This is a genomic window from Mycobacterium sp. pW045, assembly GCF_041287085.1.
Lineage (GTDB): Bacteria > Actinomycetota > Actinomycetes > Mycobacteriales > Mycobacteriaceae > Mycobacterium > Mycobacterium algericum_A.
Genome location: NZ_JBGGKU010000003.1, coordinates 1 through 55,952, shown reverse-complemented (window position 1 = coordinate 55,952; position 55,952 = coordinate 1). Strand labels below are relative to the sequence as shown.

The window sequence follows — 55,952 nt, the reverse complement described above, 5'->3', positions numbered from 1 at the left end:
CGCGCGGTAGACCACGTTGTCCAGCCGGCTCTCCAGGATGCGCAGCAGTTCCTCGCCGGTCTTGCCGCCACGACGGACGGCTTCCTCGTAGTAGCGGCGGAACTGCTTCTCCATCACGCCGTAGGTGAAGCGAGCCTTCTGCTTCTCCTGCAGCTGCAGCCGGTATTCGCTTTCCTTGATCCGCGCGCGGCCGTGCTGGCCGGGCGGGTAGGGCCGCTTCTCGAATGCCTGGTCTCCGCCGACGAGGTCGACGCCCAGCCGGCGGGACTTGCGGGTCGCGGGTCCGGTGTAACGAGCCATGTTGTTTCTCCTCCTCGAACCCGACTAGACCCGGCGACGCTTGGGCGGACGGCAACCGTTGTGAGGTTGCGGGGTGACATCGGAAATCGCACCGACCTCCAGGCCGGCAGCCTGCAGCGAGCGGATCGCGGTCTCGCGGCCCGAACCCGGGCCCTTCACGAACACGTCGACCTTCTTCACACCGTGCTCCTGCGCTTTGCGAGCGGCGTTCTCGGCGGCCAGCTGCGCGGCGAACGGGGTGGACTTACGCGAGCCCTTGAACCCGACGTGACCCGACGACGCCCAGGCAATGACGTTGCCCTGCGGGTCGGTGATCGTCACGATCGTGTTGTTGAAGGTGCTCTTGATGTGCGCGGCACCATGCGGGACGTTCTTCTTTTCCCGCCGCCGGGTCTTCTGGCCCTGCTTGGGCCCGGTCGCTTTCTTCGTTGCCATGGGTCTTACCTGGCCTTCTTCTTACCGGCGATGGTGCGCTTGGGGCCCTTGCGGGTACGCGCGTTGGTCTTGGTCCGCTGGCCGCGGACCGGCAGGCCGCGACGGTGCCGCAGACCCTGGTAGCAGCCGATCTCGATCTTGCGACGGATGTCGGCCTGCACCTCGCGGCGCAGGTCACCCTCGACCTTGAGGTTGCCCTCGATGTAGTCGCGCAGCGCGGTCAGCTGCTCGTCGGTGAGGTCCTTGCTGCGCTGGTCCTTGTCGATACCGGTCGCGGCGAGAATTTCGTTGGAGCGGGTACGGCCGATGCCGTAGATGTAGGTCAGCGCGATCTCCATGCGCTTATCGCGCGGCAGGTCGACGCCCACAAGTCGTGCCATGGGTGGCATTCCCTCTTTCGTAGCGGAGGTGTCGGTCCCAGCCCGTTCCCGGCCGAAATAGCTCCGGGGCCCGGCCTCCGATCCGGGCGTTGCCGAACGGCCAATCCGTTCAGTGGTACTGGGAGGTCTGCATTCAGTTGTGTGGCGGGATGTTGGCTAGCCCTGACGCTGCTTGTGGCGCGGGTCCGAGCAGATCACCATGACCCGGCCGTGCCGACGGATCACCCTGCACTTGTCGCAGATCGGCTTGACGCTGGGGTTCACCTTCACGGCTGCTGTGGTCCTGTTCTCGTTCGCTGGTTGAAAAGGTCTGCTGGCTGGGCGGCCGGGCGCTACTTGTACCGGTAGACGATGCGTCCCCGGGACAGGTCGTAAGGAGACAACTCCACGACCACCCGGTCCTCCGGCAAGATTCGGATGTAGTGCTGCCGCATCTTGCCGCTGATGTGAGCGAGCACCTTGTGACCGTTCTCCAGCTCAATGCGAAACATCGCATTGGGCAGGGGCTCGACCACTCGGCCCTCGACCTCGATGGCACCGTCTTTCTTGGCCATTACTCTCCGGCGATCCTCCGTGTCTGGCTTTCCTGTTGTATATGCATGCGCCCGCCATGGCGCAGCATCGACTACGACTACAGAACGTGGGCCGGTGGCAGGAAATTCCAGGCAGAACGCCAAGAATCTCAGACTGGGCACGCAAGAGTCGACGCGAACGCCGCACCGTCGTCCCACGATACCCGCTGGAGAGCCGGGCGCCAAAATCGTCGGTGATGAGAGACTGATTCCAGACGGCAGCAGCCGCCGCCACGCAGCGATGGGATGCACATGACCGAGGCACTGTCACTCAAACCCGAGCTGGGGCGTTACGCGGTTTGGACCTTCGGATCCCCTTCCCCCGAGCAGGCCGTCGAGATCGAACAACTGGGTTACGGCGCGATCTGGGTGGGCGGCTCGCCGGCGGCAGACCTGTCCTTCGTCGAGCCGCTGCTGGCGGCGACGACGACGCTGCAGGTCGCAACCGGGATCGTCAATATCTGGTCGGCGCCGGCGCCGCAGGTCGCGGAGTCGTATCACCGGATCGAGGCCGCTTATCCCGGCCGGTTCCTGCTGGGCATCGGAGTCGGTCACAGCGAGGCCACCGCCGAGTACCGCAGTCCGTATCAGGCGCTGGTCGATTATCTCGACGCCCTGGACGCGGCCGGCGTGCCCACCAGCCGCCGGGTGCTGGCCGCGCTGGGCCCCAAGGTGCTGCGATTGGCGGCGGAGCGCAGCGCCGGGGCCCATCCCTACCTGACCACTCCCGAGCACACCGCGACCGCGCGCGAACTGATCGGGCCGTCGGTGTTCCTGGCGCCCGAGCACAAGGTGGTGCTCACCACCGATGCCGTCGCCGCCCGCGAGGCCGGGCGCGAGGCGGTCGGCTTCTATCTGCGGCTGTCGAACTACGTCAACAACTGGCGCAGGCTGGGCTTCACCGAGCGCGACGTACGCCCACCCGGCAGCGACCGGCTGATCGACGCGGTGGTGGCCCACGGCACCGCCGAGCAGGTCGCCGCCCGGTTGGGTGAGCACCTGGCCGCCGGCGCGGATCAGGTGACGATCCAGGTGCTGGGCGGCTGGCAGGCACTGCTGCCGACTCTGACGGAGCTGGCCGGCCCGCTGGGGTTGACGCCGCGGGACTGAGTGCCCAGGACGGCGCCCCCGCCAGTGCCGCTTGGCGCGAGGCGCAATCTCACGACGCAACACGCTGAAGTGGTGTCGTGGATTTCCCGCTCGCGGGCAGGGGGTGCCCCCGCCACCGATAGGGTTGCCGCATGCGGCTGCTGGTCACCGGCGGCGCCGGGTTCATCGGCGCCAACTTCGTGCACAGCACGCTGGCGCAGCGGCCCGGCACCGAGATCACAGTTCTCGACGCCCTGACCTACGCCGGCAGCCGCGAGTCACTGGCCGACGTCACCGCCGATATCCGGCTGGTGGAGGGCGACATCACCGACGCCGCGCTGGTGTCGCAGCTGGTCGCCGAAGCCGACGCGGTGGTGCACTTCGCCGCCGAAACCCACGTGGACAACGCGCTGGCCGACCCCGAGCCGTTCCTGCGGTCCAACGTGGTCGGCACCTACACGGTGCTGGAGGCGGTACGCGCCCACCGTGTGCGGCTGCATCACGTCTCCACCGACGAGGTCTACGGCGAGCTGGCACTCGACGATCCGCGCCGGTTCACCGAGACGACGCCGTATCACCCGTCGAGCCCCTACTCGTCGACCAAGGCCGCCGCCGACCTGCTGGTGCGGTCCTGGGTGCGCTCCTACGGCACCCACGCGACGATCTCGAACTGCTCCAACAACTACGGGCCCTACCAGCACGTGGAGAAATTCATCCCGCGCCAGATCACCAACCTGCTGACCGGGCGCCGGGCCAAGCTGTACGGCAGCGGCGCCAATGTGCGGGACTGGATCCACGTCGACGACCACAACAGTGCGGTGTGGGCGATCATGACCGGCGGGCATCCCGGGCGCACCTACCTGATCGGCGCCGACGGCGAACGCGACAACCGCAGCGTGCTGCAGGCCATCCTGCGGCTGATGGACCACGACCCCGACGACTTCGACCACGTCGCCGACCGGCCCGGCCACGACCTGCGGTATGCGATCGACCCGTCGGCACTGCGCGACGAGCTGGACTGGAAACCCGAGCACACCGACTTCGAGGCCGGGCTGCGCGCGACGATCGACTGGTACCGCAACAACGAATCCTGGTGGGCACCGCTGAAAGACGCCGCCGAAGCCCGCTACGCCGAGCTGGGACGCTGAGGTGGCGTTCCGCGAACTGGCCGTCCCGGGGGCCTTCGAGCTCACCCCGACGCAACACGCCGACGCGCGCGGCGTGTTCTTCGAGTGGTTCACCGACCGCGAGTTCACCCGGTTCGCCGGTCACCGGTTCGACCTGCGGCAGGCCAACTGCTCGGTGTCGCGTGCCGGCGTGCTGCGCGGCCTGCACTTCGCCGAGGTGCCGCCCGGGCAGGCCAAGTACGTCACCTGCGTGTCGGGGGCGGTCTTCGACGTCGTCGTCGACGTCCGGGTCGGTTCGCCGACCTACGGCCGCTGGGATGCGGTGCTGCTGGACGACCGCGACCGTCGATCGGTGTACCTCGCCGCCGGCTTGGCGCACGGATTCCTTGCGCTGCAAGACGATTCGACAGTGATGTATCTGTGCTCCGCCGAATACGACCCGCAGCGCGAGCACACCATCAGCGCCACCGACCCCGCGATCGGCATCGCCTGGCCCGCCGATCACCCGCTGGTGGTCTCCGAGCGCGACCGCGACGCACCGACGCTGGCCGAGGTGCGGGCCGCCGGGCTGCTGCCGACCTGGGATTAACCGCAACGAGCACGCACCCTCGGCACGGCGGACCCCTCGCATTTACTAGGATGTCCAAGTATTCTTCGGGTAGGGCCGGTCCGGCTCACCACGACTTCACGGGGATGGCGCATGAGCACTCAGATTCCACACTTCATCGACGGTCGCCGCACCGCCGGCGGTTCGCAACGCACCACCGACGTCTTCGACCCCAACACCGGCGCGGTCCAGGCGACACTGCCACTGGCCAATACCGCCGACGTCGACGGCGCAGTCGCCTCGGCCGCGGCTGCCCAGCGCGGCTGGGCCGCCCAGAACCCGCAGCGCCGGGCCCGGGTGATGATGCGCTTCATCGACCTGGTCAACGCCAATGTCGACGAGCTGGCCGAGTTGCTCTCCCGCGAGCACGGCAAGACCCTCGACGACGCCCGCGGCGACATCCAGCGCGGTATCGAGGTGATCGAGTTCTGCGTCGGCATCCCGCACCTGCTCAAGGGCGAGCACACCGAGGGGGCCGGGCCGGGCATCGACGTCTTCTCGCTGCGCCAGCCGCTGGGCGTGGTCGCCGGGATCACCCCGTTCAACTTCCCGGCGATGATCCCGCTGTGGCAGGCCGGCCCGGCACTGGCCTGCGGCAACGCCTTCATCCTCAAGCCCTCCGAGCGCGACCCCTCGGTGCCGGTGCGGCTGGCCGAGCTGTTCGTCGAGGCCGGGCTGCCGCCAGGCGTGCTGCAGGTGGTGCACGGCGACAAGGAAGCCGTCGACGCGCTGCTGCACCACCCCGACGTGGCCGCCATCGGCTTCGTCGGCAGCTCCGACATCGCGCAGTACATCTACTCGACGGCCACCGCCAACGGCAAGCGCGCCCAGTGCTTCGGCGGGGCGAAGAACCACATGATCGTGATGCCCGACGCCGACCTGGACCAGGCCGTCGACGCGTTGATCGGCGCCGGCTACGGCAGCGCCGGCGAGCGCTGCATGGCGATCTCGGTGGCGGTGCCGGTCGGCGAGCAGACCGCCGAGCGGTTACGCGGCCGGCTGGTGGAGCGGATCAACAACCTGCGGGTGGGCCACAGCCTCGACCCCAAGGCCGACTACGGCCCGCTGGTCACCCGCGCGGCCCTCGAGCGGGTCAACGACTACATCGGCCAGGGTGTGGCCGCCGGCGCCGAACTGGTGATCGACGGTCGCGAACGGGCCAGCGACGACACCCAGTTCGGTGACGCGGACCTGTCCGGCGGCTTCTTCGCCGGGCCGACGCTGTTCGACCACGTCAGGCCCGACATGTCGATCTACACCGACGAGATCTTCGGGCCGGTGCTGTGCATGGTGCGCGCAGCGGACTACGAAGAGGCGTTGCGGCTGCCCAGCGAACACGAGTACGGCAACGGGGTGGCGATCTTCACCCGCGACGGCGACACCGCCCGCGACTTCACCTCCCGGGTGCAGGTCGGCATGGTCGGGGTCAACGTGCCGATCCCGGTTCCAGTGGCCTACCACACCTTCGGCGGCTGGAAGCGGTCCGGCTTCGGTGACCTCAACCAGCACGGCACGGCGTCGATCACCTTCTACACCAAGGTCAAGACCGTCACTCAGCGCTGGCCCTCGGGTATCAAGGACGGTGCCGAGTTCCACATCCCCACCATGCAATAGGGGCTTGGGCACATGAAAACCGTGATGGATGACGAAGAACGGGTGATCGTCGAGACCGCGGCGGCGTTCGCCGAGAAACGGCTCGCCCCGCACGCGCTGGAATGGGATGAGTCCCACCACTTTCCGGTCGATGTGATGCGGGAGGCAGCCGAGCTGGGGATGGCGGCGATCTACTGCCGCGACGACGTCGGCGGGTCCGGGCTGCGCCGGCTGGACGGGGTGCGCATCTTCGAACAGCTGGCCATCGCCGACCCGGTGATCGCCGCCTACCTGTCGATCCACAACATGTGCGCCTGGATGATCGACAGCTACGGCACCGAAGAGCAGCGCAAGAACTGGGTGCCGCGACTGGCGCCGATGACCGCGGTCGCCAGCTACTGCCTCACCGAACCGGGGGCGGGATCCGACGCCAGCGCGTTGAGCACCCGCGCGGTCAAGAACGGCGGCGACTACGTGCTCGACGGCGTCAAGCAGTTCATCTCCGGCGCCGGCGTCTCGGATGTGTATGTGGTGATGGCCCGTACCGGCGCGGACGGCCCCCGCGGCATCTCGGCGTTCATCATCGAAAAGGACACTCCCGGACTGAGTTTCGGAGCCGCCGAGCAGAAGATGGGCTGGAACGCCCAACCGACCGCACAGGTCATCCTGGAGGGGGTGCGGGTGCCCGCCGAGGCGATGCTGGGCGGACGCGAGGGCGAGGGCAATGGCTTCAACATCGCGATGAACGGCCTCAACGGTGGCCGGATCAACATCGCGGCCTGCTCACTGGGCGGCGGGCAGGCCGCGTTCGCGAAGACCGGCGGCTACCTGGCCGACCGGTCGGCGTTCGGCAAGGCGCTGCTCGACGAGCCGACGATCCGGTTCACGCTGGCCGACATGGCCACCGCACTGGAGACCTCCCGGCTGCTGCTGTGGCGGGCGGCGACCGCCCTCGACGACGGCGCCGAGGACAAGGTGGAACTGTGCGCGATGGCCAAGCGCTACGTCACCGACGCCTGCTTCACCGTGGCCGATCAGGCACTGCAGCTGCACGGCGGCTACGGATATCTGCGCGAATACGGTCTGGAGAAAATTGTCCGGGACCTGCGGGTGCACCGCATCCTGGAGGGCACCAACGAGATCATGCGGATGGTCGTCGGCCGAGCCGAGGCCGCTCGGGTCCGGACCGGCAGCTAGGAGCTTCGATGCAGACCGTCGCATTTCTGGGACTGGGACACATGGGCGGGCCGATGTCGGCGAACCTGGCGGCCGCCGGGCACACCGTGCGCGGCTTCGACCCGGTGCCGGCGGCCGCCACGGCCGCCGAGCAGCGCGGCGTGAGCGTCCAGCCGTCGGCCGCCGAAGCGGTCGCCGGCGCCGACGTGGTGATCACCATGCTGCCGCACGGCGACGCGGTGAAACGCTGCTACGCCGACATTCTGCCGGCGGCCCAACCGGGCGCCCTGTTCATCGACAGCTCCACCATCTCGGTCGCCGACGCGCGTGAGGTCCACGCGCTGGCCGGCTCACACGGGTTCGCCCAACTCGACGCGCCGGTGTCCGGCGGGGTCACCGGCGCGATCGCGGGGCGGTTGGCGTTCATGGTCGGCGGGGAGCAGGACGCGGTACAGCGCGCGACACCGGTGCTGGAGCCGATGGCCGCCAAGGTCACCCACTGCGGCGCGGCCGGCGCCGGTCAGGCCGCCAAGATCTGCAACAACATGGTGCTGGCCGTCCAGCAGGTGGCCGTCGCCGAGGCGTTCGTGCTGGCCGACAAGCTCGGCCTGGCCGACCAGGCGCTGTTCGACGTGATGACCGGTGCCACCGGGAACTGCTGGGCACTGCACACCAACTGCCCGGTTCCCGGCCCGGTGCCCAGCTCGCCGGCCAACCGCAACTTCGAGCCGGGTTTCGCCACCGCGCTGATGAACAAGGATCTGGGCCTGGCGATGGACGCGGTGGCGTCGACCGGCTCAGCCGCCCCGTTGGGCAGTCACGCCGCCCAGATTTACCGCGACTTCGCCGCCGAACACAGCGCCGAGGACTTCAGCGCGGTGATCAATCTGCTGCGGGAGAGCTGAGCGGCCGCGGGCGATGACCGGCTCGCCGAAGCCATTACGCCACGCCACACCCGAACCGCTCTGAGCGACGGGGCGACCAGCGTTAGAAACGCACCTACCGTGCCACCGTGCAAAGGTCCGACCGACGCACTGCGGCAGATCTACGCGTAGAGTAGCGGCAAATCCGCGCGCTATCATGCGGCAGATCCGCGCGTACTATAGCGGCAGATCCACGCGCTCCGGCGAGTTCAACAGAGGGAGTGTTGATGCAGACCCTGCTGGGACCGGCTTTGCCGAGACACGCCGAGGCTGCCGTGAACGCGGCCCTGGAAGACACCCGAGTGGTGCTGGTCAACGGCGCCCGCCAAAGCGGCAAGAGCACTCTGGTCCGGCTCGTAGCAAAGGGGCGCGACGCCGAATGGCGTGATCTGGACACCGCCCTGACCCGCCAAGCCGCCCTTGAAGACCCGGACGGCTTCGTCGATCAATCCGGTCCGATGATCATCGATGAGATCCAACGAGCACCCGGTCTGCTGCTGTCGATCAAGGCGCAGGTGGACGCAGACCCCACGCCTGGACGCTTTCTGCTGACCGGATCGGCGCGCGTGCTCGGCCTGCGCTCCCTACCCGACACTCTCGTGGGCCGAATGGAAACCATTGAGCTCTGGCCGTTCTCGCAGGGGGAGATCGACAGAACCCCTGACGGATTCATCGACGCCGTGTTCGCCCAAGGTGACCAGCTGCGTCACAGCTCCACTGTTTCCCGGGCGGAGTACGCCGAACGGCTTGTTCGTGGCGGTTTCCCGGAAGCAGTCGCACGAACCAACGACCGGCGCCGACGCACCTTTTTCAATTCCTACCTCGGCGATCTGATCGCGCGCGATGTGCAGCAGCTGTCGGAGATCGAGCGGACAACCGAGATGCGCGCATTGGTCCAGATGCTGGCCTCTCGATCAGGGCAGCTGCTGTCCATCACCGCGTTGGGCAACCAACTCGGACTCGGCGCCACCACGGTGAAGAAGTACGTCGCACTGCTCGAAGAGGTCTTTCTGGTCAAGCGAGTACCGGCGTGGTCTCGAAACATCAGCACCAGAGCAACGACAGCCCCCAAGCTCGCGTTCGTCGACTCCGGAATCGCTGCACACCAGATCGGCGCGGACGCCCGCAGTATCTTGCGGCCCACGGGTCAGTTCGGTCCGCTCCTTGAGGGGTTCGTCCTGATGGAACTGGCGCGTCAGCTGACCTGGTGCGACCAAGACGTTGCGCTCTTCCATTACCGGACCAGGGATCAAGTCGAGGTCGACGCCGTCCTCGAACATCGATGCGGTGACGTTGTTGGCATCGAGGTCAAAGCGGCATCCACTGTCGGGCCCGCCGACTTCCGTGGACTGCGGCACCTGGCCCAGCGGACCGGCGACAACTTCCGTGCCGGCATCGTCATGCACACCGGAGCGCAGACCCTGCCATTTGGACCGAAAATGCTCGCCATGCCGGTCAGCGCCCTATGGCAGACTTCCACGACCTGATCTGACTACTTCGCGATTGCCATCAGTGCGCCCGGCCGTAGCCAGCCGATGATCTTCACGAGCGTGGCGTCATCGATCGCCACGCAGCCCGCCGTCGGGCCGCCGTCGGTGGTGTGAAAGAAGTAGGCGGAGCCGTCACCAGGTGTGCGGGTTTTATTGACGCCGATGACCACCGCATGCCGGTACTGCGGGATGTTGAGGTTCTCGCTGGCCGCGGTGTTGAACGGGCACTGGGCTCTTTTGCAGACCTGCATGGTGTTGTAGGTCGGGCTCCTGGAGTCGCTGTCCCACCAATGGTCGGATCCGACCTGCACATACGGCAGGCCACCGCCGGGATTCGGGGCGGTGCCGAACGCCGAATCAAGCGGGTAAATCCCCATCGGGGTCGACGGCTCGCCTTCCTTGGTCCCTCGCGTGATGCCCGCCGAGCCGACATGTGCCGAAATCCCCGCCGCGACCGGTTCCCAGCCCGCGGTGGTCCGCTGATAGACATCGATCTTCGCGGTCGAATGACCCACCCCGACAACCGAAACCACCTGGGTGGCATTGCCGACCGCCTCGGCGAACCACGGTTCGACGACTGCCGCGGCCAGTGGCCCGGTCACCGAGGTCACACCCATCGCACCCAGCGCCGTGCACAGCAGAACTACCAGTCGACGACGCACCAGATCATGGTCGATGACCGGTGGCGTCGGAGTCAATCTGCCGGGGCCGTGATCCGCGGCTGCGCGGCAGCTGAACCAGGCCACCACCACGCGATAGCCGCGAACCGTATACGCACTCGCCCCCGTGATGTACATTTCATCGAAAATGTTCAGCGGGGGAGACTGACGATGACGGGTACCGCAACCTCGAAGCGCCGACGGCGACGCACCGATCGATGGGTCCCGATCACGGTGGCGATCACCTTGGCCGTGGCTGCGGCCGTCGCGGCCAAAACCCCACCGGTCGCCCTGCACAACCCAGATGACCTGGTTATACGGCAACCCAGCCCGCCGCTGACGCTGGCCCGCCCGCGAATCGCGTACGAGGTCGGCGGCCACGGCGACGCCCGGGTCAGCTACATCACCGGTAGCGGTGAACTGGCCGTCGCCACAGTGAGGCTGCCATGGTCACTTGACCTCACGATGTCCAGCCCGATGCGGCCGGCAAGTGTCACCGCCACGGCACTCGACGGCGGCGCATTGACGTGCCGGCTGGACGTCGACGGCGTTGAGCAAGACGCCCGGGAGGCTGAGCCGGACGCCGGTGTAGTGCTGTGCAGCGTGGTCTCGGCATGACGTCGCCCGTCCGGCGCATCCGTGGGCGTGCCCCCGAGCTGATTCGCCGGCTGGCAGTGCCGATCATCATCGGCTGGGCACTCCTCGCGGGCGTGCTCAACGCGATGGTGCCCCAGCTGGAACGGGTGGTCGCCGAGCACTCCCCGCCGTTCCTGCAGGCCGACACGCGATCGGCGACGGCGCTGGTGAACATGGCCCGTGCCTTCGGGGAAGGCGACACCAACAACACCGTCTACGTCGCCCTGGTCGCCGACAAGCCACTCGACTCCCCGGCGCGCTCCTACTACACGCGGCTGGTGGGCGCCCTGCGCAAGGAACCACTCGTGCAGTCGGTGCGCGACCTGTGGTCGGATCCGATCGCCGGCGCGGCGGCCGAAAGCGCCGATCACCGCATGGCCTATCTGCAGCTGTGGCTGCAGGGCAACATGGGTGAAGCGCGCTCGTTCGAGTCACTCGACCGCGTCAAGCAGCTCGCCGCGCAATCCCAGCCACCGCAGGAACTGCAGGTGTATGTCACCGGACCTCCCGCGGTCATCATCGACGAGTTCCGCACCGCGGATCGCGATGCGCTGATCATCTCCTTGATCGCCTGCGTGGTGATCCTGGCGATGCTGCTGCTGGTTTACCGCTCACTGGCGACCGCGCTGGTGCCACTGATTTCGGTCGGGCTGGCGCTCCTGGTCGCCCGGCCGGTCATCAGCCTGCTCGGCATGCACGGCGTGGTCGCCGCGTCGATGTTCGCTGCTGCCATGTCAGCTGCACTGATCCTGGGGGCCGGCGCCGACTACGCCATCTTCTTCATCGGCCGCTACCACGAGGCGTTGCGGGCCGGCCGAAACCGCACCGAGGCGTATTCGGAGGCGTACCTCGGGGTCAACCACATCGTCGTCGCGTCGGCGCTGACGATCGCGGGGGCCTGTTCCTGTCTGACGTTCGCGCAGATCTCAGTGCTGCAGACCGCCGGGATCCCTTGTGCAGTCGGGATTCTCATCGGCCTGGCCAGTGGGCTCACCCTGACTCCGGCGCTGGTCGCAGTCATCGGCCGCAACGGCCGGCTGGACCCGGTGGCCGGCACCGAACGCCATCGCCGGTGGCGGCGCATCGGCACCGGCATCGTGCGATGGCCGCAGCCGACCTTCGTCGCTGCCGCCGCCGCGTTGACGGTGCTGACCCTGGCCCTGCCGACGATGCGGGTGTCGTTCGACGAGATCGGCGTGCAGCCCGACGACACCCCGAGCGTCCGCGGCCTCGCCGAACTCGACCGGCACTTCCCCCACAATCAGGCGACCCCCGACTTCGTCACGATCACGGCCGACCACGACATGCGCAATCCGTCGGATGCGATGGCCATCGAAGAGGTCAGCCGTGAGCTGACGAAGCTGCCGGATGTCCAGGGAGTGCAGTCCATCACCCGTCCGACCGGGCACCTGCTGGCCGAGTCGATGCTGGTGAACCAGGCCAGCGCGCTCAGCGGCCAGCTGGAGCAGGACACCCGGTTGGCCGAGCAGCGGATGACCGACCTGCGCCGAGCCGATGACGGCCTGGGGTCGATACTGCAGGCCGTCGACAACATGCAAGGCCGGTTCGGCAACGCCGACGCCGCGTTGTCCGCCACGGACAGCGGTATCCGCCGGGCCGGCGATGGTGTACAGGCGATATGGCGCAGCGCCGAGCAGCTGGTCGCCGGCGTGGAGCCGCTGCGCACCATGGTCTCGACGAACCAGCACTGCGCGACCGATCCGCTGTGCGGCGCCGTCCAGCGTGCGCTGGACAGCTACGACAGCTCCCCGCTGCCCGGCGCCCTCGACGGCCTGCGCGCGGCAGCCGGCGGAACCGGAGCCGTGGCAGACGACACCGGCCGGGCGACCGAGTCGATCCGCGCAGCGGTGCACAACCTCTCCGCGATGAAGCAGGAACTCATCGACCTGCGCGGTGCCATCGGCCGGGCCGCCGGCACCTTCGACGCACTGCTGCCCCAATTGAACACCGCCAACGGCTACCTGCGCGAAGTCGGCGACAACTACGGAGCTAGCGAATCCGGGGCCTTCTACCTACCGCAGCGGGTCTTCGACGACCCACGCTTCGCGACAGCGGTGAACGCGCTGTACGCGCCGGACGGCAAGACCACCCGGTTGCTGGTCTTCGGCGACACCTCGGCGTTCGGACGTTCCGGAATCGAGCGGGCCCGCGAGATCCAGCGCGTCGCCGAGCACACGGTGCGCGGCGGCCGGCTCGCGGGCGCCGTCATTCAGGTCGGCGGAATCGGTGCGACGTTCTCCGACATCGATCAGATCATTGCTCGCGACTTCAAACTGCTGGTCATCGTCACCATGCTGCTGGTGTTCTCGGTCGTCCTGACGCTGTTGCGGTCGCTGGTCGCAGCGCTTGTCGTGGTCACGACGGTCGCCGTTTCGTTCGGCGCGGCGCTGGGCGCCTCGACCCTGCTCTGGCAGCATCTGCTGGGGTTGCCGTTGCACTGGGTGGTGCCGCCCTTGGCGTTCATCGCGCTCGTTGCGGTGGGGTCGGACTACAACCTGCTGTTCACCGCCCGGTTCCGCGAGGAGGCCCCGGGCGGGCTGCGCACCGGGATCATCCGTGCCTTCGCCGGGACGGGCAGCGTCGTCACCGTCGCCGGCGTGGTGTTCGCCGCCACCATGTTCGCCATGCTCGGGAGCAGCTTGACCAACGTGATGCAGCTCGGCTCGACGGTCGGAATCGGTCTACTGGTAGACACATTCATCGTGCGCGCAGTGATCGTTCCCGCCATCGCCTCCCGATTCGGGATGTGGTTCTGGTGGCCGCTGTCGCGGCGGCAGGTGTTCGGTATTCAGGCCGGTCGGCAGTGATCGATCACCAAGCACCCGACGCGCGAACCCGGCAGAAGATCCTGCGGGCGGCCCTGGACTGGGCGTCGGAGACCGGGCTGCTGCAGTTCTCGATGAACGGAGTGGCCAAACGGGCCCGTATCGCCCGGACGACGCTTTACCTGCATTTTCCCGGCAAGCAGGCGTTGATCGACGCCGCGATCGACTACGAGATCACCGGCCTGATGGAGTCGGTGCGCAACGTCGTCGAAATCTACGACAGCCTCGATGACCGGGTAGTGCACGGCTTCGCCCACACCTATCGGGAGATCGCCTCGAACCCGGTCCTGCAAGCCGTCCTGCAGGTCAATCCGCAGCTTCTCCTCCCGCACCTCATGGGCCGGACCACGACGTTGCAGCGCGGCAGGCAATTCGCCACCACGCTGCTCCGTCCGGGCGATCTGCCGCCGCATCTGGATGCCGAGCTGCTCGGTGACTACGCGGTGCGGCTGATGGAAACGCTGGTGCTGTTTCCCCCGCCGTCGTTCAACGCGCGGCCCGGAGGCCCTGAAGAGTGGGCGCGCCGGTTCCTGCTACCGGTCCTGCACAGCAAACCACCGGATGAGCCGCATCGCGGCAGCTGAACGATCAACCTGCTTCGCGGCAGCTGAACCGGGCTACCACCCGCTGCGCCTGCAGCTCCCGGCACCCGTTGGCCGACAGCCCGTCGTAGCCGTCGGTGTCGGCGAAGATCGCCGGCAGGCCGATGGCCGCGGCGGTCCGGGCGCCGGCCTCGGACCCGGCGATCACCAGCGACTCACCGGCGACGATGCCCAGCTCCCACAGCGCCAGCCGGTAGAGCTCGGCGTCACCGGCGGGACCGGTGAGGTCCTCGGCGGTCACGACGGTCTCGGTCATGCCGTCCCCGATCAGTTCCCGCACCCGGGCCTGCACCGCGTCGCGCGGTCCGGCGCCGACCACGGCCACCCAGAGACCATTGGCGAACAGGCTCAGCACCAGGTCCACCAGGCCGGAGCGAGGCTCGCCGTCGGCATCGGCAAGGGCGTCGATGTCGAAGATCACCGCTTGCAGGGGGTACACCTCGGCATCGGGGTGCACCTGGTCCCACCAGAACGGGCGGCCGGCACTGGTCCATGTCGCGAGCTCAGTTGTGATCGGCATAACAGCAGGATGCCGAAGATCGGCCCGGTCGTCCTCCCCCATCCGGGGGAACCGCCCGGGTAATCGCCGGAGGGTCTGAGCGGGGGCACTGAACCGGCTGAGTTTTCGTCGGTCCACCGCCCCTCCGGGTCCGCTCCGCCAAGCCTCGCCGAACCGCCGGGCCAATACGGCGGTCCCGGCGTCGGCTCGCCTCCACCGCCCCTCCGGGGCCTTATTGTCTTGCTATGCCCGTGCGACTGGTCCTCGTCGACGATCACGAGATGGTGATCGAGGGCCTGCGTGCCATGCTCACCGCGTTCTCCGATCGCATCGAGGTGGTCGGGCAGGCGATCAGCGCCGAACAGGCCCTCGCAGTGGTCGCCGACACCGATCCCGACGTCGTGCTGTGCGATGTGCGGATGCGCGGTGAGAGCGGCTTGGACCTGTGCCTGACGCTGCGCGAACGCGACCCGGAACGCAAGATCGTGATGCTGTCGGTCTATGACGACGAGCAGTACCTGTTCGAAGCGCTGCGGGTCGGTGCGAGCGGCTACCTGCTCAAGAGCATCAGCAGCGACGACCTGGTGCACCAGATCGAGTTGGCCCATCGCGGCGAGACGGTGATCGATCCCGGCCTGGCGGCCCGGGCGGCCGGCACCGCGGCGCGACTGCAACGCGACGAGTTCTGGCCGGGCGCTCGCCAGGGCCTGACCCAGCGGGAGAGCGAGATCCTGGCCTGCATGGTCAGCGGACTGTCCAACCGGGGCATCGCCACCAAACTGGTGATCGGCGACGAGACCGTCAAGAGCCATCTTCGCTCCATCTACCGCAAGCTGGGGGTGTCCGACCGCACCGGCGCGGTGGCCACCGCATTGCGCGAGGGCATCTACCGGTGAGTTCCGCCGGCAACAACCGGTCCCGCGCCCGCAAGCGGGGCGCGGTACGCGATTTCCGTGATTTCGTCGACCCCAACCACGAGCTGGCGCTGCTGCGGGAGCTCATCCAGGCCGCCTCCAGCGGGCCCGGGGTGGAGCCGCTGGCCGCCGCGGCGGCCCGGATGATCACCGCGGCCACCGGCACCGACGTCTGCTTCGTGCACGTCCTCGATGACACCGAACGCTCGCTGACGCTGACCGGCGCCACCCCGCCGTTCGACACCGAGGTGGGCAAGATCCGGCTGCCGCTGGAGTCGGGGGTGTCGGGCTGGGTCGCCCGGCACCGCGAGCCCGTGGTGATCAGCGACGACAAGGAGGCCGACCCGCGTTACGTACCGATCGAGTCGCTGCGCGGGCGCGATTTCACCTCGATGGTGTCAGTGCCGATGGAGACCGATCCGGGCGGCCTGGTGGGGGTGCTCAACGTGCACACCGTGGAGCGCCGCGACTTCGCCCCCGGCGACATCGAGCTGCTACGGGTGATCGGCCGGCTCATCGCCGGCGCCATGCACCAGGCCCGGCTGCACCGGCAGCTGGTGGCCCGTGAACGCGCCCACGAACTCTTCGTCGAGCAGGTGATCGAGGCCCAGGAGATCGAGCGGCGCCGGCTGGCCGGCGACATCCACGACGGCATCTCGCAGCGACTGGTGACCCTGTCCTACCGACTGGATGCGGCCGCTCGGGCGGTCGGCAACGACCCGGACGAGGCGTCGCAGCAACTGGAGGCCGCCCGGGAGCTGGCCGGGCTGACACTGCAGGAGACCCGGGTGGCGATCAGCGGGCTGCGGCCGCCGGTGCTCGACGACCTGGGCCTGTCTGGCGGGCTGGCCAGCCTGGCCCAGTCGATACCGCAACTCAACATCGAGCTGGATCTGGCCGAGATCCGGCTGCCCGAGCACATCGAGCTGGCGCTGTACCGGATCGCGCAGGAGGGCCTGCAGAACGTCGTCAAGCACGCCGCCGCGACGACGGTCCGGCTGAGATTCACGGTGACCGCCGACCTCGATGTCGCGCGGCTGGAGATCGTGGACGACGGCGTGGGTTTCGACACCTTCGAGCACCCGGTCGGCGGCGATGACATGGGCGGCTACGGGGTGTTGTCGATGGCCGAGCGCGCCGAGCTGGTAGGCGGCCGGCTCAACATCCGCTCGCGCCCCGGTGCGGGCACCGCCGTCACCGCCACCATCCCGGTGCCGTCCCCCTCCGCGCGAGCGGGCGCGTCCCCGGCCGACACACCGGACTGATCACCGGGATTGCGCACCCTCGCGCCCGAAAAAACGCATCCCGGACCACCCCGGAACCCCAAGTACGCCACTACGCCCGTCAGAAATCCCCGGCATTGCGCCGCAGCGTCTCGATCGCCGACGACAGCATCCGCGACTCCTGCCCCGACATCCCGATGTCGGAGAACACCTCGCTGTTGAGGCTGGCCGTCGCGTCGGCCACCGTCGAGCGGCCCGCGTCGGTGATCGACACCAGCGTGGTGCGGCCGTCGGTGGGGTGCGGCAGCCGCTCCACCAAGCCGGCGGCCTCCAATCGCCGGATCGCGTGCGTGACGCTGGTGACGTGGACCTGCAGCCGATCGGAGGCCTTGGTGATCGGCAGTGCCCCGGACCGGCTGAACGCCAGCAGCCGCAGCAGCTCGAATCGGGAGAAACTCAGGTCGTAGGGCCGCAGCGTCGCCTCCACCCGCGCCAGCAGAATCTGATGCGCCCGCATCACCGACGTCACCGCCACCATCCCGTCGGCGACCTCGCCCCAGCCGGCCCGCTCCCAATTGGCGCGGGCCAGCGCGATCGGGTCGGCATCATCGGGAGGGTGGAAGTCCACGCCCGTTCTTATCACTTTTGGCTGCGACCGCGTGGGAACTGACGTGTTCGGACCGCTAGGCCACGGTCAGGATCCGCGGCCCGTCATCGGTGACCGCCACGGTGTGTTCCCAGTGCGCCGCGCGGGAACTGTCGGTGGTGACGACCGTCCACTCGTCGTCGAGCACCACGGTCTGGTCGGTGCCCAACGTCAGCATCGGCTCGATCGCCAGCACCGACCCGGCCACCAGCAGCGGTCCGCGGCCCGGCGCCCCTTCGTTGGGCAGGAACGGGTCCATGTGCATCTGGCGGCCGATGCCGTGCCCGCCGTAGCCGGCCACGATGCCGAACGAGCGGCGGAACTCAGCCGAGGCCGCGCGCGCCCCGGTCTCGATGGCATGCGAGACATCGCTGAGCCGGTTGCCGGGAACCATCGCGGCGATCCCGGCCCCCAGCGCCTTGCGGGTTGCCGCCGACAGGTCCTCGTCGGCCTGCGCCAGCTTCCCGACCCCGAAGGTGATCGCCGCATCGCCGTGCCAGCCGTCCAGAATCGCACCGCAGTCGATGGAGACCAGGTCACCTGGCTCGAGCACCTCGGTCGACGACGGGATGCCGTGCACCACCCGATCGTTCACCGAACTGCAGATCGAGGCGGGAAAGCCGTGATAGCCCAGGAACGATGGCGTCGCACCCGCGTCCCGGATCACCGATTCGGCGATCTCGTCCAACTGCAGGGTCGAGGTACCCGCCACGGCGGCCTCACGCACCGCGGCCAGTGCCGCAGCCACGACGGCGCCTGCCGCGGCCATCGCGTCGAGCTCCCCCGGGCTGCGATGCGGCACCCGCCGCTTCGGCAGTCCGATCACTTAGCGTCCCAGCGCCTTCAGCAGCCGGCCGAAGACCTCGTCGACGGTGCCGAGCGCATCCACGACATGCAGCTCGTGCTCGTGCTGGTAGAAGTCCAGCAGCGGCGCGGTCTCCTCGCGGTAGACGATCATCCGGTTGTGGATGACCTCGGCGGTGTCGTCGGCGCGGCCCCGCTCCCGCAACCGGGCGAGCAACTCGTCCTCGCTGACCCGCAGCTCCAGCACCGCGTCCAGCTTGGTGTTGCGCTCCTCGAGCATGTCGTGCAGCGCCTGGGCCTGTTCCACCGACCGGGGAAAGCCGTCGAGGATGAACCCCTTGGCGGCGTCTTCGGCGTCGATACGGTCGGCGACCAGCGCGTTGGTCAGCTCGGAGGGCACCAGATCACCGGCGTCCAGGTACGCCTTGGCCTTGCGGCCCAGTTCGGTGCCCTGGGCAATGTTGTTGCGGAACAGATCGCCGGTGGAGATCTGCGGGACACCCAGCTCTTCGGCCAGTTTGACGGCCTGCGTGCCCTTGCCCGCCCCGGGCGGTCCCAGCAGGATGACTCTCACTTGAGGAACCCTTCGTAGTTGCGCTGCATGAGCTGGCTCTCGATCTGCTTGACCGTGTCAAGGCCGACACCGATCATGATCAGCACCGCGGTTCCGCCGAACGGCAGGTTCTGCACCGTCCCGGAGTTGCCCATCTGCAGGAACAGGTTGGGCAGCACGGAGATCACACCCAGGTAGATCGAGCCCGGCAGCGTGATCCGGTTGAGCACGAAGCGCAGGTAGTCCGCGGTCGGGCGTCCCGGCCGGATCCCCGGAATGAACCCGCCGAACTTCTTCATCTCATCGGCGCGCTCGTCGGGGTTGAACGTGATCGACACGTAGAAGTACGTGAAGAAGATGATCAGGCCGAAGTACACGCCGATGTAGACCAGGTTGGACGGATCCGACAGGTAGGTGCTGACGGCCTTGTCCCACCAGCTGTTGCCGACACCGCCACTGCCGCTGCGGACCAGCTGGGTGACCAGCTGAGGGATATAGATCAGCGACGAGGCGAAGATGACCGGGATAACGCCGGCCTGGTTGACCTTGAGCGGCAGGTACGTCGAGGTGCCGCCGTACATGCGCCGGCCGACCATCCGCTTGGCGTACTGCACCGGGATGCGGCGCTGCCCCTGCTCGACGAAGACCACACCGACGACGATGACCAGCGCGGCCAGGCAGACCATGGTGAAGACCAGGCCGCCCCGGGAGTCCAGGATGGTCTTGCCCTCGATCGGGATACGAGCGGCGATACCGACGAAGATCAGCAGCGACATGCCGTTGCCGATGCCGCGCTCGGTGATCAGCTCACCGAGCCACATCACCAGCACCGCGCCGGCGGTCATCACCATCACGATGACGACCAGGGTGAAGATGCTGTGGTCGGCGATGATGTCGTGGCGCAGGCTGCAGCTCTGCAGCAGCCCGCCATTGGCGGCCAGCGCCACGATGGACGTCGCCTGCAGCACGGCCAGTGCGACCGTCAGATAGCGGGTGTACTGCGTCATCTTGTTCTGGCCGGACTGGCCCTCTTTGCGCAGCTCCTCGAAGCGCGGGATGACCACCGTCAACAGCTGCACGATGATGCTGGCGGTGATGTAGGGCATCACGCCGATGGCGAACACCGTCAGTTGCAGCAGCGCGCCGCCGGAGAACAGGTTGATCAGCGAGTAGACCTGCGCCGCGTCGCCGCCGCTGACCTCCTTGATGCACTGCTGCACGTTCTGGTAGTCGACGCCGGGCGACGGGATGGCCGCTCCGAGCCGGTAGATGATGATGATGCCCAGCGCGAACAGGATCTTGCGCCGTAGGTCGACCGTCCGCAGTGATGAGATGAAAGCCGAGAACACTCTTCTCCTCCTGCGCAGCCGAGGTCCGGTCGCGGCGTGCCATTGGGCTGGTTTCTTCCGGCCCGTGTTAGTCCTGGGGTGGTCCTGCGCTGTCGCGTCGACGCGCCGACCGGTCATGATGCGGCCACACGTGTCTTCAGGCGCGTCAGCAGTCTACGAGACTAACAGCTCAGCGCCGCGGGCCGGGCAGCCGCAGGGACACCCGCCTGCCAGCGGAAGACCAGCGAAGCGGCGTACAGTCGTCGGTGGCTCATTAAATACGCTAACTAACTATCGGGCGATGTTCCCGGCCCAGATTAGGAGTCTTGCGATGGCACGAACCGGCCGATTTCCTGGAGACACCTGGGACCTGGCCTCCAGCGTGGGCGCCACCGCGACCATGGTGGCGGTGGGCCGCGCGGTGGCCAGCCGCGGAAACGGCATCGACCGGCCGCTGATCAGCGATCCCTACGCCGAGCCGCTGGTTCGCGCGGTGGGCGTGGACTTGTTCAGCAAGCTCGCCAGCGGCGAGCTCAGCCCGGCCGACTTCGACGACGGCGAGGCCGAAGACGGGGCGACGATGCTGTCCCGGATGTCGGACAACATGGCGGTGCGCACCCGGTTCTTCGACGAGTTCTTTTTGCAGGCCGCGGCCGACGGTATCCGGCAGGCCGTCATCCTGGCGTCCGGGCTCGACGCCCGCGCCTACCGGCTCGACTGGCCGGCCGGCACCACCGTCTTCGAGATCGACCAGCCCGACGTGATCGAGTTCAAGACCCGGGTGCTGGCCGCCCAGGGCGCCGAGCCGGCCGCCGATCGCCGGCCGGTCGCCGTCGACCTGCGTGACGACTGGCCCGCCGCGCTGCGGGCGGCGGGTTTCGACCCGTCCGCGGCGACCGCCTGGAGCGCCGAGGGCCTGCTGGCCTACCTGCCCGCCGACGCCCAGGACCGGCTGCTGGACACCGTCACCGCACTGTCGGCGCCGGGCAGCCGGTTCGCCGTCGAATGCACCCCGCCGCTGGACCCGTCCGACGAGGACACCGCGCGCAAGCGGATGCGGGAGGCCGCGGAGCGGATGCGCAGCCGCGGCCTGAATCTGGACCTCACCGAGCTGGTCTACTTCGGTGATCGCAATGCGGCCCCCGGCTACCTCGCCGAGCGCGGCTGGCGTCTCGACAGCCGCACCATCAACGAGTTGTTCGCCGCGCACGGGCTGCCCCAGCTCGAGGAGGCCGACAGCTACGGCGGGCTGACCTACGTCACCGCGATCCTGGAAGGAGGACACTGATGACACGCAGCGGCGGCGCACGATCAGCTGGGGACAGCTGGGACCTGGCGTCCAGCGTGGGCACCACCGCCACCATGGTCGCGGTCGGCCGCGCGCTGGCCAGCCGGCAACCCGACGCGCTGATCGACGACCCGTTCGCCGCGCCGCTGGTGCGCGCGGTGGGGATCGAGTTCTTCAACCGGCTGCTCGATGGTGAGCTGGAACCGGCGGTCGCCGAGGACGCCCACGCCACCGCCGGGCCGATGACCGAGGTGATGGCGGTGCGCACCCGGTTCTTCGACGACTTCTTCCTGCAGGCCGCGGCCGCCGGCATCCGGCAAGTGGTCATCCTGGCCGCCGGACTGGATTCGCGGGCCTATCGGCTGGGGTGGCCGGACGACAGCGTCGTCTACGAGATCGACCAGCCGGAGGTAATCGAGTTCAAGTCCCGAACCCTGGCCGAGCTCGGCGCCGAGCCGACCGCGGAGCGCCGGACAGTCGCCGTTGACCTGCGCGACGATTGGCCGGACGCGTTGCGCCGCAGCGGATTCGACGAGACAAAGCCGACCGCGTGGAGCGCCGAGGGCCTGCTCATCTATCTGCCCCCGGAGGCGCAGGATCGGCTGTTCGACAACATCACCGCGCTCAGCGCGCCCGGCAGCCGGCTGGCCACCGAATACCACCCCGACGGCGCGGCGGCGCTCACCGATTCGAATCAGTCGGTGGGCCGGCGCTTCGCCGACCAGGGCCTGGACCTGGACATGGCCGACTTGGTCTTCGCCGGCGAGCGGCGACCCGCCGGCGACTACCTGGTCGAACATGGGTGGCAGGTCAACGGTCGCACCCGGACCGAAGTCTTCGCCGCCTATGGCCGCAGCTTCCCCGACGAAGCGGAAATCGTTGCGGGATTGCGCAATTCGGTGGCGATCGAGGCGATTCGCAGCTAGCGCTAGGCTACGTCGAAGTCCGGCAGCGCCAGGTCGGGCGCCGCGAAGCCGTGGTCGCCACCGAGCAGTCCCCACACGTCGCTGAAATCCGCGGAGCCGGCCGGCGGCAGCGGCGGGTCGGTCGGTGCGATAACGCCCGATCCGGTCAGGTAGGCGATACCCCGGGCCAGCGTGTCGGTGGTATCCACCACCAGGCCACCGGTGAATTGGACGACCTGCTGGAGGAATTCGGCCAGTCCGCTGACCAAGAAGATGTCCTGGTCGACGATCGACTGTAGGAATTTGTCGATTTCGGTGACGACGAGGTTGAGCCCGTAGGGGATGGAGGTGACGATCGTCCGGATCCCCAACATGATCTCGTTGCCGATGTTCGGGTAGCCATACATCGCTATCGCGTCGGTGAGCGCCTGTTTGAGGTCCACGGGCGAGACGACGCCGTTGAGGACGGTCGGGTCAAACGCCATCGAGACACCGTCGAAATCCGAGCGCATCGGGACCCCGAACAGCGACAGGATCGTGGGCGTGATGTCGGCGATGGAGTAGTTCAGATTCTGGCTGCCGTCGGTGGCGTGATCGCCGGCCTGATCGAAGATGACGAACTGCGTCGTCTCATTCGGCGACTGGAAGCCATGACCGAAGCCCAGCGACTGCTGGTGGCCGTGGTCGGTGGTGATGAGAATCGACCAGTCGTCGCCGGTGATCGCCTTGACCGCGGCTATCGCGTCCAGGATCTCCTTGATGTTGGCTCCGGTATTCACCACGGCCTGCGCATACTCGGCCGAACCGCCCCCGAAGCTGTGCCCGGCCTCGTCCACTTGCACCTGGTAGGAGAACAGGAAGTTCGAGATGTCATCGGGGTTGTTCGCAGTGGCCATGATCTGGGCGATGGTCTGCGCGGTGACCTGCGCGTCGGTGGTGGCCCAGTCGTCCTGGAACGGGACGAAGATGTTGTGGTCCACCGGGTGGCCGCCCGCGCCGGCGATGCCGTTGATGTAGTCCCAGTCGGCGATCACCGAAGTGTTGACCTCCGGCTTGTAGTACTCGAGCATGTTGAACACCGTCGGCCACTTGTCGTACGGCTCGGGCCGGAACAGGTTGTTGACCACACCGTGCTTGTCGTCCCAGACCCCGGTGAGAATCGTCGACCACGACGGCCCGGAGATCGTGGTGTGGTTCACCTCGGTCGCCGCGCCGGTGATGCCTTGGTCCATCGCGATCTTGAACCCGCTGTCGTCGTTGTAGGCGTACTCCAGGATCTTGGACAGGTTGGTGCCGTCCACCCCGATCAGCAGCACGTGCTCGGCGGCCAGCCACCAGTCCAGCGCTGCGGGGCCCACATGACCGATCGGCACGCCGGCCGCGGCCCCCGTTCCGGCGACCACACTCGCGAGGGCGGTACCGCACACAAACTGCTTGATTGATGTCACGATCGATTCCCTCGTCGAAGTTCCGCCCAATAGCGGCGACACTAGCAGGACACCCAGGGAAAACTCAGATTTCCTTAACTATGGTGCTAACTTTTTCTATATCGGCGGTGAAGAAAAGCCGGTCCGGTATAACTGCATCGATGGTGCTCAGAGTCAAGGTGTCGCCCGATCTGATCGACGGGGACGTCGACGAGGGCTACGGCAAGATCGCCGACGCATTCCGCGCCAACTTCGCCGGCGGCCGCGAGGTGGGTGCCGCGGTCTCGGTATACCGCGACGGCGTCAAGGTGGTCGACCTGTGGGGCGGCTACCGCGACGGCGTCACCATGGCGTGCTGGCAGCGCGACACCATGGTCAACGTCTTCTCGACCACCAAGGGTGTCGCCGCCCTGGCCGTGGCATTGGCGGTCTCGCGTGGACTGTTCGGCTATGACGACAAGGTGGCCGACCACTGGCCGGAGTTCGCCCAGGCCGGCAAGGGCGAAATCACCGTCCGCGAGCTGCTCGGTCATCAGGCCGGCTTGTGTGTGCTCAAGCCGGTGCCGTCCCTCGCCGACGTCGCCGACCCTCAGCGGCTGGCACCGATACTCGCCGCCCAGCGGCCGGTCTGGCCGCCCGGCACCCGGCACGGCTATCACGCGATCACACTGGGCTGGTATGAGTCCGAGCTGATCCGTCGCACCGACCCGGCCGGCCGCACCCTGGGCCGGTTCCTCGCCGACGAGATCGCCATGCCCCTCGGCTTGGACTTCTGTATCGGACTGCCGAAATCGGTGTCGCGCCAGCGCGTGGCGCTGTTGCACCACTGGAAGCGGGCGGAGGGGCTGCTGCACCTCAAGGCGATGCCGATGCGGCTGGTGGCCGCGTCGTTCAATCCGGTCGGCTTGCTGACCCGAGCGGGGTGCCTGCCGAGCAATGTCACCCCGTGGGACGGGGACTACAACCGTGACGACGTGCGTGCGATCGAGATCCCCTCGGCCAACGGAATCGGCACCGCATCGTCGATCGCATGCCTTTATGGTGCTGCGGCAACCGTACATCCGGCGCTGCCGCTGAGCGCACCGGTGCGCGATGCGCTCGCCGCGATGCCGGCGTCACCAAGCCGCGGTGAACGCGACAAAGTGCTGGGGGTCAAGGTCCGCTTCTCGCTGGGGCTGTCCAAACCGGGGTTCGGCGGCGTCTTCGGTTCCTCGGATGCCGCTTATGGCACACCGGGTCTGGGCGGGTCTTTCGGCTTCGCCGATCCCGATACCGGTATCGGTTTCTCCTACGTGATGAACCGCCTGGGATTTCACCTCTACAGCGATCCGCGCGAGCTCGCGCTGCGCCGCGCGCTGTTCTGCGACGTGCTGGGTGCCAGACCGCAGACCTGACCGCAGGGTGCCTACATGTGTTCCGGGCAGTAGTGCGCGGTCGAGATGGCGGCGAACTCCCCCGCCTTCTGGATGGTGAAGCCGGGGTTGGTGGCCTGCACCGCGACGACGGTGTCCATCGGGGACAGCCCGGCGTCCATCAGTTGGCACACGGCGCGGCCGGCCGACACCGCGGCCTGGTCGTTTCCGGAGTGGCTGAGCCCGGCGCCGGTCAGGGTGGCGAGGAACTGCCCGTCGACACCGGTGGGTGCGGCGTGGGCAGGCGCCGCGAGGCCGACCATCGCGCTCAGACCCGCCAGCAGCAGTAACCGTTTCATGCTCCCCAGCATGGGCGGCACTCGTTAAGCGCGCGTTACCGAGCTTTTACTGTCGCGGAAGCAAAATGTTGAATCTGTGTTACGCGCTCACCAGCGCGATTCGCCCAGCCACAGCACCTGAGCGCCGTTGACCGACCGCCCCGCCTGCTCGACGATCCCGGTCAGCGACCGCACCAGCAGCGCCCCGACCGCCTCCGACAGCGCCGCCGCCGGCTGCGACGACGGACGCGGCCGGACGAACTCCCACAGTGATGAGCCGGGATAGCGCACCGTGCGGACCTGCGCGTCGGGGTCGAGCCCGGCCAGCACCTTGGCGCGCCGCACCGCGGTGCGCAGTCCGCCCAGCTCGTCGACGAGGCCGCGTTCGGCGGCGTCGGCGCCGGTCCACACCCGCCCCCGGGCCACCGCGTCGACCGCCTCGGTGGACAGCTTGCGGCCTTCGGCGACCCGCGCGACGAAGTCGGTGTAGAACAGGTCGGCTTCGGTCTCGACTTGTCCCTGCTGTTCGGCGGTGAACGGGGCGTTGATCGACCAGGCGTCGGCGTTGGCACCGGTGCGCACGGTGTCGGTGCCGACTCCCAGGCGGTCCTTGAGCTCGCGGGCGACCAACTTGCCGGTCACCACGCCGATCGACCCGGTGATGGTGCCCGGGTTGGCCACGATGGCGTCGGCGCCCGCCGAGATGTAGTAGCCGCCGGATGCGGCGACCGCGCCCATCGAGGCGACCAGCGGTTTGCCGGCGTCCCGGGCCTGCTGCACCGCGCGCCAGATGGTTTCCGAGCCGGTGACCGAACCGCCCGGGCTGTCCACCCGCAGCACGATCGCGGCGACGTCGTCGTCGGCGGCGGCCTCGCGCAGGGCGGCGGCGATCGTGTCGCCGCCGACACTGCGGTTGCCAAAGGGCGACAGCTGCGGTCCGCCGGAGCCGCTGACGATCGGCCCGGCCACCGTCACCACGGCGATCGCCGGCTTGGGTTTGCGTCCGGGCAGGCCCGGCCGGGCCCCCTCGGCGGTGGCGTTCGCGTAGCGCGACAGGTACAGCCGAGCCGGCGCGTCGTCATCGTCGGCACCTGAGATTCCTTCGGCGCCAACGAGTTCAGCGATGCGGTCGTAGGCCTCGTCGCGAAAACCGATCTGGTCGATCAGGCCCGCCCCGATCGCGTCGTCACGCAGCAACGGCGCCCGGTCGGCCAGCTCGTCGACGACGCCGCCGTCCAGATTCCGGGATTCGGCGACGGCCCGGCGCACCTGCGCGTGCAGGCTTTCCACCAGCGCGGTGTCGGCCTCGCGGTGCGCATCGGTGTAGGAATCCTGGGTGAACAGGTTGGCCGCCGACTTGTATTCGCCGCGGGCGACGAACTGCGCTTCGATGCCGGCCTTGTCCAGGGCGGTGCGCAGGAACGTCGCATTGGTGGCGAAGCCGATCAGTCCGAGCGTCCCCGAGGGTTGCATCCACACCTCGCCGAACGCCGACGCCAGGTAGTAGGACAGGGTGCCCGGGTAGGTCTCCGCCCACGCCAGCGACGGCTTGACCGCGGTGAAGTCGGCGATCGCGGCCCGAAGCTCCTGGACCGGGCCGGCAGCCGCGGACGAAAGCTGCACCCGCGCGATCAGTCCGGCGACTCGCGGGTCTGCGGCCGCGCGGTGGATCGCACCCACCACGTCACGCAGCACCGGCGGCTGGCTTCCGGAACGGAGCAGCGCCAGCGGGTCGAAGCCGCCGGTCTCGTGCGGCAACGACTGCAGGTCGAGTTCGAGCACGACACCGTTGGGCACGCCGTGGTGCCGGGCGGTGTCGATACGACGGGCCACGCCACGCAAGTCATCCAGGCCGGGCACCCCGGGCAGCAGGGAGAACATGGATTTCAGCCTACCGGCGTGGCCTCGCTCCGTTTCTCAAGCTCGGGCCCGCTACCCCACGAGGCTTCCGGGGGCGCCGGCACCTCCCGCGCCGCCCGTGCTTCCGCTGGGCGCACTCCCTGGAGAGCCCGGGTCTCCGGCTGCTGAGCCGCCGGTGCCACCGGTGCCGCCCGCGCCCCCGGTGCCGCCGTTTCCGCCATCGCCGCCGTCGCCGCCGTCACCGGTGAAGACCCCGATGAAGTCGCCGCCGGCCGCACCGCCGGTGCCACCGTCGCCGCCGTTGGTGCCGGGCGCCGTGCCCGAGCCACCCTTGCCGCCGGCGCCTCCATCACCGCCAAAGGCACTCAAGGCGTTGCCGCCACCGGCACCACCGGTACCCCCTGTACCGCCGGTGCTGCCGGCCGCGGTGCCGGCAGCGCCACCGGTGCCACCGGCGCCGCCCGTGCTGCCGGGTGCAAGACCGAGGAGGTTGTCGCCACCCTCGCCGCCGGTGCCCCCCTGACCGCCGACACTGCCTACCCCGCTGCCGGCGGCGCCACCGGTACCGCCGGCGCCGCCCGCGCCGCCGGCCAACACACCGACAACGTTGCTGCCGCCGGCGCCCCCGGTGCCCCCCTGGCCGCCGACACTGCCTACCCCGCTGCCGGCGGCGCCACCGGTGCCGCCGGCGCCGCCGGTGCTACCGACTGCCAGACCGGCAAGGTTGGTGCCACCGGTGCCGCCGGTCCCGCCCTGGCCCCCGACACTTCCGTCGGCGTTGCTCGCGGCACCACCGTCGCCGCCGGTGCCGCCCTCGCCGCCGCCGAGGGCTCCGGCCAGGCCGTCACCGCCATGCCCGCCCACACCGCCTTGCCCGGCGATGCTGCCGGCCTGGTCGGCGGCGGCGCCGCCGGTGCCGCCCGTACCGCCAGCGCCACCGTTTCCGCCGAGCACGGAGATGGCGGCGTCACCACCCTTGCCGCCTTCGCCACCCGCGCCGCTGATACCGGCGGCGCCCTGGTCGACTCCACTTCCGCCGCCGACGCCAGCCACGCCGCCGGCGCCGCCGTGGCCGCCCTGAGCGCCGGCGCCACCCAGGCCGACGAGAACGCTCCCACCTTGACCGCCGGTGCCGCCGACACCGCCGGCGCCGCCGGCGCCATTGCTACCGACGAGCCCGCCGTTGGCGGTGCCGGCGACACCGCCGACACCACCGAGGCCGCCGACGCCACCCACGGCGCCGGCCTGCGCCCCGCCGAGGCCCAGGGCAGCGAGTATGGCATCCGCACCGTTACCGCCGTCACCACCGGTGCCGCCGGTACCGCCCGCGCCACCGGCGCCGGCGTTGAAACCGTTCCCGCCGGTACCACCGACGCCACCCGCACCGGCATTGCCGCCCATGCCGGGGAGAGTGGGGCTGATCGACGCGTTGATGCCGTTCGTTCCGGTCACACCGGTACCGCCCTGGCCGCCGGTGCCGCCGTCGCCGCCGTCGCCCTGCAGCGCGTGGCTGCCGTCGGTTTCCAGGCCGCCCTGACCACCGTTGCCGCCGGTTCCACCCTGTCCGCCGGTACCAGCGGCAAGGGTCGTGGTGCCGGCCATGCCTTGCGCACCGTTGCCGCCGAGGCCGCCGTCACCACCGACGCCCGCGTGACCGTCTGCGCCGGCGCTGCCGGCGTCACCGGCGTCCGCCGGGTTGTTTCCGGCTCCGTCCAGACCGCCGGCGCCCGCGGTGCCGGCAGCGCCGCCGTGGCCGGCGTTGCCGCCTGTGCCGCCCGTCCCGCCATTGCCGCCATCGGCACCATCCGCCGTGGGCGAGGTGTACCCGGTGCCGCCGGTGCCGCCCGCCCCGCCGTCGCCGCCCTGGCCACCGTCGCCGGCGGCGCCGCCCTTCCCGCCGGCACCGACGCTGCCGTTGGCGCTACCGGTACCCGCGGCGCCGCCCTGGCCACCGCTGCCGCCGTTGCCGCCAACCCCGCCGTCGATGCCATCGCCGCCGGTGCCACCGATGCCACCGGTGCTGCTGCCCACCGTTCCCGTCGTCCCGGTGTTGCCGGTGCTGCCGTTGCCGCCGGTGGTGCCGGTCGCGCCGTCGCCGCCGACGCCACCCTCGCCGCCGTTGCCGCCGACACCTTGCACACCGGTGGCGCCGGCTGTTCCCGAGTCCGCCCGGTCGACACCCGCCCCGTTCAGGCCGCCGAGGCCTGCGGTGCCGCCCTCGCCGCCGTCACCGCCGGTTCCGCCTGCGCCGCCGATGCCACCATTGCCGCCGGACAGCCCGCTGGTGCCGGGTTGGTCGTAGCCGGCGCCGCCGGTGCCGCCGTTGCCGCCGGTGCCGCCCTGGCCGCCGGTGCCACCGTTGCCGCCGACACCGCCGGCGCCCACCACGCCGTCCGTGGAACCCGTGCCCGCCGCGCCGCCCTGGCCGCCGGCCCCGCCGTTGCCGCCCGCTTGACCCTGCCCACCGGTGTGCCCGGTCTCGCCGGTGCCACCGTCGGGCGTCGCGCTGGTTCCCGCCGTGCCCACGCCACCGTCCGGACCAGTCGTTCCGATTCCGCCGGCTGCGCCGTTGCCACCGTTGCCGCCCAGGCCGCCGTTGCCGCCGGTGCCCTGCTCACCAACCGCGCCATCAGCACCGGCGGCCGCCTGACCGTTCAGCCCGGTCCCGCCGGCACCACCCTGGCCGGCCGCACCGCCGGCACCCCCGGCACCACCGGCACCACCAACCGCCCCGTCACCACCAGAAGTACCCGCCGCCGCACTCAGATCGGTCGCCGCGTCATACCCATCACCGCCATCACCACCGCGGCCACCGGTGCCACCGGTACCACCATTGCCCCCAACCCCACCAACACCACCAAGACCCTGGCTGCCATCGGTCGAACCATGACCGGCCGCACCACCATTGCCCCCAGCACCACCATCACTGCCCGCACCACCGATCTGACCGGTCCCACCAGCAGTACCAGCAGTCGCCGCCGTCGTCGCCGTGCCATCGATGCCGTCATCACCGGCCGAACCGACCCCACCGGCCACCCCATCAAACCCGCGACCACCCACACCACCATCGCCACCATCACCACCGACACCCTGAGCGCCATCAAAACCACTCGCCGACCCAGCAGCAGTCAGACCACCCTTACCCCCGGCACCCCCATCACCACCAGCACCACCATCCTGACCAACACCACCAGCCACCCCAGCCTGCGTCGAATCATCACCATCAGCGCCATCAGCACCATTCCCACCCCGACCACCAGCACCACCAGAACCGGCTGTGCCATCAGTGCCACTGGCCGCCTGGCCACCGCCACCCAGACCGCCGGCGCCACCCGCCGCGGCATTACCGCCGTTGCCACCAGCGCCACCGGTGGCGCCGGCCTCACCGGCATTCACCCCATCAGCACCAAGAGCACCCGTCGACCCATCACCGCCGGAACCACCATTGCCACCAACACCACCGGCACCCTGATTGCCGGTGACGCCATCAGCACCCGAGTTCGCCTGACCGTTCAGCCCGGTCCCGCCGGCACCACCCTGGCCGGCCGCACCCCCAGCACCCCCGACACCACCGGAACCACCAACGGCACCATCACCACCAGAAGTACCCGCCGCCGCACTCAGATCCGACGCAGCGTCATACCCATCCCCACCATGACCGCCGCCACCACCGCTGCCACCAGTCCCGCCATTGCCCCCGGCCCCACCAACACCACCAACACCCTGGCTGCCATCGGTCGAACCATGACCGGCCGCACCACCATTGCCCCCAGCACCACCATCACTGCCCGCACCACCGGCCTGACCCGTGCCACCAGCACCACCAGCAGTCGCCGCCGACATCGCCGTGCCATCGGTGCCGTCCTCACCGGCCGTGCCAACCCCACCGGCAACCCCATCAAAGCCGCGACCACCCACACCACCATCGCCACCGTTACCACCGGCACCCTGGGCGCCATCAAAACCACTAGCCGACCCAGCAGCAGTCAGACCACCCTTACCCCCGGCACCCCCATCACCACCAGCACCACCATCCTGACCAACACCACCAGCCACCCCAGCCTGCGTCGAATCCTCACCCGCCGCACCTACAGCACCGTTCCCGCCCCGACCGCCATCACCCCCCTGCCCCGCGACGCCATCCTCCCCGTCGCCGGCGCCGCCGGTACCTCCTTTGCCGGCGTTGCCGCCGTCACCGCCGGTGCCGCCGGCCATCCCCTTCGCACCTGGAGCCAGACCCTCGTCACCGGCCAAACCGGTAGCGCCATTACCACCGGAACCGCCCTCACCCCCGGTGCCCAACAGGCTGCCGTTTCCGCCTAGGCCGCCGTTGCCGCCGCTGGCGCCCGGCGGCGCGTTCGGGTCGGTCGCGGGGTCATAGCCGTCGCCCCCGTCACCGCCGTTGCCCTGCTGGCCGGACGGGCCGTGACCGGCTTGGCCGTCCGAACCGGGTGTCGAACCGGAGCCACCGTCACCGGCCGCGCCGGCCTTACCGACCGCACCGCCGTCACCACCATTGCCGGCATCGGGACGCGTGGCGATCCCGTCGGCGCCACGGCCGCCGTCGGCGGCCATACCCGCGTCGCCGCCGTTGCCACCGCTGCCACCGACGCCCTGGCTGCCGGCGGTCGCGCCGTTGATGCCCGCGCCGCCCGCACCGCCATCGCCGCCCCGACCGCCGGCCGCGCCGCTACCCCCCGCACCACCGTTCCCGCCGGTGCCGGTGCCCGCGTTGTCGAACGTGCCGGCTGCACCCTGCACACCGTCACCGCCGTTGCCGCCGTTGCCTCCGGTGGCTCCGGCACCGCCCTGGCCGCCGTGATGACCCGCACCGGAGCCGGTACCGCCGGCGCCGCCGGTGCCACCCGACTGGCCGGCGACGCCGTCGGCACCGGCCTCGCCCGGCTGGGTACCCGAGCCGCCGTTGGCGCCGCTGGCCCCTGCGGTGCCGTCGCCGCCATCGCCGCCGTTGCCGCTGCCATTGGCGTCGCCGCCATTGCCGCCACTGCCACCGTTGGCGCCGCCGTCGCCGCCGTCGGCGCCGTCGCCCTGCACGGCGCCGCCATCCCCGCCGTCACCGCCGTTCCCGCCGGTGCCGGTGCCCTGCCCGGCGCCGCCGTTTCCGCCGGCCCCGCCGTTGCCGACCTGGCTGCCGCCGTCACCGCCCCCGCCGCCGTTTCCGCCGTCGGCATCGTCGCCGCCGCCTCCGCCGTGGCCGCCGGCCCCGCCGTTGCCGATGGTTCCGCCGCTGCCACCGGCTCCGCCGGCACCGCCGGCCACCCCCGGTGTCGTCGAGGTGAAGCCATCGCCGCCGTCACCGCCGTGGGTTTCGGTGGGTGCCGGACCGGATCCGTCGGCCCCGCCGCTGCCCGCCGCTCCGGTGCCCGTGGCTCCGCCGGTGCCGGCTGCGCCGCCCACGCCGCCCGCGCCGGTGGTGCCGGCGTCACCGGCGTTCCCGCCGGCACCGCCATCCGGATGGTTCTCGTCACCGTCAGCGCCATCACCGCCGATACCACCGGCTGCGGCGTTGCCGCCCGCGCCGCCGTCACCACCGTTGCCGTTGCTACCGGCCGCCCCGCTCGGCGAGGTCGCCGCGCCGCCATTGCCACCGGTGCCACCGGCGCCGCCGGTCCCACCGTTGCCTCCCGCTTGTCCATCATTGCCCGCGTCGCCGGCGTTGGCGCCGTTGGTGCCGGCCAGCCCGGCGGCCCCGTCACCGCCGCGACCGCCCTCGCCGGCATTACCGCCGGCCCCGCCGTTGGCACCGGTACCGCCCGCGCCACCACTGCCGCCGGTACCGCCGCTGCCACCGGACGTGCCCGACGCCGCACCGGCGGCGACTGCGTCATATCCGGCTCCGCCATTGCCGCCGGTACCTCCGACGCCACCATTGCCGTCGGCTGCGCGGGTGGTGCCGTCGGCTTCCAGCCCGCCCTGCCCACCGCTACCGCCGGCGCCGCCGTTGCCACCGGCGGTTCCGTTCGGGGCGGTGGCGATGCCGTCGATGCCGTCGATGCCGTTGCCGCCATTGCCCCCGTTGCCCCCGATCCCGGCGTGCCCGTCGGCGCCGTCGGCGGCGACCACTCCGTCGCCGCCCACACCGCCGGCGCCACCGCTTCCGGCATTGCCGCCGTTGCCGCCGCTGATTCCGGCGGTGCCATTCGGGTCGCTCCCCGTGCCGTCGGTCCCGGCCGCGCCGTCGGCGCCATCGCCGCCGTCTTTGCCGTCCCCGCCAGCACCGCCGGCCCCGGCGGTGCCGTTGCTGCCTGCGGCACCGGAGCCACCGAACAACCACGCGCCCGCGCCGCCAGCGCCGGCCTGTCCACCGGCGCCGCCGTTCCCGCCGGCGCCGCCGTTACTTCCGTTGCCGCCATTGCCGTCACCGCCGCCTGCGAAGGAGCCTGCCGCCCCCTCGAAGCCGTCACCGCCGGTGCCCCCGGCGCCACCGGCACCGCCGGCACCGCCGTTACCGCCGATGCCGAGCCACGTCGAACCGGCCCCGCCGTCGCCGCCTTTACCGCCCGTCGTGCCCGTGCCGCCGTCGCCGCCAGCCACCCCGGCGGCCGGGGAGTCCGCGCCGTCGGCGCCGGTCAGACCCGCGCCGCCCTTGCCTCCGTTGCCTCCGTTGCCCCACGCACCCATGCCGAAGAAGTCTTGGGCCTGACCCGAGGACCCGCCATTGCCACCGTTCCCAGCAACCAGCGCAACCGTCGCAGCGCCACCGGCTCCGCCATCGCCGCCGTGGCCCCACATCTCGCCACCGTGACCGCCGTTACCACCATCAGCACCCAGACCGCCGGCGCCACCATCACCACCGTTGCCGATACCGCCGGCGTGGCCGCCGTTACCGCCGGCTACACCCTCGATGTCCGAGGTCCAGCCGTTACCGCCGTCGCCGAACCAGAGCCCACCGGCCTGGCCGTTCACGCTGTTCTCGGTGCCGTCGGCGCCGTTGCAGATCATCCCGCAGAAGTTCTCGGTGAACGGCGCGAAGATCTGGTTGATCACGCCATTGACCTGCGACCCGAAGTCCGAGTTGATCCAGTCTTGCAAAAGTGCATGCAGCGGCATGTAGAAGTAGGTGTCCCACAGCTGGGCTATCTCCATCCCAGTCGCATCCGCCGAATCGGGCAGATCCCAGGCCGAGCCGACCCACTCGGGCGTAAGGGCTTGAGTGTCGGCTTCCAGACCGAGCCAGCCCAGGAAATCGTCAAACCCGACGTCCGCGCGGGCGTCCGGCGCGGCAGCCAACGGCGCCATCCCGAACGCCAGGAACGCGGCTACCGCGCTGCCGGCCCCTGCGACGCGCCGTGCAGCACTGCCGTGCCGCCCGTTGGACCTGGAACGCAGCCGCCGCCTCATATGCCCAACGCCTTCCCAGCCGACCCGGACCAGTGATCTACGTCATGCCGGTCCGTATCTCGTTATACGAGACTGTGGCGCGCATATCAAGGCTTTATTTTTCGTGTCCGTCAAAAGGCCAGGTCAGACGAGAATCGCACCCCATCCGGCTGGATGGAGTGCGATTTTTCGACCGTGATTTCCCTGAGAAATCCTACAGTTCGGTGGCGGTGCCCCCGGCCGCGGTGATCTTGTCGCGGGCGCTACCGCTGAACTTGTGCGCGGTGACGTCGGCCTTGACCGTCAGCTTGCCGTCGCCGAGCACCTTGACCAGCGTGTTCTTGCGGACGGCGCCCTTGGCCACCAGGTCGTCGACACCGATGGCGCCGCCGTCCGGGAACAGCCGGTTGATGTCGCCGACGTTGACGACCTCATACTCGGTGCGGAACCGATTGCGGAAGCCCTTCAGCTTCGGCAACCGCATGTGGATCGGCATCTGCCCGCCCTCGAACCGGACCGGCACGTTCTTGCGGGCCTTGGTGCCCTTGGTGCCGCGACCGGCGGTCTTACCCTTGGAACCCTCACCGCGACCGACGCGGGTGCGCTTGGTCTTCGACCCGGGCGCGGGGCGCAGGTCATGCAGCTTGATGGTCATTCGGCTTCCTCCACTTGCACGAGGTGGTGGACAACCCGGATCAGGCCACGGGTCTGGGGGTTGTCCTCACGCACCACCGACTGGCGGATCTTGCGCAGGCCCAGCGTGCGCAGGCTCTCGCGCTGATTCCAGCGAGCCCCGATGGTGCCGCGGACCTGGGTGATCTTCAGATTTGCCATGGTTATGCCGTGCCTTCCCGGGCGGCGCTGGCGGCAAGCGACTCGCTTTCCCGCCGGGCCTTGAGCATCGCGGCCGGCGCCACATCTTCGATCGGCAGACCACGTCGGGCCGCCACCTCTTCGGGACGCTGCAGCATCTTCAGCGCGGCCACGGTGGCGTGCACCACGTTGATCGCGTTGTCGCTGCCCAGCGACTTGGACAGGATGTCGTGCACCCCGGCGCATTCCAGCACCGCACGCACCGCACCGCCGGCGATCACACCGGTACCGGGGCTGGCCGGGCGCAGTAACACCACACCGGCGGCCGCCTCGCCCTGGACGGGGTGGGTGATGGTGCCACGGATCAACGGCACCCGGAAGAAGCTCTTGCGGGCCTCCTCGACACCCTTGGCGATCGCGGCCGGGACCTCCTTGGCCTTGCCGTAGCCGACCCCGACCATGCCCTTGCCGTCACCGACGATCACCAGCGCGGTGAAGCTGAACCGGCGGCCACCCTTGACCACCTTGGATACCCGGTTGATCGCGACGACGCGCTCCAGGTAGTTGCTCTTGTCGCCGTCCCGGCCGTCACGGCCGCCGCGACCACCGTCGCGGCCACCACGCCCGCCCCGGTTGTCACGAGTGTCGCGCCCGTCGGTACGGGGGGCGCTGCCCGTGTCGGGACCTGCCGAGGAGGCCCCTGTCGGCTGCTCCGCCATCATGCGGTCCTTCCAGTCATGTTCATCAAGTCAGTCGTCCGGCGCATCAGAACTTCAACCCGCCCTCGCGGGCCGCGTCGGCCAATGCCGCGATCCGTCCACCGTAGGTGTAGCCGCCGCGGTCGAACACCACGGTCTGCACGCCGGCGGCCTTGGCTCGCTCGGCGATCAGCTGGCCGACCCGCACACTGTGTGCCTTCTTGTCGCCGTCCACACCGCGCACGTCGGCCTCGATCGAGGACGCCGCGGCCAGCGTGTGACCGGCCAGGTCGTCGACCAACTGGACGTGAATGTGCCGCGAAGAGCGGTGCACCACCAGGCGGGGACGCTCCGGGGTGCCGGCGATCTTCTTGCGCAGCCGCGCGTGCCGACGCACCCGGTGCGTACGCCGGGCCTCCGAAACGCTCTGCCCGATGGGCTTGCGTGCCCCGGTGCCTGCTTCTGATTGCGCCATGACTACTTACCTGTCTTTCCGACCTTGCGGCGAACCTGCTCACCCTCGTAGCGCACGCCCTTGCCCTTGTAGGGGTCGGGACGGCGCAGGCGGCGGATGTTCGCCGAGATCTGACCGACCTTTTGCTTGTCGATGCCCGAGATCGAGAACTTGGTGGGCGTCTCCACCGCGAAGGTGATGCCCTCCGGCGCCTTGATCAGCACCGGGTGGCTGTAGCCCAGGGCGAACTCGAGGTCGGAGCCCTTGAGTGCCACACGGTAACCGACCCCGAAGATCTCCATCTTGCGGACGTAGCCCTCGGAGACGCCGGTGATCAGGTTCGCCACCAGGGTGCGGCTCAGGCCGTGCAGCGACCGGTTACGCCGGTCGTCGTCCGGCCGAGTCACCACGATGGCGCCGTCGTCGTTGCGGGCGACGTTGATCGGCTCGGCCACCGTGAGCTCCAGGGTGCCCTTGGGCCCCTTGACCGATACGTTCTGGCCATTGATGGTCACGTCGACCCCGGCGGGAACCGGGACCGGCTGCTTACCAATACGCGACATGTCTGCTACTCCCTCACCACACGTACGCGAGGACTTCGCCGCCCACGCCCTGCCTGGCCGCCTGACGGTCGGTGAGCAGACCCGAAGACGTGGAGATGATCGCCACGCCCAGGCCGCCGAGCACCCGCGGCAGGTTGGTCGACTTCGCGTAGACCCGCAGGCCGGGCTTGGACACCCGGCGCAGACCGGCGAGACTGCGCTCCCGGTTCGGGCCGTACTTCAGGTTGACCACCAGCGCCTTGCCCACCCGGGCGTCTTCGACGTGGTAGTCGTTGATGTAACCCTCGCGCTTGAGGATCTCGGCGATGTTGGCCTTGATCTTCGAGTGCGGCAGGGTCACCTCGTCGTGATACGCCGAGTTGGCATTGCGCAGACGGGTCAAGAAGTCCGCGATCGGGTCCGTCATGGTCATTTAGGCTGCTCCTCCACCCTCACCAGCTGCTCTTCTGCACACCGGGCAGCTCGCCGGCGTGCGCCATTTCGCGCAGGCAGATTCGGCACAGGCCGAACTTCCGGAGCACCGCGCGCGGACGGCCGCACTTGTTGCAGCGGGTGTAGGCGCGCACCGCGAACTTGGGCTTGCGGGCCGCCTTGTTAACCAACGCCTTCTTCGCCATCAGGTCACTTCTCCTTGAACGGAAAGCCGAGTGCCCGCAGCAGCGCTCGTCCTTCGTCGTCGTTCGTCGCCGAGGTGACGACGGTGATGTTCATTCCACGCGGGCGGTCGATGGAGTCGACGTCGATCTCGTGGAACATCGACTGCTCGGCCAGCCCGAAGGTGTAGTTGCCCGAGCCGTCGAACTGCTTGGGCGACAGCCCCCGGAAGTCGCGGATACGCGGCAGCGCGATCGAGGTGAGCCGGTCGAGGAACTCCCACATCCGGTCACCGCGCAGCGTCACCCGGGCACCGATCGGCATGCCCTCGCGCAGCTTGAACTGAGCGATCGACAGCCGGGCCTTGCGGATCTCCGGACGCTGGCCGGTGATCAGCGCCAGGTCGTTGACCGCGTTGTTGATCAGTTTGGCGTCGCGGGCGGCTTCGCCGACGCCCATGTTCACCACGACCTTCACCACGCCCGGGATCTGCATCACGTTGGCGTAGTTGAACTCTTTGTTCAGCGCGTCCCGGATCTCTTCGCGGTATTTCACCTTCAGCCGGGGCTGAATCTTCTCTGCCGTCGTCATCTCTAGATGTCCTTGCCGTTGCGCTTGGAGACGCGAACCTTCTTGCCGGACTCCTCGTCCACCCGGTAGCCGACCCGGGTGGGCTTGCCGTCGGAGTCGACGACCATCACGTTCGAGACGTGGATCGGGGCTTCCTGCGTGACGATCCCGCCCGAGGAGGCGCCGGCCTGGTTGGCCGAGTTCGCGACGTGCTTCTTGATCCGGTTGACGCCCTGGACCAGCACCCGGTTGCGGGCCGGATAGGCCTGCAGGACCTTGCCCTTGGCGCCCTTGTCCTTGCCGGCGATGACCAGCACGGTGTCGCCCTTGTGGACCTTCATCTACAGCACCTCCGGGGCCAGCGAGACGATCTTCATGAACCGCTTCTCCCGCAGCTCGCGGCCGACCGGCCCGAAGATGCGGGTTCCGCGCGGGTCGTTGTCGGCCTTGATGATCACGGCCGCGTTCTCGTCGAACTTGATGTAGCTGCCGTCGGCGCGGCGACGCTCCTTGACGGTGCGCACCACGACGGCCTTGACGATGTCACCCCGCTTGACGTTGCCGCCGGGGATGGCGTCCTTGACGGTCGCGACGATGACATCACCGATGCCGGCGTAGCGCCGCCCCGAGCCGCCGAGCACCCGGATGCACAAGATCTCCTTGGCGCCGGTGTTGTCGGCGACCTTCAACCGCGATTCCTGCTGAATCACCAGATCTCCTCAATAATCGGGACGACGCGCGGCATGACGAGTCGCATGCCGGGATCTCCCCGGTCGTGCATGGTCTTCTTATCGCCGAAGGGCACGCGGGGCCAGCTTGCGCCGGCCGAGGTCTGCCCTCGGCAACCCCTAGAGCTTAGGTGACGGACCGCCCAGCACCAAATCGACGCCATCGCCGCTCCCCGTGCCGCGAGCGGGCGTGTTTGCACCCGACACGCCGGGATAAGTCGTACCACTATGCACGTTCGCGCCATGGGGCTTTCGCTGCCGCCGCCGTTACGCTGCGGTGGTGAGGAAGACGCGCCTCGACACCGGACGCATTCAGGCGGCGCGTCAGCTGATTGACCCGATGTTTCTTGACACTCCGCTGTATCGCTGTGCGGCGTTGGAGGCCAGCCTGGGCTGCCGGCTCAGCATCAAGCTCGAGACGGCGAACCCGGTACGCAGCTTCAAGGCTCGCGGCACCGAGGTGGTGACGAATCAGCTGGTCGACAGCGGATCGCGGGCCGCGGTGTGCGCCAGCGTCGGCAACTTGGGCCACGCCCTGGCCTGGTCCGGTCGCCGCCGCGGAATCGACATCACCGTCGTGGCGTCGCATTCTGCGCCCGCGGTCAAGCTGGACCACATCCGCGCATTAGGAGCCCACCTTGAGCTGGCGGACGGCGATTTCGATGTGGCGCGCGATCAGGCGGCGGCTATCGCTCAACAGAAGGGCATCCGGCTGGTCGAAGACAGCCGCGATATCGAGACCTGCGAGGGCGCGGCGACCATCGGGCTGGAACTGGTGGCGGTCGCCGGATCGTTCGACGCGGTCCTGATCGCGCTGGGCGGCGGTGCGCTGGCCACCGGCGTGGGCCACGTACTGAAAACTCTGGCACCCGAAGTCGAGGTGATCTGCGTCCAGCCGGCCGGCGCCCCGGCCATGACGCAGTCGTGGCACCACCGGCGGGTTGTCACCGCCGACTCGGCGGACACCATCGCCGACGGTGTCGCCAGCCGTCGGCCCATCCCGGCCGTGCTGGAGGACCTTCTCCTGGTTGCGGACGACGCCGTCCTGGTCCAGGAATCGACCATCGTCGCTGCTATGCGGATGCTGTTCACCCATGCCGGTCTCGTTGTCGAGCCGTCGGCTGCACTCGGCGTCGCGGCGATCCTCGAAGACCCCGACCGCTTCGCCGGCCGGCACGTGGTCACCATCGTGTGCGGCAGCAATGTCGACGCAGACGCCTTTCATCGCTGGGTCGGGCCCGTTCAAGGCCGGTGAACGTGCGTCTATGTACGTCTTGGCCCGGCGCGTTCCGCACAAACACGCACGCTCGCCCGGGGTAGTTAGCCCACCGCGCAGCGGAACCCGATGTGGCTGGTTGCGGTGTCCTGTGACTGCGGGGAGCGTGCCGCGGCCCGGTAGCGGTGGCAGTACGCCGGTGCGCACAGGTGCGATCCGCCCTTGAGGGTCTGGCTGACGCCCGGGTCGGCGGGGCCGTCGGGCGCGCAACAGGACTTGGGCGGTGGGTCCAGGCGGTGATGCCCGCAGAACTCGGTGGTGGTCCACTCCCAGACGTTGCCGATCATGTCCAGCAGCCCCCAACCGTTGGGCGGGAAGCTGCCCACCGAGGAGGTCCCGGACCAGCCCAGCGCGCCGTCGTTGCGGTAGGGAAAGGCACCCTGCCAGGTGTTGGCCATCAGTTCCCCGCCCGGCTTCTCCTCCTCGCCCCAGGGGTAGGTGCTGGACGTGCCGGCGCGGGCGGCGTACTCCCATTCGGCTTCGGCGGGCAGTCGCCGCCCCGCCCAGCGCGCGTAGCCGGCCGCATCGGGGTAGGCGACCTGGACCACCGGGTGATCCGGCTTGTGCTCGATGGTGCTGTGCGGACCGAGCGGATGCCGCCAACTCGCGCCGGGCACCCACCGCCACCACTGCCGCCAGTCGCGCAGGTCGACCGGCCCGGCGGTCGGGGTGAAGACCAGGGCGCCCGGCTCGGCGGCATACACCGGGTCGGGTTCCTGCTCGGCGACGGTGACATACCCGGTTGCGGCGACGAATTCGGCGAACTGGGCATTGGTCACCGGATGCCGCTCGATCGCGAACGCGGCCACGGCCACGGTGTGGATCGGCGCCTCTTCGGGGTAGAAGCTCGTCGACCCCATCCGGAAGACACCGCCGGGGATATCGACGAGTTCTGTCAGCATCGCATCAATCCCGCGAAAACGCCGCTGCCAGACTCGCTTTCACATCGACATAGGGCTCGCCGCTGATGTCGACGGCAACCTCGGCGATGGTCCCGCCGGTGAAGCCGAACGGCGCCCGGTACGCCGATGACACCGCCTGTCCGGTATTGCGCCCGACGCTCACCCCGCCACCCGCCAACGCGAACGCTGCCGGCTGGGTGATCATGTCGGACAGCGTCGCGACCACCGTGTCATCGATGTAGAGCGCAGCCTCCCCGACCGGCGTGTGACTACCCTCGACGACACCGCGCCGATCGAAACGCACCCCGAAAATATGCTGCCCCAACGGAATCGGGTCAGGCGATGACAACCACTGTTCGCGCTCACCCAAGAAGTTGTAGACGTAGTGCAGCCGGCCACTCTGGACGAACAGCGCATGGCCGCCGTGGCGTGCTCCGTGTTTGAACAACACACCCTCGGCGTCGGCGGATTCCACCGCGACCCGGGCCAGCACCGAGAACGAGCGGCCGCGCAGCTCCACGCATGCCCCCATCGGCACCTCGGCGGTGTGCGGATAGTAGGTGTAGCTGGTGCGGTCACGGGACAGGTACGGCCGCTGCCGGCTCGTCATCTCGAAGATGTTGAGGTCGGCCAGCGGCAGCCCGTTGTATTTCTCCGCCTCGGCGAACCACAGCGCTTGGAGTTCCGCGAGTTTCTCTGGATGCTCAGCGGCTAGGTCACGGCACTGGCTGCGGTCCTCGGCGAGGTTGTAGAGCTCCCAGCGGTCGGCGTCAAAGTGGCCCCAGCCGGATGGGGTCGCGGCGTGCACGGTGTTGGCGAACCAGCCCCGGTGCCAGATCCCACGGGTGCCGAGCATCGTGTAGAACTGGGTGTGTTTTCCGGTGTCGGCGTCCGGATCTTGCAGTGCGGCTTTGAAACTGACACCTTCCAGTGGCCGCTGGGTGATGCCGCGAACGGTGTCGGGCGGGGTGATACCGATCAAGTCATAGACTGTCGGAGTCACATCGCACACGTTGACGTAGGTGTCGCGCACCTCGCCGCGAGCAGCGATTCCCTTGGGCCAGCTCACGATCGCGGGATCGGCGATGCCGCCCTCGTGTGATGCGTAGCGCTTGTAGAGCTTGTAGGGCGTGTTGAACGCCATCGCCCACCCGATCGGGTAGTGGTTGTAGGTCTCCGGCGTGCCCAGCTCGTCGAAGAGCTTCATCGCCTCCTCGACGGTGTCGATGTAGCCGTTGAAGAACTTGTTCTCATTCGGCGACCCGTTGGGCCCGCCCTCGCCGCTGGCCCCGTTGTCGGAGATCACCACCACGATGGTGTTGTCGAGTTGTCCGGATTCCTCGAGATAGTCCAGGATCCGGCCGATCTGGGCGTCGGTGTAGCTCTGGAACCCGGCGAACACCTCTGCCATCCGGGCGAAGAGTCGCTTCTCGTCGTCGTCCAGGCTCTCCCACCGGCGCACGGTATCCAGCGCTGGCCACGGCTGGCCGTCAACACCGGTGACATCGGCGTAGGGGTTGACCTCGGAGAGCTCGGTGTCCGGTGGCACCAGGCCCAGCTTCTTCTGGTTGGCCAGCACGATCTCCCGGTACTGCTCATAACCCATGTCGAACCGTCCGGCGTAGCGATCAGCCCATTCGGTGAAGACGTGGTGCGGGGCGTGACCGGCGCCTGGGCAGACATAGCCGAACCAGGGCTTGCCCGGCGCGATCGTCTGGGCGTCGCGGATGAATTCGATTGTCTTGTCGGCGATGTCCTTGGACAGGTGGTAGCCATCTTCGGGTGTCGCCGGTGGCGCGACGGGGTGGTTGTCGTGGATCAGGTCCGGGTACCACTGGTTTGTCTCACCGCCCATGAACCCGTAGAACCGTTCGAATCCGCGCTGCGTGGGCCAGTGCCGTCTGGTGCTGGCCATGTTGGACTCTTCCAGCGGGGTCAGGTGCCACTTGCCGACGCAGAAGGTGTTCCAGCCGCGTTCGGTGAGAACCTCACTCAGCAGCGCGGTTTCGAAGGGGATGCGCCCGCTGCAGTTGGGGAATCCGTCGGTGAACTCCTCGATGGTGGCCATGCCGACACTGGTGGCGTTGCGGCCGGTGAGCAGCGCCGCTCGGGTCGGGGAGCACAGCGCGGTGGTGTGGAACTGGGACAGCCGGACGCCACGTTCGGCGATCCGGCTCATCGCCGGCATCTCTACCAGCCCGCCGAAGCAGTCCCAGGTGGCGATGCCGATGTCATCCCAGACCAGGTAGAGCACATTGGGTGCGCCCGCGGGGGCGGTCGGCGCGGCGAACGGCCCCCAGTCCGGTTCGGAATCACGGATGTCGAGATCGATCTTGCCCTGAAATTCCACTATCACTCACTCCGTTGTCAGCCCCCCGGATCGGGTGAGAGCCTACCGACCCGGTGAGGCCGCAGGGGGCTTTCACACCGCAGACGGCTCCCGGCGACCCGACATCTCGGGCTTCCCGGCACCGGTCGACAGCCGCTCGCCGAGGAATGCCGCAGCCGCCGGCGAGAGCGCCCGCTCCCCCGGGGTGATCAGCGCCAAGTCGCGCGGGATTGCCGGGTCGGTCGCCACCGCGACGATGTGCTCGGACTTCGCCACCAGCGCCGGCGGCAGCAGGGCAATACCCAGGCCGGCCGCGACCAGGTCGACCAGATCGTCGGGCGTGTTGGATTCCGCGCAGATGTTCCGCTCGAAACCGAGCTCGGCGCAGATGCTGTCGATGTGCATTCGAGTCCGCAGCTCGGCCCGGCGTTCGACGAACTCGCGCTGCTGCAGGTCGGTCAGGGCGACGGTGCCGGCGCCGGCGAGCGGGTCGTCGTGTCGTACCGCCAGCACCAGGTGCTCGGCGCCCAGTGACAGCTCCTTGACACGACTGCCGTCGAAGGGTCGGCTGACGAAGGCGAGGTCCAGCCCGCCGTCGGCGGTCTCCTGGACCAGTGTGTCGATGGGATCGTGACGCAGCGTGATCTCGATGCGTGGGAAGCTCCGGTGATACCGCGTCAGCAGCGCGGGCAGGTCGACGGTTCCCAGCCCCTTGATCGCCCCGATGCGCAGCTGCCCGGACAACAACCCCCGGACCGCGTCGACGGCGGCACGCGCCCGCTCTGCGGCGGCCAGCGCATGCTGCGCGTCCGGCAGCAATGCCTGCCCGGCGGTGGTCAGGTCGACGCGACGATTGTTTCGCACCAGCAGCGCGGTACCGAGCTCGGCTTCCAAGCCGCTGATCGAGGCCGACAGGGTGGACTGCACCACGTGGACTTTCGCTGCCGCCCGGGTGAAGTGCAACTCTTCGGCCACGGCGACGAAATGTTTCAGCTGGCGCAGTTCCATAGCGATCAGTGTGCAGCCCGCCTCGGATCGGTCAAACCGAAAGTTCCATTCCGCCAACAGGATTACTTTGATTCCGCTGAGACCAGACTAGGACAAATGCTTGTTCTACCCGCAAGTTAACTGCCCCAATGACTTACATCGTCGGCCTTACGTGCGTCAATCGATGATGGCGATTCTCTACATTGAGATTAACTGTTGAAATATCCGCTGACAGGGGTGGTGGCCGCGGTCGCGACCCGTTAGCGTCTGACGAGGATGCCGAGGGGGCTCAGCCAGCGTCCCGGGCGTTCGGACATACGTTGTCGCCCAACAGCATTGATGCGTCGCGTTCGTATCGCGGTCTATTGCGCGCGGACGCCGGGTGATTGGCGATGTTCACCGGCGCCCGGGCGAGTTCAAAGGTGAGCTCATGCCCGGGACAACAAAGACGGAAGGAACGCACCGAAATGAATCGTCGGATCATATTGTCGGTCGGTGGGGCCACCGCCGGACTACTCACGACCACAATCCTGCCCGCAACGATTGCTTCTGCCGACAATGGTGTGGGCGCGGCGGGTGACATCGGCAGCACCGCAATACCGGTCGGCCTGACAAGCAGCATGGCGGGAACCGGCGGCACGACGCCGCTCGGCGACATCGGCACGCTCAGCCCGGACGCGAACGCACCCGAGCTCGGCGGCCTCGGCGCGCTGACAGCCGCGCCGGACGCGACCAGCCCGCAGCCGATCGGTGATACCGGTGGCTTGCCGGTCACCGGTGCGCCGGACGCCACCCCCGGTGGCACACCAGACATCACTTCCGGTGACCTGACGTCCACCGATGCGACGCCCGGCGCCGGCGACAGCTTCACCATCGGTGACACCACCTTCAGCCCCGTCCAGGCCGACGGTTCTGAGGGTTTCACCCCGCTCAGCCCGCTGTTCAGCGCCCCGCCACTGTTTCAGGTGGCCGAGGGCGATCAGTCGTTCGATATCACCAGCGGCAGCGGGACCGACGCCACTGACCTCGGCAGCGTCACCGCCAGCGAGAACGTCACGAACCTGTTCGGCGGTATCCACAACACACAGTTCACGATCACCGACGTTGATCCGGCCAGTGACGCCACCACATCGGACCTTCCCACCGTCGGCACGGTCTATGACGTCATGAACTTCGGCAACGGATTCGCGAATATCTACACCGACATCCCGGGAGCGGAGGGCGCCGCCAACTCCATCACCGACACCCTGGTAACCCCGTTCGGCGACTTCAACATCCCGACCGATTTCGATGCGGCCGGACTGCTCGATCCGGGTGACGCGTTCAGCGGGGTGTCCGCGTTGGGGGCCGATGCCGCCGACGCGGCCGGCAGCGCGGCAGCCGATGCGGCCGGTGGCGCCGCCGACGCAGCCGCCAGCGGCGTGGCGGACGCCGCCACGGGCGCAGCCGACGCAGCCGGCGGCGCCACCGACATCGCGAGCATGTTCGATCCGCTGAGCTTCCTGGGCCTCTGAGCAAGCGGCCATTGCCGCCGGAGCGCGCGGCTGGCCCGGCATCCCAGGCCTCCAGCAGCCGGGGCCTGGGATGTTTGGGTCCCGACACGACCGGGAAACCCGGTCAGCGCGCAAATTCTGGACAATCTCCCGGGGGGGTTATGAAGCAGGCGCAACGGTGAAAGCGCAGCATAGCTTTGGACTGAATCTGTCCTGGTTGCGTGTGACGACGGTGTTCCTCATCGATCTCGCGATTCTGCGACTCGCCGGCCATTGGCCCACCGAGCTGGGATCGCCGGCACGCGCCTGGTGGCCGGGCGTCGGGGTCGCGGCAGTGGTGACGGCGGCCGCGCTGATCACCCACCGCCGGGTCCCGCTGACCTCGATAGTGCTGGCACGGGTACTGGATCGGTTCGCCAACCCCGCGAGGTTTCTCAACGAAGGCTGCACGCCCGGCTTCGATCACCGCCGCCGCTACAGCCACGACGTCGTCGGCATGCGCGAACACCGGGGGCAGTTGGTCACCGTGATCGCCGTGGCGCCGCGACCAGTAGCCACCTCGGGCCGCGACGCCCGCCCACACCAGCCGCTGAGCGCGCTACCGGCCGGTCTGGCCGCCGCCGCCCTGCGGCAGTTCGACGTCCGCCTCGACGGCATCGACATCGTCTCGGTGCGAACGTGCGACACCACCTCCGACGGCGACACCGACACCGGCCCGGCCGAGGACGAGCAGGCACCGGCCGTCCCCGACACCGCCTGCCCCCGCGACACCTGGCTGGTCCTGCGGATGGATCCGATGCGCAACGCCGAAGCGGTGGCGGTACGCGACTCGGTGGCGGCGACGCTGGCGGCGGCCACCGAACGGCTCGCGCAGACCCTTCAGGAGCGACACATCCTCACCCGGGTACTACCGGCCGAGGAGTTCGGCCGGGTCGACGCGACGGTGCTGGCCGGGCTACAGCCCACCCGGATCCGGCGGCGCCGACGCCGGCTGAAGCAGAAGCAACGCGAGGGTCCCAGACAGTACGCGGCCACCTTCTGGATGTCGCCGCGCGACATCACCACGGCGAATCTGGAACAGCTCTGGCAGCGCGCCGCCGACACCACGGCCGTCACCGTCCGGCTCACAGCACAGAACAACCACACCGACGTGTCGGTGCTGGTGCGTTACCACACCGGTCGCCGGCTGCGCCGCAACATGTGGGCCGGATTGAACCGCCTCAACGGCCGGCAATTGACGGCGCTGCGCACCAGCCTGCCGACGCCCCTGCGCCGGACGCTGGCCGTGCCCGCCCGGCAGTTGGACGACCACGAACCGCTGCAGGTGCCGCTCGGGCCCACCACGCAGCAACCGCTCGCGCGGGTCAAACTCCCGGCTTGACCGGAAGACCGGCCGTTACTTGGCCTTCTCGAGGATCTCGACCAGCCGCCAGCGCTTCGTGGCCGACAGCGGGCGGGTCTCCATCAGCGACACCCGGTCGCCGATGCCGGCCGTGTTGTTCTCGTCGTGCGCCTTGACCTTCTTGGTGGTCCGGATGATCTTGCCGTAGAGCGGGTGCTTCACCCGGTCTTCCAGCTCGACGACGATGGTCTTCTCCATCTTGTCGCTGACCACGTAACCGATCTGGGTCTTGCGGCGGCCCCGCGGCTTCTCCGTGCGCGGAGTGTGCTTGGGGCCCTTCTCCGTGGCGTTAGCCTTTGCAGCCTGTGCCATTACGATGCCTCGCCTTCAGAACCATCGGGACCGGACGCCAGGCCCAGTTCCCGTTCGCGCAACACGGTGTAGATGCGCGCGATCTGGTGGCGCACCGTGCGGAGCCGACGGTTGTTGCTGAGCTGCCCGGTCGCCATCTGGAAACGCAGGTTGAACAGCTCCTCTTTGGACTCGCGCAGCCGCTCGACGAGCTCGTCGGCATTGAGCTCGCGCAGTTCGCCGGCGGTAACTCCCACTGCCATCAGAACTGCTCCTCTCGGGTGACGATGCGCGCCTTGATCGGCAGCTTGTGGATCGCCCGGGTCAGTGCGGCGCGGGCGACGGCCTCGTTGGGGTAGCTCAGCTCGAACAGCACCCGGCCCGGCTTGACGTTGGCGACCCACCACTCCGGCGAGCCCTTACCCGAACCCATGCGGGTCTCGGCGGGCTTCTTGGTCAGCGGACGGTCCGGGAAGATGTTGATCCACACCTTGCCGCCACGCTTGATGTGCCGGTTGATGGCGATACGCGCCGATTCGATCTGCCGGTTGGTGACGTAGGCGTGCTCCAGTGCCTGGATGCCGTAGTCACCGAAGGTCACCGCGGTGCCGCCACTGGCGAGACCGCGCTGTTTCGGGTGATGCTGCTTGCGGTGCTTGACCTTGCGGGGAATCAACATGATTCAGCTCTCCGTGCTCTGCGTTGCCTGCGGCTCCGCGGCCGCAGCGCTTCCCTGGCCCTCGACGGCCGGTTCGGCAGCAGCGGTGCTCTCGATGGTCTCGGCGGCCCGCCCGGCATCGGTGCTGGTGGCGGTGGTGCCCGAGGCGCCGCTGCGGCGCGGGCGGGTGCCCGACGGCCGCTCCCGGCGGGGGCGGTCGGCGGACGGTGCGGCAGCGGCCAGCTCGCGCTTGCCACCGACGATGTCGCCCTTGTAGATCCAGACCTTCACACCGATCCGGCCGAAGGTGGTCTTGGCCTCGTAGAGGCCGTAGTCGATGTCGGCGCGCAGCGTGTGCAGCGGCACCCGACCCTCACGGTAGAACTCCGAGCGGCTCATCTCAGCACCACCGAGCCGGCCCGAGCACTGCACCCGGATGCCCTTGACGTTGGGCTGGCGCATCGCCGACTGGATCGCCTTGCGCATCGCGCGGCGGAACGCCACGCGGTTACTCAGCTGCTCGGCGACGCCCTGGGCCACCAGCTGCGCCTGCGACTCGGGGTTCTTCACCTCGAGGATGTTGAGCTGCACCTGCTTGCCGGTCAGCTTCTCCAGGTCGGCGCGGATCCGGTCGGCCTCGGTGCCGCGGCGGCCGATGACGATGCCCGGCCGGGCGGTGTGGATGTCCACGCGGACCCGATCACGGGTGCGCTCGATCTCGACGTCGGCGATACCGGCGCGCTCCAGCCCGGTCGACAGCAGCCGGCGGATCGCCACGTCCTCCTTGACGTAGTCCGCGTACTGCTTGTCGGCGTACCACCGCGACTTCCAGTCGGTGGTGATGCCCAGCCGGAAGCCGTGCGGGTTGATCTTCTGGCCCATTACTCCGAGCCCTCCTTCGCGTCGGACGTCTCAGGCGCCTTCTTGGCTGCGGCCGTCTCCGCGGCCTTCGCCGCCGAAGCCTTCTTGGCGGGCGCCTTCTTCGCCGCCGCTTTCTCAGTCGTCTTCTCGGCAGCCTTGGCCGCGGAAGCCTTCTTGGCCGGTGCCTTCTTGGCCGGCGCCGCGCCCTTCTCCGAGGCGGCCTTGCTGGCCTGCGCACGACGCGCCCGGGCGGCGCCGGCGGACTGCGCCGGACCGCCCTTGGACGGCCGGCTCTCCACCACGACCGTGATGTGGCTGGTGCGCCGGCGGATCCGGTAGGCACGTCCCTGGGCGCGCGGCTTGATCCGCTTGGCCGTCGGGCCCTCGTCGGCGTAGACGGTCGCCACCACCAGGGTGGACGGGTCCAGGCCGTTGTTGTTCTCGGCGTTGGCCGCCGCGCTGGCGATCACCTTGGCCACCGGCAGGCTGGCTTGCTGCGGCGCCCAGCGCAGGATGTCCAGTGCCTCGGACACCGACTTGCCGCGCACCAGGTCGATCACCCGGCGCGCCTTGCTGGCCGAGACCCGCACGAAGCGGGCCTTGGCGACAGCGGACGGAAATTCAGTCGTTACGGTCACCGGCGCTTAGCCTTCCGATCGTCCTTGATGTGTCCCTTGAAGGTGCGCGTCGGGGCGAATTCGCCGAGCTTGTGCCCGACCATCGACTCGGTGACGAATACCGGGACGTGCTTGCGGCCGTCGTGAACGGCGAACGTGTGCCCGATGAAGTCGGGGATGATCGTCGACCGACGCGACCAGGTCTTGATGACCTGCTTGGTGTTCTTCTCGTTCTGGACGTCGACCTTCTTGAGCAGATGGTCGTCGACGAACGGACCCTTCTTGAGGCTGCGTGGCATCGCTTTCCCTCCGCTTCCTAGCGCTTCTTGCCGGTGCGCCGGCGTCGGACGATGAGCTTGTCGCTGGGCTTGTTCGGCCGGCGGGTGCGACCCTCCGGCTTACCCCACGGGCTGACCGGGTGCCGGCCGCCGGAGGTCTTGCCCTCACCACCACCGTGCGGGTGGTCCACCGGGTTCATGACCACACCACGGACGGAGGGGCGCTTACCCTTCCACCGCATCCGGCCGGCTTTGCCCCAGTTGATGTTGGCCTGCTCGGCGTTGCCCACCTCGCCGACGGTGGCGCGGCAGCGCACGTCGACCCGGCGGATCTCGCCGGAGGGCATCCGCAGCGAGGCGTAGCTGCCTTCCTTGCCCAGCAGCTGGATGCTGGATCCGGCCGACCGGGCCAGCTTGGCACCGCCGCCGGGCCGCAGTTCGACGGCGTGCACCATGGTGCCGGCCGGGATGTTGCGCAGCGGCAGGCTGTTGCCCGGCTTGATGTCGGCGTTGGGGCCCGACTCCACCACGTCGCCCTGCGACAGGCCCTGCGGGGCGATGATGTAGCGCTTCTCGCCGTCCAGGTAGTGCAGCAGCGCGATCCGCGCGGTGCGGTTCGGGTCGTACTCGATGTGCGCGACCTTGGCGTTGACGCCGTCCTTGTCGTGGCGACGGAAGTCGATCACCCGGTAGGCGCGCTTGTGGCCACCACCCTTGTGCCGGGTGGTGATCCGGCCGTGGGCGTTACGCCCGCCACGGCCGTGCAGCGGCCGGACCAGCGACTTCTCCGGGTGAGAGCGGGTGAGCTCGGCGAAATCGGAGACGCTGGCACCGCGACGACCGGGGGTCGTCGGCTTGTACTTGCGGATTCCCATGTCAGTTAGGTCTCTCTTTCACTCCGGTCAGGCCGGTGCGGCGAACAGGTCGATCGGCTTGCTGCCGGGCGCCAGGGTCACGATGGCGCGCTTGGTGTCCTTGCGCTTGCCGTAGCCGGCCCGGGACCGCTTGCGCTTACCCGGCCGGTTCGCGGTGTTCACCGACGCGACCTTGACGGCGAAGATCTTCTCGATCGCGATCTTGATCTGCGTCTTGTTCGAGTCGGGGTGCACCACGAAGGTGTACACGTTGTCCTCGATCAGCCCGTAGGACTTCTCGGAGATGACCGGCGCGACGATGATGTCGCGGGGGTCGCTGACGGTCGCCATCAGGCCGAAACCTCCTGCTCCTGGGTGTGCGCCGCGCTGCCGGAGATGTAGGCGTTGAGGGCCTCGACGCTGAACACCACGTCGTCGGCACGCAGCACATCGTGGGTGTTGAGCTGGTCCGGGGCCAGGATGTGCACACCCGGCAGGTTGCGCACGCTGCGGGCGCCCGTCTCATCGGCCCGGCCGATGACCACGAGCACCTGCTTGCGGTCGGTGATCGTGCCCAGGAAAGCCTTGGCGCTCTTGGTCGACGGGGTCTGTCCGCTCACCAGCTCGGTGACCGCGTGGATGCGACCGTTGCGGGCCCGGTCCGACAACGCGCCACGCAGCGCGGCGGCGATCATCTTCTTCGGGGTGCGCTGACTGTAGTCGCGCGGCTTGGGACCGTGCACCACGCCACCACCGGTGAACTGCGGCGCCCGGATCGAACCCTGCCGGGCCCGGCCGGTGCCCTTCTGCCGGTACGGCTTACGGCCACCGCCGCGAACCTCGCCGCGGGTCTTGGTCGAGTGCGTACCCTGACGGGCCGCGGCCAACTGAGCGATCACCACCTGGTGCATGAGCGCGATGTTGGCGGGAGCGTCGAACAGCTCGGCGGGCAGCTCGACCGAGCCGCTCGTCTTGCCGTCCGGGCTCTTGACGTCAATCGTCAGTGCCGTTTGCTCTTTGGAAGCCATTACTTCTCACCCTTTTTGATCGCGCTGCGGACCAGAACCAGCCCACCGTTGCGTCCCGGAATGGCGCCCTTGATCAGCAGCACGCCGTTCTCGGCGTCCACCTTGTGCACCACCAGGTTCTGGGTGGTGACGCGGTCGTTGCCCATCCGGCCCGACATCCGGGTGCCCTTGAACACCCGGCCCGGGGTGGAGCAACCGCCGATCGAACCCGGCCGGCGGTGCACCGCCTGAGCGCCGTGCCCGGCGCCCTGACCGGCGAAGCCGTGCCGCTTCATGGTGCCGGCGTAGCCCTTGCCCTTGGAGGTGCCGGTCACGTCGACGTAGGCGCCGTCGGCGAAGATCTCGGCGGTCAGCTCCTGGCCGACCTCGTAGGTCGCGGCGGCCTCGGCGTCGTCAAGCCGCAACTCGGCCAGGTGCCGGCGGGGGTTGACCCCGGCGGCAGCGTACTGACCGGTCAGCGGCTTGTTGACCTTGCGAGGGCTGATCTCGCCGTAGGCGAGCTGCACGGCCGAATAGCCGTCGCGCTCGGGGGTGCGGATGCGGGTCACCACGTTGGGCCCGGCCTTGACGACCGTGACCGGCACGACCTTGTTGTTCTCGTCGAACACCTGCGTCATGCCCAGCTTGGTACCCAAAAGACCTTTACGTGCCATGGTTTCTCGTGGCTCCTACTGGATGTTGACGTCAACGCTGGCCGGCAGATCGATGCGCATCAGGGCGTCAACGGTCTTCGGCGTGGGATCGAGGATGTCGATCAGCCGCTTGTGGGTGCGCATCTCGAAGTGCTCCCGCGAGTCCTTGTATTTGTGCGGGGACCGGATGACGCAATACACGTTCTTCTCGGTCGGCAGCGGCACCGGGCCCACCACGGACGCACCGGTGCGGGTGACCGTCTCGACGATTTTGCGCGCCGAGGCGTCAATAGCCTCATGGTCGTAGGCCTTGAGCCTGATGCGGATCTTTTGTCCCGCCACGCTTCTGCTACCTCACTCCTGCAAAGGGGTCCGGCTTTCGAACCCTTCGCGCCCGCGCGCACTGCTGCCTTTTCAGGGCCATCGACCCTGTGCCGACATTGCGCTGGGCGCTGCCGCCGCTGTTTACCTGTCCTGGTCCACCGGTCCCCGCGGTCGGGCGTGTCGCCCGCACGCGGCCTCGTTCACGGCGAAAAAACTCCGTGCTGCGAGAGTGGGACCGGACGCGCCCGGTTGGGCGCTGGTCGTATGCCCGACCAGGGCAACCCCGGCGCAGGCGAACCTGAACAGTATGCCCCAGATCGGGTCAGCGGCCAAATCCCCGGTCACATCGACGCCGGCCCTCCGGCCGTGACCCGGTGGAGCCACCCCGCGAGCGATCTTACTTGCCGGTAAGATAGCTCGCCGTGACCGGACCTACCAGTACATATCAGGCCTGGCGCCGGTTGGCGGGCCTGCCCGGCGGCACCCGGCTGTTCTCGGCCGCGGCCATGGCCAGAGTCCCTTACTTCGCATCGGTGCTGCCGCACGTGGTCCGGATGGAGCCCGGACTGGCCGAGGTACTGGTGCCGAAGTGGCCGTTCGTCTACAACCATCTGCGCACCGTGCACGCGATCGCCTCCTGCAACGCCGCCGAGGTGGCGATGGGGATGTTGATGGAGGCCACGGTGCCGCGCAGCCATCGCTGGATCCCCAAGTCGATGAACGTGGCCTACCTGGCCAAGGCGACGACGTCGTTGCGGGCCACCGCCCGACTGGCCCCGCCGGACTTGCCGGACTTCGAGGCCATCAGCGACGGCGTGGAGGTCACGGTGCCGGTCAGCGTCACCGATGAATCCGGCGTCGAAGTGGTGCACGCCGAGATCACCACCTGGGTGACTCGGACCTGATCGCCACTGCTCCCCTGCCGCCCGTCCGGCGGGTGGGCGCGGATCAACTCCGCACGGTTGCCCAGAAGTCACACTGGTGCGCCGCGCCGAAGTCGGTGATCATCCGACTGCCGTCGGGTCGCAGCGACATCCACCGCCGGTCGGCGCCGGCTGCGGCCGCGGGCCAGTCGGGCTGGCCGACGCCCACCGGGGCGCCGGTGACCACGAAACCGGTCCAGTACTCGACCATCTGGTCGGACAACCGCCGTTGCACGGGGTCCAGTGGCGGGGCGCCGCCGATGTCGAACAGGTAGCGCATCTCCAGCGAGTGGGTGGCACCGATCGGGAACGGCAGATGGTCGAAGAGCTCCGGCGCCGGCGCGTGCGGGTCGGCGAATTCATAGCCGTACACCGGCGCGCCGGCGACCAGCCCGCGAGCCATCCGATCGGCCAGGCAGGCGAAGATGTCGTCGGTGGCCGCCGCGGCGTAGGCCAGCGAGGTGCTGTCGCCGAATCGTGCCGGCGGGTAGTGCTCGGCCACCGCGGGGCCTTCACCGGAGCCGAAGGTGTCCTCCAGCTCGTCCAGGTACTCCGTGGCGGCGATCTCCCGGCCGACACGCAGATAGCGCAGCGCGACGAACATGGTGAACTCGTCGCGGTTGACGCCCAGCAGCACCGGCACCCGGGCCGCGCCGCCGTCCCGGAACACCCGCACCGGATCGGCCGGCAGCAGCGGGGTCCCGACGACCGGTCCACTGAGTTGGTCGGTGCCGAACCGGGCGTACCACAACGGCTTGGTCAGCCGGTCGACCGACAGCCCGCGTAGGCAGGCGGCCACATCCGCATTCTCGGCGGCGGCCCGCTTACCCCGCTCGGCGCACCCGACGGATTCGGTGTAGTCGCGACTGATCCGCCGCGCGTCGGGAGCCTCGACCTGCGCCTGACACGGTCCGCTCTGGATGATCGCGGCCCGGAACAACCCGGCCGACTCCGGTGCGGCCAGGTGATCGCAGACCGACATGCCGCCGGCGGACTCACCGGCGATCGTCACCTTGGCCGGGTCGCCGCCGAACGCACCGATATTGTCGCGCACCCAGCGCAGCGCTGCCTGCTGGTCGGCCAGCCCGTAGTTGCCGACCTCACCTAGTGCGGGGTCGGCCAGGAAGCCCAGCGCGCCCAGCCGGTAGTTGATGGTGACGACGACGATGCGGCCGCGGACCGCCAGTCGCTGCGCGTGGTAGATGTCACCGGCGCCCCGCATGAAGCTGCCGCCGTGGATCCACACCATGACCGGCAACGGCTCGGCCGCCGAACCGGTCGGCGTCCACACGTTGAGCGTCAGGCAGTCCTCGCTGATCGGGTCCACCTCGGCGGCATCCGGCTGGATGCACCACGGCCCGCGTTTGACGGCGTCGCGCACTCCCTGCCACGCCGGCATCGGCGCCGGCGGTTGCCAACGCAGCGGCCCGACCGGCGCTGCGGCGTACGGAATCCCTTGGAAAAGCCGGTGATCCGGGCCGACCGTGCCCCGCAACAATCCGGCGGAGCTTCGCACCACGTCGGCGTTGAGTGCGACGGCCCGTGGCCCGAAGCCCGGTTGCAGCGCCGCGCCGTCGGATCGCCCGCACCCGGCGAGCAGCCCGGCGAGCAGCGCCAGCACGACGGCACCGGCCAGCGGTCCGCGGCGGCGACAAGATCCGGTCGACATGACCGATGAGCCTAATCGGCGGTTAGCGAGGTTCGACGAAGGAGAGCCGAAGCTGGACCGCCGCATCAACACCGGCGGTTAGCGAGGTTCGACGA

The 55,952-nt window shown here is 69.0% G+C and carries 59 protein-coding genes (1 of these 59 running past the window's edge); 19 read left to right on the top strand and 40 right to left on the bottom strand.

The features are described 5' to 3' along the window. The 5 genes from rpsD to infA all read right to left on the bottom strand — a co-directional run. Window positions 1-300: the 5' portion of a 30S ribosomal protein S4 gene (gene rpsD, locus ACAG20_RS05130; RefSeq protein ID WP_013830210.1), read on the bottom strand. 306 nt of this gene lie to the left of the window's left edge; the window shows 300 of its 606 coding nt (coding positions 1-300); its start codon is at window positions 298-300; the stop codon falls past the left edge of the window. A gap of 24 nt (window positions 301-324) precedes the next feature. Beyond that, window positions 325-735 carry a 30S ribosomal protein S11 gene (gene rpsK, locus ACAG20_RS05125; protein ID WP_370491781.1) on the bottom strand — a complete coding sequence of 137 codons (411 nt, stop codon included), beginning with the start codon at window positions 733-735 and terminating at the stop codon, window positions 325-327. 5 nt (window positions 736-740) lie between these two features. Beyond that, window positions 741-1,115, bottom strand: a complete 375-nt coding sequence (gene rpsM / locus ACAG20_RS05120) for a 30S ribosomal protein S13 (protein ID WP_064923439.1) — start codon at window positions 1,113-1,115, stop codon at window positions 741-743. 156 nt (window positions 1,116-1,271) lie between these two features. Then, a complete protein-coding gene (gene rpmJ / locus ACAG20_RS05115; protein WP_003879483.1) occupies window positions 1,272-1,385 on the bottom strand; it encodes a 50S ribosomal protein L36 in 114 nt (37 codons plus the stop codon). A 62-nt stretch (window positions 1,386-1,447) separates the two neighbouring features. After that, window positions 1,448-1,669, bottom strand: a complete 222-nt coding sequence (gene infA / locus ACAG20_RS05110) for a translation initiation factor IF-1 (protein ID WP_003418601.1) — start codon at window positions 1,667-1,669, stop codon at window positions 1,448-1,450. A 270-nt stretch (window positions 1,670-1,939) separates the two neighbouring features. Here infA and ACAG20_RS05105 point away from each other — a divergent pair, with 270 nt between their 5' ends. The 7 genes from ACAG20_RS05105 to ACAG20_RS05075 all read left to right on the top strand — a co-directional run bounded on the left by ACAG20_RS05105 (window position 1,940) and on the right by ACAG20_RS05075 (window position 9,689). Continuing rightward, complete coding sequence (locus ACAG20_RS05105) at window positions 1,940-2,797, top strand: LLM class F420-dependent oxidoreductase (protein ID WP_370491780.1); 858 nt, start codon at window positions 1,940-1,942, stop codon at window positions 2,795-2,797. Between the two features lie 131 nt (window positions 2,798-2,928). Next, window positions 2,929-3,924: a dTDP-glucose 4,6-dehydratase gene (rfbB, locus tag ACAG20_RS05100; RefSeq protein WP_370491779.1), complete on the top strand. Its 996-nt coding sequence runs from the start codon at window positions 2,929-2,931 to the stop codon at window positions 3,922-3,924. 1 nt (window position 3,925) lies between these two features. Further along, entirely contained in the window at window positions 3,926-4,492 is a 567-nt protein-coding gene (gene rfbC, locus ACAG20_RS05095; protein ID WP_370491778.1) for a dTDP-4-dehydrorhamnose 3,5-epimerase, read from the top strand. A gap of 111 nt (window positions 4,493-4,603) precedes the next feature. Then, entirely contained in the window at window positions 4,604-6,124 is a 1,521-nt protein-coding gene (locus tag ACAG20_RS05090; protein ID WP_370491777.1) for a CoA-acylating methylmalonate-semialdehyde dehydrogenase, read from the top strand. Between the two features lie 12 nt (window positions 6,125-6,136). After that, complete coding sequence (locus ACAG20_RS05085) at window positions 6,137-7,300, top strand: acyl-CoA dehydrogenase family protein (RefSeq protein ID WP_370491776.1); 1,164 nt, start codon at window positions 6,137-6,139, stop codon at window positions 7,298-7,300. An 8-nt stretch (window positions 7,301-7,308) separates the two neighbouring features. Beyond that, the gene (mmsB, locus tag ACAG20_RS05080; protein WP_370491775.1) at window positions 7,309-8,184 is read left to right on the top strand and encodes a 3-hydroxyisobutyrate dehydrogenase; all 876 of its coding nucleotides are present in this window, start codon (window positions 7,309-7,311) and stop codon (window positions 8,182-8,184) included. Window positions 8,185-8,429: 245 nt separating this feature from the next. Next, on the top strand, window positions 8,430-9,689 hold the full coding sequence (locus ACAG20_RS05075; RefSeq protein WP_370491774.1) for an ATP-binding protein: 1,260 nt from the start codon (window positions 8,430-8,432) through the stop codon (window positions 9,687-9,689). A 5-nt stretch (window positions 9,690-9,694) separates the two neighbouring features. On the opposite strand, the gene ACAG20_RS05070 is transcribed toward ACAG20_RS05075, so the two are convergent. After that, window positions 9,695-10,309: a L,D-transpeptidase gene (locus tag ACAG20_RS05070; RefSeq protein ID WP_370492055.1), complete on the bottom strand. Its 615-nt coding sequence runs from the start codon at window positions 10,307-10,309 to the stop codon at window positions 9,695-9,697. Between the two features lie 213 nt (window positions 10,310-10,522). Between ACAG20_RS05070 and ACAG20_RS05065 the strand changes: the two genes are divergently transcribed. Genes ACAG20_RS05065 through ACAG20_RS05055 form a run of 3 tightly spaced genes read left to right on the top strand, consistent with a single transcriptional unit; the run spans window position 10,523 to window position 14,417 of the window. Beyond that, window positions 10,523-10,969 (top strand): MmpS family transport accessory protein, encoded by a 447-nt coding sequence (locus ACAG20_RS05065; protein ID WP_370491773.1) that lies wholly within the window; start codon window positions 10,523-10,525, stop codon window positions 10,967-10,969. Beyond that, window positions 10,966-13,815: an RND family transporter gene (locus ACAG20_RS05060; protein WP_370491772.1), complete on the top strand. Its 2,850-nt coding sequence runs from the start codon at window positions 10,966-10,968 to the stop codon at window positions 13,813-13,815. Before ACAG20_RS05065 ends, ACAG20_RS05060 begins: the two co-directional genes overlap by 4 nt. Further along, complete coding sequence (locus tag ACAG20_RS05055) at window positions 13,812-14,417, top strand: TetR/AcrR family transcriptional regulator (RefSeq protein WP_370491771.1); 606 nt, start codon at window positions 13,812-13,814, stop codon at window positions 14,415-14,417. The genes ACAG20_RS05060 and ACAG20_RS05055 overlap by 4 nt, the downstream gene beginning before the upstream one ends. Window positions 14,418-14,421: 4 nt before the next feature. Here ACAG20_RS05055 and ACAG20_RS05050 read toward each other — a convergent pair whose 3' ends face one another. Further along, complete coding sequence (locus tag ACAG20_RS05050) at window positions 14,422-14,955, bottom strand: HAD family hydrolase (RefSeq protein ID WP_370491770.1); 534 nt, start codon at window positions 14,953-14,955, stop codon at window positions 14,422-14,424. Window positions 14,956-15,179: 224 nt separating this feature from the next. Between ACAG20_RS05050 and ACAG20_RS05045 the strand changes: the two genes are divergently transcribed. Continuing rightward, a complete protein-coding gene (locus ACAG20_RS05045) occupies window positions 15,180-15,830 on the top strand; it encodes a response regulator (protein ID WP_370491769.1) in 651 nt (216 codons plus the stop codon). Continuing rightward, a complete protein-coding gene (locus tag ACAG20_RS05040; RefSeq protein WP_370491768.1) occupies window positions 15,827-17,113 on the top strand; it encodes a GAF domain-containing protein in 1,287 nt (428 codons plus the stop codon). The genes ACAG20_RS05045 and ACAG20_RS05040 overlap by 4 nt, the downstream gene beginning before the upstream one ends. Before the next feature lie 79 nt (window positions 17,114-17,192). On the opposite strand, the gene ACAG20_RS05035 is transcribed toward ACAG20_RS05040, so the two are convergent. The 4 genes from ACAG20_RS05035 to secY are packed head-to-tail and all read right to left on the bottom strand — an operon-like array spanning window position 17,193 to window position 20,423. Beyond that, on the bottom strand, window positions 17,193-17,699 hold the full coding sequence (locus ACAG20_RS05035) for a MarR family winged helix-turn-helix transcriptional regulator (protein ID WP_013830225.1): 507 nt from the start codon (window positions 17,697-17,699) through the stop codon (window positions 17,193-17,195). A gap of 55 nt (window positions 17,700-17,754) precedes the next feature. Beyond that, entirely contained in the window at window positions 17,755-18,543 is a 789-nt protein-coding gene (gene map, locus ACAG20_RS05030) for a type I methionyl aminopeptidase (RefSeq protein ID WP_112684287.1), read from the bottom strand. Further along, a complete protein-coding gene (locus ACAG20_RS05025) occupies window positions 18,544-19,095 on the bottom strand; it encodes an adenylate kinase (RefSeq protein ID WP_112684288.1) in 552 nt (183 codons plus the stop codon). Beyond that, window positions 19,092-20,423: a preprotein translocase subunit SecY gene (gene secY / locus ACAG20_RS05020; RefSeq protein ID WP_112684289.1), complete on the bottom strand. Its 1,332-nt coding sequence runs from the start codon at window positions 20,421-20,423 to the stop codon at window positions 19,092-19,094. The genes ACAG20_RS05025 and secY overlap by 4 nt, the downstream gene beginning before the upstream one ends. A 310-nt stretch (window positions 20,424-20,733) precedes the next feature. Here secY and ACAG20_RS05015 point away from each other — a divergent pair, with 310 nt between their 5' ends. After that, a complete protein-coding gene (locus tag ACAG20_RS05015; protein WP_370491767.1) occupies window positions 20,734-21,690 on the top strand; it encodes a class I SAM-dependent methyltransferase in 957 nt (318 codons plus the stop codon). Then, a complete protein-coding gene (locus tag ACAG20_RS05010; protein ID WP_370491766.1) occupies window positions 21,690-22,616 on the top strand; it encodes a class I SAM-dependent methyltransferase in 927 nt (308 codons plus the stop codon). The genes ACAG20_RS05015 and ACAG20_RS05010 overlap by 1 nt, the downstream gene beginning before the upstream one ends. Window positions 22,617-22,618: 2 nt before the next feature. On the opposite strand, the gene ACAG20_RS05005 is transcribed toward ACAG20_RS05010, so the two are convergent. Beyond that, window positions 22,619-24,043, bottom strand: coding sequence for an alkaline phosphatase family protein (locus ACAG20_RS05005; protein WP_370491765.1), 1,425 nt, complete (start codon window positions 24,041-24,043; stop codon window positions 22,619-22,621). Between the two features lie 140 nt (window positions 24,044-24,183). Between ACAG20_RS05005 and ACAG20_RS05000 the strand changes: the two genes are divergently transcribed. Then, entirely contained in the window at window positions 24,184-25,416 is a 1,233-nt protein-coding gene (locus ACAG20_RS05000) for a serine hydrolase domain-containing protein (protein ID WP_370491764.1), read from the top strand. An 11-nt stretch (window positions 25,417-25,427) separates the two neighbouring features. On the opposite strand, the gene ACAG20_RS04995 is transcribed toward ACAG20_RS05000, so the two are convergent. The 13 genes from ACAG20_RS04995 to rplN form a co-directional block, all read right to left on the bottom strand. Continuing rightward, window positions 25,428-25,733, bottom strand: a complete 306-nt coding sequence (locus ACAG20_RS04995; RefSeq protein WP_205868815.1) for a DUF732 domain-containing protein — start codon at window positions 25,731-25,733, stop codon at window positions 25,428-25,430. Between the two features lie 87 nt (window positions 25,734-25,820). Continuing rightward, entirely contained in the window at window positions 25,821-27,593 is a 1,773-nt protein-coding gene (gene sppA / locus ACAG20_RS04990) for a signal peptide peptidase SppA (RefSeq protein WP_370491763.1), read from the bottom strand. A gap of 51 nt (window positions 27,594-27,644) precedes the next feature. Further along, window positions 27,645-34,934: a PGRS repeat-containing protein gene (locus ACAG20_RS04985; protein WP_370491762.1), complete on the bottom strand. Its 7,290-nt coding sequence runs from the start codon at window positions 34,932-34,934 to the stop codon at window positions 27,645-27,647. A gap of 193 nt (window positions 34,935-35,127) precedes the next feature. Next, entirely contained in the window at window positions 35,128-35,568 is a 441-nt protein-coding gene (gene rplO / locus ACAG20_RS04980) for a 50S ribosomal protein L15 (protein WP_112687979.1), read from the bottom strand. Further along, the gene (rpmD, locus tag ACAG20_RS04975; protein ID WP_064855866.1) at window positions 35,565-35,747 is read right to left on the bottom strand and encodes a 50S ribosomal protein L30; all 183 of its coding nucleotides are present in this window, start codon (window positions 35,745-35,747) and stop codon (window positions 35,565-35,567) included. Before rpmD ends, rplO begins: the two co-directional genes overlap by 4 nt. A 2-nt stretch (window positions 35,748-35,749) precedes the next feature. After that, entirely contained in the window at window positions 35,750-36,445 is a 696-nt protein-coding gene (rpsE, locus tag ACAG20_RS04970) for a 30S ribosomal protein S5 (protein ID WP_112687997.1), read from the bottom strand. A gap of 46 nt (window positions 36,446-36,491) precedes the next feature. Further along, window positions 36,492-36,860, bottom strand: coding sequence for a 50S ribosomal protein L18 (rplR, locus tag ACAG20_RS04965; RefSeq protein WP_193466396.1), 369 nt, complete (start codon window positions 36,858-36,860; stop codon window positions 36,492-36,494). Window positions 36,861-36,901: 41 nt separating this feature from the next. Beyond that, entirely contained in the window at window positions 36,902-37,441 is a 540-nt protein-coding gene (rplF, locus tag ACAG20_RS04960) for a 50S ribosomal protein L6 (protein ID WP_370491761.1), read from the bottom strand. A 13-nt stretch (window positions 37,442-37,454) separates the two neighbouring features. After that, window positions 37,455-37,853 (bottom strand): 30S ribosomal protein S8, encoded by a 399-nt coding sequence (gene rpsH, locus ACAG20_RS04955; protein WP_029249222.1) that lies wholly within the window; start codon window positions 37,851-37,853, stop codon window positions 37,455-37,457. Window positions 37,854-37,872: 19 nt separating this feature from the next. Beyond that, entirely contained in the window at window positions 37,873-38,058 is a 186-nt protein-coding gene (locus ACAG20_RS04950; RefSeq protein ID WP_019737213.1) for a type Z 30S ribosomal protein S14, read from the bottom strand. 4 nt (window positions 38,059-38,062) lie between these two features. Continuing rightward, the gene (gene rplE / locus ACAG20_RS04945; RefSeq protein ID WP_112687985.1) at window positions 38,063-38,626 is read right to left on the bottom strand and encodes a 50S ribosomal protein L5; all 564 of its coding nucleotides are present in this window, start codon (window positions 38,624-38,626) and stop codon (window positions 38,063-38,065) included. A 2-nt stretch (window positions 38,627-38,628) separates the two neighbouring features. Further along, a complete protein-coding gene (gene rplX / locus ACAG20_RS04940; RefSeq protein WP_013830248.1) occupies window positions 38,629-38,946 on the bottom strand; it encodes a 50S ribosomal protein L24 in 318 nt (105 codons plus the stop codon). Beyond that, on the bottom strand, window positions 38,947-39,315 hold the full coding sequence (rplN, locus tag ACAG20_RS04935) for a 50S ribosomal protein L14 (RefSeq protein WP_370491760.1): 369 nt from the start codon (window positions 39,313-39,315) through the stop codon (window positions 38,947-38,949). A 298-nt stretch (window positions 39,316-39,613) separates the two neighbouring features. Here rplN and ACAG20_RS04930 point away from each other — a divergent pair, with 298 nt between their 5' ends. After that, window positions 39,614-40,588, top strand: coding sequence for a threonine/serine dehydratase (locus tag ACAG20_RS04930; protein ID WP_370491759.1), 975 nt, complete (start codon window positions 39,614-39,616; stop codon window positions 40,586-40,588). Between the two features lie 65 nt (window positions 40,589-40,653). On the opposite strand, the gene ACAG20_RS04925 is transcribed toward ACAG20_RS04930, so the two are convergent. The 3 genes from ACAG20_RS04925 to ACAG20_RS04915 all read right to left on the bottom strand — a co-directional run bounded on the left by ACAG20_RS04925 (window position 40,654) and on the right by ACAG20_RS04915 (window position 44,848). Beyond that, window positions 40,654-41,511 (bottom strand): formylglycine-generating enzyme family protein, encoded by an 858-nt coding sequence (locus tag ACAG20_RS04925; RefSeq protein WP_370491758.1) that lies wholly within the window; start codon window positions 41,509-41,511, stop codon window positions 40,654-40,656. 4 nt (window positions 41,512-41,515) lie between these two features. Then, complete coding sequence (locus tag ACAG20_RS04920) at window positions 41,516-43,867, bottom strand: arylsulfatase (RefSeq protein WP_370491757.1); 2,352 nt, start codon at window positions 43,865-43,867, stop codon at window positions 41,516-41,518. 66 nt (window positions 43,868-43,933) lie between these two features. Beyond that, complete coding sequence (locus ACAG20_RS04915) at window positions 43,934-44,848, bottom strand: LysR family transcriptional regulator (RefSeq protein ID WP_370491756.1); 915 nt, start codon at window positions 44,846-44,848, stop codon at window positions 43,934-43,936. Between the two features lie 446 nt (window positions 44,849-45,294). Here ACAG20_RS04915 and ACAG20_RS04910 point away from each other — a divergent pair, with 446 nt between their 5' ends. Both ACAG20_RS04910 and eccE read left to right on the top strand, forming a co-directional pair. Next, window positions 45,295-46,341, top strand: a complete 1,047-nt coding sequence (locus ACAG20_RS04910) for a hypothetical protein (RefSeq protein ID WP_370491755.1) — start codon at window positions 45,295-45,297, stop codon at window positions 46,339-46,341. Window positions 46,342-46,498: 157 nt separating this feature from the next. After that, a complete protein-coding gene (gene eccE / locus ACAG20_RS04905; protein ID WP_370491754.1) occupies window positions 46,499-47,701 on the top strand; it encodes a type VII secretion protein EccE in 1,203 nt (400 codons plus the stop codon). Window positions 47,702-47,716: 15 nt separating this feature from the next. Here eccE and rpsQ read toward each other — a convergent pair whose 3' ends face one another. The 11 genes from rpsQ to rpsJ are packed head-to-tail and all read right to left on the bottom strand — an operon-like array spanning window position 47,717 to window position 53,283. Continuing rightward, the gene (gene rpsQ / locus ACAG20_RS04900; protein ID WP_083037846.1) at window positions 47,717-48,034 is read right to left on the bottom strand and encodes a 30S ribosomal protein S17; all 318 of its coding nucleotides are present in this window, start codon (window positions 48,032-48,034) and stop codon (window positions 47,717-47,719) included. Beyond that, a complete protein-coding gene (rpmC, locus tag ACAG20_RS04895; protein WP_013830257.1) occupies window positions 48,034-48,276 on the bottom strand; it encodes a 50S ribosomal protein L29 in 243 nt (80 codons plus the stop codon). Before rpmC ends, rpsQ begins: the two co-directional genes overlap by 1 nt. Continuing rightward, the gene (rplP, locus tag ACAG20_RS04890) at window positions 48,276-48,692 is read right to left on the bottom strand and encodes a 50S ribosomal protein L16 (RefSeq protein ID WP_112683472.1); all 417 of its coding nucleotides are present in this window, start codon (window positions 48,690-48,692) and stop codon (window positions 48,276-48,278) included. The genes rpmC and rplP overlap by 1 nt, the downstream gene beginning before the upstream one ends. A 3-nt stretch (window positions 48,693-48,695) precedes the next feature. Then, window positions 48,696-49,553: a 30S ribosomal protein S3 gene (gene rpsC / locus ACAG20_RS04885; protein WP_083037845.1), complete on the bottom strand. Its 858-nt coding sequence runs from the start codon at window positions 49,551-49,553 to the stop codon at window positions 48,696-48,698. Further along, window positions 49,553-50,170 (bottom strand): 50S ribosomal protein L22, encoded by a 618-nt coding sequence (gene rplV, locus ACAG20_RS04880; protein WP_112683474.1) that lies wholly within the window; start codon window positions 50,168-50,170, stop codon window positions 49,553-49,555. The genes rpsC and rplV overlap by 1 nt, the downstream gene beginning before the upstream one ends. Beyond that, window positions 50,167-50,448, bottom strand: coding sequence for a 30S ribosomal protein S19 (gene rpsS / locus ACAG20_RS04875; protein ID WP_006245110.1), 282 nt, complete (start codon window positions 50,446-50,448; stop codon window positions 50,167-50,169). Before rpsS ends, rplV begins: the two co-directional genes overlap by 4 nt. 17 nt (window positions 50,449-50,465) lie before the next feature. Beyond that, window positions 50,466-51,302 (bottom strand): 50S ribosomal protein L2, encoded by an 837-nt coding sequence (rplB, locus tag ACAG20_RS04870; protein ID WP_112683475.1) that lies wholly within the window; start codon window positions 51,300-51,302, stop codon window positions 50,466-50,468. Window positions 51,303-51,329: 27 nt separating this feature from the next. Further along, window positions 51,330-51,632, bottom strand: a complete 303-nt coding sequence (rplW, locus tag ACAG20_RS04865) for a 50S ribosomal protein L23 (protein WP_370491753.1) — start codon at window positions 51,630-51,632, stop codon at window positions 51,330-51,332. After that, window positions 51,632-52,309: a 50S ribosomal protein L4 gene (rplD, locus tag ACAG20_RS04860; protein WP_112683477.1), complete on the bottom strand. Its 678-nt coding sequence runs from the start codon at window positions 52,307-52,309 to the stop codon at window positions 51,632-51,634. The genes rplW and rplD overlap by 1 nt, the downstream gene beginning before the upstream one ends. Continuing rightward, entirely contained in the window at window positions 52,309-52,962 is a 654-nt protein-coding gene (gene rplC, locus ACAG20_RS04855; RefSeq protein WP_370491752.1) for a 50S ribosomal protein L3, read from the bottom strand. Before rplC ends, rplD begins: the two co-directional genes overlap by 1 nt. Window positions 52,963-52,977: 15 nt before the next feature. Further along, window positions 52,978-53,283, bottom strand: coding sequence for a 30S ribosomal protein S10 (gene rpsJ / locus ACAG20_RS04850; protein ID WP_003883485.1), 306 nt, complete (start codon window positions 53,281-53,283; stop codon window positions 52,978-52,980). 404 nt (window positions 53,284-53,687) lie between these two features. On the opposite strand from rpsJ, the gene ACAG20_RS04845 reads away from it, so the two are divergent. Beyond that, window positions 53,688-54,170, top strand: coding sequence for a hotdog fold domain-containing protein (locus ACAG20_RS04845; protein ID WP_112683479.1), 483 nt, complete (start codon window positions 53,688-53,690; stop codon window positions 54,168-54,170). A 43-nt stretch (window positions 54,171-54,213) separates the two neighbouring features. Here ACAG20_RS04845 and ACAG20_RS04840 read toward each other — a convergent pair whose 3' ends face one another. Then, window positions 54,214-55,857 (bottom strand): carboxylesterase/lipase family protein, encoded by a 1,644-nt coding sequence (locus ACAG20_RS04840; RefSeq protein ID WP_370491751.1) that lies wholly within the window; start codon window positions 55,855-55,857, stop codon window positions 54,214-54,216. Window positions 55,858-55,952 lie beyond the last annotated feature (95 nt).

What these genes read in the sequence shown, in the direction of transcription:
- ACAG20_RS05065 (WP_370491773.1), top strand. Translation starts at nt 10,523, where the DNA reads ATGACGGGTACCGCAACCTCGAAGCGCCGACGGCGACGCACCGATCGA.
- rplO (WP_112687979.1), bottom strand. Translation starts at nt 35,568, where the DNA reads ATGACCATCAAGCTGCATGACCTGCGCCCCGCGCCCGGGTCGAAGACC.
- rplP (WP_112683472.1), bottom strand. Translation starts at nt 48,692, where the DNA reads ATGTTGATTCCCCGCAAGGTCAAGCACCGCAAGCAGCATCACCCGAAA.
- rplD (WP_112683477.1), bottom strand. Translation starts at nt 52,309, where the DNA reads ATGGCTTCCAAAGAGCAAACGGCACTGACGATTGACGTCAAGAGCCCG.
- rpsK (WP_370491781.1), bottom strand. Translation starts at nt 735, where the DNA reads ATGGCAACGAAGAAAGCGACCGGGCCCAAGCAGGGCCAGAAGACCCGG.
- ACAG20_RS05075 (WP_370491774.1), top strand. Translation starts at nt 8,430, where the DNA reads ATGCAGACCCTGCTGGGACCGGCTTTGCCGAGACACGCCGAGGCTGCC.
- rfbB (WP_370491779.1), top strand. Translation starts at nt 2,929, where the DNA reads ATGCGGCTGCTGGTCACCGGCGGCGCCGGGTTCATCGGCGCCAACTTC.
- rplC (WP_370491752.1), bottom strand. Translation starts at nt 52,962, where the DNA reads ATGGCACGTAAAGGTCTTTTGGGTACCAAGCTGGGCATGACGCAGGTG.
- rpmC (WP_013830257.1), bottom strand. Translation starts at nt 48,276, where the DNA reads ATGGCAGTGGGAGTTACCGCCGGCGAACTGCGCGAGCTCAATGCCGAC.
- rpsM (WP_064923439.1), bottom strand. Translation starts at nt 1,115, where the DNA reads ATGGCACGACTTGTGGGCGTCGACCTGCCGCGCGATAAGCGCATGGAG.
- ACAG20_RS05070 (WP_370492055.1), bottom strand. Translation starts at nt 10,309, where the DNA reads ATGGGTGTGACCTCGGTGACCGGGCCACTGGCCGCGGCAGTCGTCGAA.
- rpmD (WP_064855866.1), bottom strand. Translation starts at nt 35,747, where the DNA reads ATGGCAAATCTGAAGATCACCCAGGTCCGCGGCACCATCGGGGCTCGC.
- rpsC (WP_083037845.1), bottom strand. Translation starts at nt 49,553, where the DNA reads ATGGGCCAGAAGATCAACCCGCACGGCTTCCGGCTGGGCATCACCACC.
- sppA (WP_370491763.1), bottom strand. Translation starts at nt 27,593, where the DNA reads ATGTTCTCCCTGCTGCCCGGGGTGCCCGGCCTGGATGACTTGCGTGGC.
- rplW (WP_370491753.1), bottom strand. Translation starts at nt 51,632, where the DNA reads ATGGCGACCGTCAGCGACCCCCGCGACATCATCGTCGCGCCGGTCATC.
- ACAG20_RS05105 (WP_370491780.1), top strand. Translation starts at nt 1,940, where the DNA reads ATGACCGAGGCACTGTCACTCAAACCCGAGCTGGGGCGTTACGCGGTT.
- ACAG20_RS04910 (WP_370491755.1), top strand. Translation starts at nt 45,295, where the DNA reads ATGAATCGTCGGATCATATTGTCGGTCGGTGGGGCCACCGCCGGACTA.
- rpsH (WP_029249222.1), bottom strand. Translation starts at nt 37,853, where the DNA reads ATGACCATGACGGACCCGATCGCGGACTTCTTGACCCGTCTGCGCAAT.
- rplE (WP_112687985.1), bottom strand. Translation starts at nt 38,626, where the DNA reads ATGACGACGGCAGAGAAGATTCAGCCCCGGCTGAAGGTGAAATACCGC.
- infA (WP_003418601.1), bottom strand. Translation starts at nt 1,669, where the DNA reads ATGGCCAAGAAAGACGGTGCCATCGAGGTCGAGGGCCGAGTGGTCGAG.
- rplB (WP_112683475.1), bottom strand. Translation starts at nt 51,302, where the DNA reads ATGGGAATCCGCAAGTACAAGCCGACGACCCCCGGTCGTCGCGGTGCC.
- ACAG20_RS05045 (WP_370491769.1), top strand. Translation starts at nt 15,180, where the DNA reads ATGCCCGTGCGACTGGTCCTCGTCGACGATCACGAGATGGTGATCGAG.
- ACAG20_RS05060 (WP_370491772.1), top strand. Translation starts at nt 10,966, where the DNA reads ATGACGTCGCCCGTCCGGCGCATCCGTGGGCGTGCCCCCGAGCTGATT.
- mmsB (WP_370491775.1), top strand. Translation starts at nt 7,309, where the DNA reads ATGCAGACCGTCGCATTTCTGGGACTGGGACACATGGGCGGGCCGATG.
- rplX (WP_013830248.1), bottom strand. Translation starts at nt 38,946, where the DNA reads ATGAAGGTCCACAAGGGCGACACCGTGCTGGTCATCGCCGGCAAGGAC.
- ACAG20_RS04995 (WP_205868815.1), bottom strand. Translation starts at nt 25,733, where the DNA reads ATGAAACGGTTACTGCTGCTGGCGGGTCTGAGCGCGATGGTCGGCCTC.
- ACAG20_RS05010 (WP_370491766.1), top strand. Translation starts at nt 21,690, where the DNA reads ATGACACGCAGCGGCGGCGCACGATCAGCTGGGGACAGCTGGGACCTG.
- rpsQ (WP_083037846.1), bottom strand. Translation starts at nt 48,034, where the DNA reads ATGGCACAGGCTGCAAAGGCTAACGCCACGGAGAAGGGCCCCAAGCAC.
- ACAG20_RS04985 (WP_370491762.1), bottom strand. Translation starts at nt 34,934, where the DNA reads ATGAGGCGGCGGCTGCGTTCCAGGTCCAACGGGCGGCACGGCAGTGCT.
- ACAG20_RS04840 (WP_370491751.1), bottom strand. Translation starts at nt 55,857, where the DNA reads ATGTCGACCGGATCTTGTCGCCGCCGCGGACCGCTGGCCGGTGCCGTC.
- ACAG20_RS05085 (WP_370491776.1), top strand. Translation starts at nt 6,137, where the DNA reads ATGAAAACCGTGATGGATGACGAAGAACGGGTGATCGTCGAGACCGCG.
- ACAG20_RS05000 (WP_370491764.1), top strand. Translation starts at nt 24,184, where the DNA reads ATGGTGCTCAGAGTCAAGGTGTCGCCCGATCTGATCGACGGGGACGTC.
- ACAG20_RS05015 (WP_370491767.1), top strand. Translation starts at nt 20,734, where the DNA reads ATGGCACGAACCGGCCGATTTCCTGGAGACACCTGGGACCTGGCCTCC.
- ACAG20_RS04915 (WP_370491756.1), bottom strand. Translation starts at nt 44,848, where the DNA reads ATGGAACTGCGCCAGCTGAAACATTTCGTCGCCGTGGCCGAAGAGTTG.
- ACAG20_RS05090 (WP_370491777.1), top strand. Translation starts at nt 4,604, where the DNA reads ATGAGCACTCAGATTCCACACTTCATCGACGGTCGCCGCACCGCCGGC.
- ACAG20_RS04925 (WP_370491758.1), bottom strand. Translation starts at nt 41,511, where the DNA reads ATGCTGACAGAACTCGTCGATATCCCCGGCGGTGTCTTCCGGATGGGG.
- ACAG20_RS05050 (WP_370491770.1), bottom strand. Translation starts at nt 14,955, where the DNA reads ATGCCGATCACAACTGAGCTCGCGACATGGACCAGTGCCGGCCGCCCG.
- ACAG20_RS04950 (WP_019737213.1), bottom strand. Translation starts at nt 38,058, where the DNA reads ATGGCGAAGAAGGCGTTGGTTAACAAGGCGGCCCGCAAGCCCAAGTTC.
- rpsE (WP_112687997.1), bottom strand. Translation starts at nt 36,445, where the DNA reads ATGGCGGAGCAGCCGACAGGGGCCTCCTCGGCAGGTCCCGACACGGGC.
- rplF (WP_370491761.1), bottom strand. Translation starts at nt 37,441, where the DNA reads ATGTCGCGTATTGGTAAGCAGCCGGTCCCGGTTCCCGCCGGGGTCGAC.
- rpsS (WP_006245110.1), bottom strand. Translation starts at nt 50,448, where the DNA reads ATGCCACGCAGCCTCAAGAAGGGTCCGTTCGTCGACGACCATCTGCTC.